At 31.0% G+C, this 57,671-nt stretch carries 64 protein-coding genes (1 of these 64 running past the window's edge); 15 read left to right on the forward strand and 49 right to left on the reverse strand.

What is annotated here, in order from left to right; all coding sequences use genetic code 11:
* Positions 1 to 479: 479 nt before the first annotated feature.
* The 10 genes from BVC87_RS16105 to BVC87_RS16150 form a co-directional block, all read right to left on the reverse strand.
* Positions 480 to 1,154 carry a hypothetical protein gene (locus tag BVC87_RS16105; RefSeq protein WP_075343429.1) on the reverse strand — a complete coding sequence of 225 codons (675 nt, stop codon included), beginning with the start codon at positions 1,152 to 1,154 and terminating at the stop codon, positions 480 to 482.
* A gap of 6 nt (positions 1,155 to 1,160) precedes the next feature.
* Positions 1,161 to 2,660 (reverse strand): PASTA domain-containing protein, encoded by a 1,500-nt coding sequence (locus BVC87_RS16110; RefSeq protein WP_075343430.1) that lies wholly within the window; start codon positions 2,658 to 2,660, stop codon positions 1,161 to 1,163.
* 3 nt (positions 2,661 to 2,663) lie between these two features.
* Complete coding sequence (locus tag BVC87_RS16115; RefSeq protein ID WP_075343431.1) at positions 2,664 to 3,374, reverse strand: hypothetical protein; 711 nt, start codon at positions 3,372 to 3,374, stop codon at positions 2,664 to 2,666.
* 81 nt (positions 3,375 to 3,455) lie between these two features.
* Positions 3,456 to 4,772: a hypothetical protein gene (locus BVC87_RS16120; protein WP_075343432.1), complete on the reverse strand. Its 1,317-nt coding sequence runs from the start codon at positions 4,770 to 4,772 to the stop codon at positions 3,456 to 3,458.
* Positions 4,773 to 4,775: 3 nt separating this feature from the next.
* Positions 4,776 to 5,279: a hypothetical protein gene (locus BVC87_RS16125; protein WP_075343433.1), complete on the reverse strand. Its 504-nt coding sequence runs from the start codon at positions 5,277 to 5,279 to the stop codon at positions 4,776 to 4,778.
* Positions 5,280 to 5,284: 5 nt separating this feature from the next.
* Complete coding sequence (locus BVC87_RS16130) at positions 5,285 to 6,217, reverse strand: hypothetical protein (protein ID WP_143569808.1); 933 nt, start codon at positions 6,215 to 6,217, stop codon at positions 5,285 to 5,287.
* 18 nt (positions 6,218 to 6,235) lie between these two features.
* A complete protein-coding gene (locus tag BVC87_RS16135) occupies positions 6,236 to 6,745 on the reverse strand; it encodes a hypothetical protein (RefSeq protein WP_075343435.1) in 510 nt (169 codons plus the stop codon).
* 7 nt (positions 6,746 to 6,752) lie between these two features.
* Positions 6,753 to 8,573 (reverse strand): OmpA family protein, encoded by a 1,821-nt coding sequence (locus tag BVC87_RS16140; protein WP_075343436.1) that lies wholly within the window; start codon positions 8,571 to 8,573, stop codon positions 6,753 to 6,755.
* An 18-nt stretch (positions 8,574 to 8,591) separates the two neighbouring features.
* The gene (locus BVC87_RS16145; RefSeq protein WP_075343437.1) at positions 8,592 to 9,134 is read right to left on the reverse strand and encodes a hypothetical protein; all 543 of its coding nucleotides are present in this window, start codon (positions 9,132 to 9,134) and stop codon (positions 8,592 to 8,594) included.
* A gap of 1 nt (position 9,135) precedes the next feature.
* Positions 9,136 to 10,191 carry a hypothetical protein gene (locus tag BVC87_RS16150; protein WP_075343438.1) on the reverse strand — a complete coding sequence of 352 codons (1,056 nt, stop codon included), beginning with the start codon at positions 10,189 to 10,191 and terminating at the stop codon, positions 9,136 to 9,138.
* Between the two features lie 178 nt (positions 10,192 to 10,369).
* Here BVC87_RS16150 and BVC87_RS16155 point away from each other — a divergent pair, with 178 nt between their 5' ends.
* Genes BVC87_RS16155 through bioA form a run of 5 tightly spaced genes read left to right on the forward strand, consistent with a single transcriptional unit; the run spans position 10,370 to position 14,623 of the window.
* Complete coding sequence (locus BVC87_RS16155) at positions 10,370 to 11,566, forward strand: aminotransferase class I/II-fold pyridoxal phosphate-dependent enzyme (RefSeq protein ID WP_075343439.1); 1,197 nt, start codon at positions 10,370 to 10,372, stop codon at positions 11,564 to 11,566.
* Between the two features lie 53 nt (positions 11,567 to 11,619).
* Positions 11,620 to 12,324 carry a DUF4386 domain-containing protein gene (locus tag BVC87_RS16160; RefSeq protein ID WP_075343440.1) on the forward strand — a complete coding sequence of 235 codons (705 nt, stop codon included), beginning with the start codon at positions 11,620 to 11,622 and terminating at the stop codon, positions 12,322 to 12,324.
* Positions 12,325 to 12,382: 58 nt separating this feature from the next.
* Positions 12,383 to 13,000, forward strand: a complete 618-nt coding sequence (gene bioD, locus BVC87_RS16165; RefSeq protein WP_075343441.1) for a dethiobiotin synthase — start codon at positions 12,383 to 12,385, stop codon at positions 12,998 to 13,000.
* 33 nt (positions 13,001 to 13,033) lie between these two features.
* Positions 13,034 to 13,312: a GIY-YIG nuclease family protein gene (locus BVC87_RS16170; protein ID WP_075343442.1), complete on the forward strand. Its 279-nt coding sequence runs from the start codon at positions 13,034 to 13,036 to the stop codon at positions 13,310 to 13,312.
* Between the two features lie 45 nt (positions 13,313 to 13,357).
* Positions 13,358 to 14,623 carry an adenosylmethionine--8-amino-7-oxononanoate transaminase gene (gene bioA, locus BVC87_RS16175; protein ID WP_075343443.1) on the forward strand — a complete coding sequence of 422 codons (1,266 nt, stop codon included), beginning with the start codon at positions 13,358 to 13,360 and terminating at the stop codon, positions 14,621 to 14,623.
* A 62-nt stretch (positions 14,624 to 14,685) separates the two neighbouring features.
* Here bioA and BVC87_RS16180 read toward each other — a convergent pair whose 3' ends face one another.
* On the reverse strand, positions 14,686 to 15,132 hold the full coding sequence (locus BVC87_RS16180) for a cytochrome c oxidase assembly factor Coa1 family protein (protein WP_075343444.1): 447 nt from the start codon (positions 15,130 to 15,132) through the stop codon (positions 14,686 to 14,688).
* Positions 15,133 to 15,208: 76 nt separating this feature from the next.
* On the opposite strand from BVC87_RS16180, the gene BVC87_RS16185 reads away from it, so the two are divergent.
* The 3 genes from BVC87_RS16185 (at position 15,209) to BVC87_RS16195 (ending at position 18,473) form a co-directional block, all read left to right on the forward strand.
* Entirely contained in the window at positions 15,209 to 16,363 is a 1,155-nt protein-coding gene (locus BVC87_RS16185) for a beta-ketoacyl synthase N-terminal-like domain-containing protein (protein ID WP_075343445.1), read from the forward strand.
* 54 nt (positions 16,364 to 16,417) lie between these two features.
* The gene (gene bioB, locus BVC87_RS16190) at positions 16,418 to 17,515 is read left to right on the forward strand and encodes a biotin synthase BioB (protein WP_075343446.1); all 1,098 of its coding nucleotides are present in this window, start codon (positions 16,418 to 16,420) and stop codon (positions 17,513 to 17,515) included.
* 94 nt (positions 17,516 to 17,609) lie between these two features.
* Complete coding sequence (locus tag BVC87_RS16195) at positions 17,610 to 18,473, forward strand: cupin-like domain-containing protein (RefSeq protein WP_075343447.1); 864 nt, start codon at positions 17,610 to 17,612, stop codon at positions 18,471 to 18,473.
* Positions 18,474 to 18,790: 317 nt separating this feature from the next.
* On the opposite strand, the gene rseP is transcribed toward BVC87_RS16195, so the two are convergent.
* Positions 18,791 to 20,134 (reverse strand): RIP metalloprotease RseP, encoded by a 1,344-nt coding sequence (gene rseP / locus BVC87_RS16200; protein WP_075343448.1) that lies wholly within the window; start codon positions 20,132 to 20,134, stop codon positions 18,791 to 18,793.
* A 152-nt stretch (positions 20,135 to 20,286) separates the two neighbouring features.
* Here rseP and BVC87_RS16205 point away from each other — a divergent pair, with 152 nt between their 5' ends.
* The gene (locus tag BVC87_RS16205) at positions 20,287 to 20,961 is read left to right on the forward strand and encodes an SCO family protein (protein WP_075343449.1); all 675 of its coding nucleotides are present in this window, start codon (positions 20,287 to 20,289) and stop codon (positions 20,959 to 20,961) included.
* A gap of 154 nt (positions 20,962 to 21,115) precedes the next feature.
* The gene (locus BVC87_RS16210) at positions 21,116 to 21,748 is read left to right on the forward strand and encodes a hypothetical protein (RefSeq protein WP_075343450.1); all 633 of its coding nucleotides are present in this window, start codon (positions 21,116 to 21,118) and stop codon (positions 21,746 to 21,748) included.
* Between the two features lie 22 nt (positions 21,749 to 21,770).
* Here BVC87_RS16210 and BVC87_RS16215 read toward each other — a convergent pair whose 3' ends face one another.
* From BVC87_RS16215 to BVC87_RS16290, 16 genes are all read right to left on the reverse strand, one after another.
* Positions 21,771 to 22,115, reverse strand: coding sequence for an SdpI family protein (locus BVC87_RS16215; protein ID WP_075343451.1), 345 nt, complete (start codon positions 22,113 to 22,115; stop codon positions 21,771 to 21,773).
* 4 nt (positions 22,116 to 22,119) lie between these two features.
* Positions 22,120 to 22,989 carry an acyl-CoA thioesterase gene (locus BVC87_RS16220; protein WP_075343452.1) on the reverse strand — a complete coding sequence of 290 codons (870 nt, stop codon included), beginning with the start codon at positions 22,987 to 22,989 and terminating at the stop codon, positions 22,120 to 22,122.
* 33 nt (positions 22,990 to 23,022) lie between these two features.
* Positions 23,023 to 24,222 carry a GNAT family N-acetyltransferase gene (locus BVC87_RS16225; protein ID WP_075343453.1) on the reverse strand — a complete coding sequence of 400 codons (1,200 nt, stop codon included), beginning with the start codon at positions 24,220 to 24,222 and terminating at the stop codon, positions 23,023 to 23,025.
* 116 nt (positions 24,223 to 24,338) lie between these two features.
* The gene (locus BVC87_RS16230) at positions 24,339 to 24,521 is read right to left on the reverse strand and encodes a hypothetical protein (protein WP_075343454.1); all 183 of its coding nucleotides are present in this window, start codon (positions 24,519 to 24,521) and stop codon (positions 24,339 to 24,341) included.
* A 105-nt stretch (positions 24,522 to 24,626) separates the two neighbouring features.
* Complete coding sequence (locus BVC87_RS16235; RefSeq protein WP_075343455.1) at positions 24,627 to 25,355, reverse strand: hypothetical protein; 729 nt, start codon at positions 25,353 to 25,355, stop codon at positions 24,627 to 24,629.
* Between the two features lie 14 nt (positions 25,356 to 25,369).
* Positions 25,370 to 25,624, reverse strand: coding sequence for a SemiSWEET family sugar transporter (locus tag BVC87_RS16240; protein WP_075343456.1), 255 nt, complete (start codon positions 25,622 to 25,624; stop codon positions 25,370 to 25,372).
* 97 nt (positions 25,625 to 25,721) lie between these two features.
* The gene (locus BVC87_RS16245; RefSeq protein ID WP_075343457.1) at positions 25,722 to 26,294 is read right to left on the reverse strand and encodes a 4'-phosphopantetheinyl transferase family protein; all 573 of its coding nucleotides are present in this window, start codon (positions 26,292 to 26,294) and stop codon (positions 25,722 to 25,724) included.
* Positions 26,295 to 26,543 (reverse strand): acyl carrier protein, encoded by a 249-nt coding sequence (locus tag BVC87_RS16250; protein ID WP_075343458.1) that lies wholly within the window; start codon positions 26,541 to 26,543, stop codon positions 26,295 to 26,297.
* Positions 26,544 to 26,599: 56 nt separating this feature from the next.
* The gene (locus BVC87_RS16255) at positions 26,600 to 27,874 is read right to left on the reverse strand and encodes a beta-ketoacyl-[acyl-carrier-protein] synthase family protein (RefSeq protein WP_083629544.1); all 1,275 of its coding nucleotides are present in this window, start codon (positions 27,872 to 27,874) and stop codon (positions 26,600 to 26,602) included.
* 5 nt (positions 27,875 to 27,879) lie between these two features.
* Positions 27,880 to 28,317: a 3-hydroxyacyl-ACP dehydratase FabZ family protein gene (locus BVC87_RS16260; RefSeq protein ID WP_075343460.1), complete on the reverse strand. Its 438-nt coding sequence runs from the start codon at positions 28,315 to 28,317 to the stop codon at positions 27,880 to 27,882.
* On the reverse strand, positions 28,318 to 29,118 hold the full coding sequence (locus BVC87_RS16265) for an SDR family oxidoreductase (protein WP_075343461.1): 801 nt from the start codon (positions 29,116 to 29,118) through the stop codon (positions 28,318 to 28,320).
* Complete coding sequence (locus BVC87_RS16270) at positions 29,112 to 30,164, reverse strand: type III polyketide synthase (protein WP_075343462.1); 1,053 nt, start codon at positions 30,162 to 30,164, stop codon at positions 29,112 to 29,114. The genes BVC87_RS16265 and BVC87_RS16270 overlap by 7 nt, the downstream gene beginning before the upstream one ends.
* A gap of 5 nt (positions 30,165 to 30,169) precedes the next feature.
* Positions 30,170 to 30,874 carry a methyltransferase domain-containing protein gene (locus BVC87_RS16275; protein ID WP_075343463.1) on the reverse strand — a complete coding sequence of 235 codons (705 nt, stop codon included), beginning with the start codon at positions 30,872 to 30,874 and terminating at the stop codon, positions 30,170 to 30,172.
* Positions 30,871 to 32,001 (reverse strand): NAD(P)/FAD-dependent oxidoreductase, encoded by a 1,131-nt coding sequence (locus tag BVC87_RS16280; RefSeq protein ID WP_099098861.1) that lies wholly within the window; start codon positions 31,999 to 32,001, stop codon positions 30,871 to 30,873. The genes BVC87_RS16275 and BVC87_RS16280 overlap by 4 nt, the downstream gene beginning before the upstream one ends.
* Entirely contained in the window at positions 31,988 to 32,524 is a 537-nt protein-coding gene (locus BVC87_RS16285; RefSeq protein WP_075343465.1) for a YceI family protein, read from the reverse strand. Before BVC87_RS16285 ends, BVC87_RS16280 begins: the two co-directional genes overlap by 14 nt.
* A gap of 207 nt (positions 32,525 to 32,731) precedes the next feature.
* On the reverse strand, positions 32,732 to 34,408 hold the full coding sequence (locus tag BVC87_RS16290; protein WP_075343466.1) for a hypothetical protein: 1,677 nt from the start codon (positions 34,406 to 34,408) through the stop codon (positions 32,732 to 32,734).
* Between the two features lie 326 nt (positions 34,409 to 34,734).
* Between BVC87_RS16290 and BVC87_RS16295 the strand changes: the two genes are divergently transcribed.
* The gene (locus tag BVC87_RS16295; RefSeq protein WP_075343467.1) at positions 34,735 to 35,259 is read left to right on the forward strand and encodes a hypothetical protein; all 525 of its coding nucleotides are present in this window, start codon (positions 34,735 to 34,737) and stop codon (positions 35,257 to 35,259) included.
* Between the two features lie 47 nt (positions 35,260 to 35,306).
* Here BVC87_RS16295 and leuS read toward each other — a convergent pair whose 3' ends face one another.
* Together leuS and BVC87_RS16305 are read right to left on the reverse strand one after the other, a co-directional pair.
* On the reverse strand, positions 35,307 to 38,129 hold the full coding sequence (leuS, locus tag BVC87_RS16300; RefSeq protein WP_075343468.1) for a leucine--tRNA ligase: 2,823 nt from the start codon (positions 38,127 to 38,129) through the stop codon (positions 35,307 to 35,309).
* Positions 38,130 to 38,211: 82 nt separating this feature from the next.
* Complete coding sequence (locus BVC87_RS16305) at positions 38,212 to 39,180, reverse strand: hypothetical protein (protein ID WP_075343469.1); 969 nt, start codon at positions 39,178 to 39,180, stop codon at positions 38,212 to 38,214.
* Positions 39,181 to 39,556: 376 nt separating this feature from the next.
* On the opposite strand from BVC87_RS16305, the gene BVC87_RS16310 reads away from it, so the two are divergent.
* Positions 39,557 to 42,418: a leucine-rich repeat domain-containing protein gene (locus tag BVC87_RS16310; protein ID WP_075343470.1), complete on the forward strand. Its 2,862-nt coding sequence runs from the start codon at positions 39,557 to 39,559 to the stop codon at positions 42,416 to 42,418.
* A 205-nt stretch (positions 42,419 to 42,623) separates the two neighbouring features.
* On the opposite strand, the gene BVC87_RS16315 is transcribed toward BVC87_RS16310, so the two are convergent.
* The 18 genes from BVC87_RS16315 to BVC87_RS16405 all read right to left on the reverse strand — a co-directional run bounded on the left by BVC87_RS16315 (position 42,624) and on the right by BVC87_RS16405 (position 55,513).
* Positions 42,624 to 43,157, reverse strand: a complete 534-nt coding sequence (locus BVC87_RS16315; RefSeq protein ID WP_075343471.1) for an AidA/PixA family protein — start codon at positions 43,155 to 43,157, stop codon at positions 42,624 to 42,626.
* Between the two features lie 445 nt (positions 43,158 to 43,602).
* Positions 43,603 to 43,878, reverse strand: coding sequence for a hypothetical protein (locus BVC87_RS16320; RefSeq protein ID WP_075343472.1), 276 nt, complete (start codon positions 43,876 to 43,878; stop codon positions 43,603 to 43,605).
* 14 nt (positions 43,879 to 43,892) lie between these two features.
* Complete coding sequence (locus BVC87_RS16325; protein ID WP_075343473.1) at positions 43,893 to 44,609, reverse strand: VOC family protein; 717 nt, start codon at positions 44,607 to 44,609, stop codon at positions 43,893 to 43,895.
* A gap of 6 nt (positions 44,610 to 44,615) precedes the next feature.
* Entirely contained in the window at positions 44,616 to 45,494 is an 879-nt protein-coding gene (locus BVC87_RS16330; protein ID WP_075343474.1) for a sterol desaturase family protein, read from the reverse strand.
* A gap of 46 nt (positions 45,495 to 45,540) precedes the next feature.
* Entirely contained in the window at positions 45,541 to 46,005 is a 465-nt protein-coding gene (locus BVC87_RS16335) for a hypothetical protein (RefSeq protein ID WP_075343475.1), read from the reverse strand.
* Positions 46,006 to 46,078: 73 nt separating this feature from the next.
* Positions 46,079 to 46,642 (reverse strand): Crp/Fnr family transcriptional regulator, encoded by a 564-nt coding sequence (locus BVC87_RS16340; RefSeq protein ID WP_075343476.1) that lies wholly within the window; start codon positions 46,640 to 46,642, stop codon positions 46,079 to 46,081.
* Between the two features lie 75 nt (positions 46,643 to 46,717).
* Positions 46,718 to 47,233 (reverse strand): hypothetical protein, encoded by a 516-nt coding sequence (locus BVC87_RS16345; RefSeq protein ID WP_075343477.1) that lies wholly within the window; start codon positions 47,231 to 47,233, stop codon positions 46,718 to 46,720.
* A gap of 18 nt (positions 47,234 to 47,251) precedes the next feature.
* Entirely contained in the window at positions 47,252 to 48,010 is a 759-nt protein-coding gene (locus tag BVC87_RS16350) for an NADase-type glycan-binding domain-containing protein (protein ID WP_143569809.1), read from the reverse strand.
* A 139-nt stretch (positions 48,011 to 48,149) separates the two neighbouring features.
* Positions 48,150 to 48,851, reverse strand: coding sequence for a glutamine amidotransferase-related protein (locus BVC87_RS16355; protein WP_075343479.1), 702 nt, complete (start codon positions 48,849 to 48,851; stop codon positions 48,150 to 48,152).
* A 118-nt stretch (positions 48,852 to 48,969) separates the two neighbouring features.
* Positions 48,970 to 49,305 carry a lipocalin/fatty-acid binding family protein gene (locus BVC87_RS16360; protein WP_075343480.1) on the reverse strand — a complete coding sequence of 112 codons (336 nt, stop codon included), beginning with the start codon at positions 49,303 to 49,305 and terminating at the stop codon, positions 48,970 to 48,972.
* Positions 49,295 to 49,780, reverse strand: a complete 486-nt coding sequence (locus tag BVC87_RS16365) for a DinB family protein (protein WP_075343481.1) — start codon at positions 49,778 to 49,780, stop codon at positions 49,295 to 49,297. Before BVC87_RS16365 ends, BVC87_RS16360 begins: the two co-directional genes overlap by 11 nt.
* 156 nt (positions 49,781 to 49,936) lie before the next feature.
* On the reverse strand, positions 49,937 to 50,638 hold the full coding sequence (locus tag BVC87_RS16370) for a hypothetical protein (RefSeq protein WP_143569810.1): 702 nt from the start codon (positions 50,636 to 50,638) through the stop codon (positions 49,937 to 49,939).
* Positions 50,639 to 50,649: 11 nt separating this feature from the next.
* Entirely contained in the window at positions 50,650 to 51,099 is a 450-nt protein-coding gene (locus tag BVC87_RS16375; protein ID WP_075343483.1) for a hypothetical protein, read from the reverse strand.
* 47 nt (positions 51,100 to 51,146) lie between these two features.
* Entirely contained in the window at positions 51,147 to 51,728 is a 582-nt protein-coding gene (locus tag BVC87_RS16380; protein WP_075343484.1) for a TetR/AcrR family transcriptional regulator, read from the reverse strand.
* A gap of 322 nt (positions 51,729 to 52,050) precedes the next feature.
* On the reverse strand, positions 52,051 to 52,416 hold the full coding sequence (locus BVC87_RS16390; protein WP_075343486.1) for a hypothetical protein: 366 nt from the start codon (positions 52,414 to 52,416) through the stop codon (positions 52,051 to 52,053).
* 4 nt (positions 52,417 to 52,420) lie between these two features.
* Positions 52,421 to 53,245, reverse strand: a complete 825-nt coding sequence (locus BVC87_RS16395; RefSeq protein WP_075343487.1) for a DUF4241 domain-containing protein — start codon at positions 53,243 to 53,245, stop codon at positions 52,421 to 52,423.
* A gap of 15 nt (positions 53,246 to 53,260) precedes the next feature.
* Entirely contained in the window at positions 53,261 to 53,629 is a 369-nt protein-coding gene (locus BVC87_RS16400) for a hypothetical protein (RefSeq protein WP_075343488.1), read from the reverse strand.
* Positions 53,630 to 54,370: 741 nt separating this feature from the next.
* A complete protein-coding gene (locus BVC87_RS16405) occupies positions 54,371 to 55,513 on the reverse strand; it encodes a LytR/AlgR family response regulator transcription factor (protein WP_075343489.1) in 1,143 nt (380 codons plus the stop codon).
* A 96-nt stretch (positions 55,514 to 55,609) separates the two neighbouring features.
* Between BVC87_RS16405 and BVC87_RS16410 the strand changes: the two genes are divergently transcribed.
* From BVC87_RS16410 to BVC87_RS16420, 3 genes are read left to right on the forward strand one after another with little or no spacing between them, the layout of a single operon-like run.
* Positions 55,610 to 56,035 carry an OB-fold protein gene (locus BVC87_RS16410; protein ID WP_075343490.1) on the forward strand — a complete coding sequence of 142 codons (426 nt, stop codon included), beginning with the start codon at positions 55,610 to 55,612 and terminating at the stop codon, positions 56,033 to 56,035.
* 5 nt (positions 56,036 to 56,040) lie between these two features.
* Positions 56,041 to 56,586: a YceI family protein gene (locus BVC87_RS16415; protein ID WP_075343512.1), complete on the forward strand. Its 546-nt coding sequence runs from the start codon at positions 56,041 to 56,043 to the stop codon at positions 56,584 to 56,586.
* On the forward strand, positions 56,573 to 57,487 hold the full coding sequence (locus BVC87_RS16420) for a DUF5777 family beta-barrel protein (RefSeq protein WP_075343491.1): 915 nt from the start codon (positions 56,573 to 56,575) through the stop codon (positions 57,485 to 57,487). The genes BVC87_RS16415 and BVC87_RS16420 overlap by 14 nt, the downstream gene beginning before the upstream one ends.
* A gap of 49 nt (positions 57,488 to 57,536) precedes the next feature.
* Here the strand turns inward: BVC87_RS16420 and BVC87_RS16425 are convergent, their stop codons facing one another.
* Positions 57,537 to 57,671 carry the 3' end of a porin family protein gene (locus BVC87_RS16425; protein ID WP_075343492.1) on the reverse strand. 408 nt of this gene lie beyond the right edge of the window, so only the last 135 of its 543 coding nucleotides appear in the window; its start codon lies off the right edge, out of view; the stop codon is at positions 57,537 to 57,539.

Consider the following 57,671-nt stretch of genomic DNA (forward strand, 5'->3'; position numbering starts at 1 on the left):
AATCAACTACTGAAACTTACATAATGCTACTCAATTATGAAAGTTTACTATCTTAATGTGAGTTCGACGTAATGTTACCTTTCTCACCTTGTAAATACGGAAATCTTTACGAACGGATCCTAAATGTTTCCTCAAGTTCTCGATCGAAAGAGAAAGGAAAGTCAAGCAATCTTTCTCTTAAAAACGAGATTTTCGTTAAATTAACGTGAATCTTGGATAAGAAATTCTTGTCAGTTCGAGTGATTTTACAGAATGATAATGAGGTAAAATTGTATCGAGAACAATGTATTTACTTCTCGATACAAAATTCATTTTCGTTTTACTCTAATGAATTTCACTCGAAGTGACAGCCTTATTCTTAAACGAGATTTTCATTAAATTATATAGATTACTTCACTATACTTCGTTTCGTTCGTAATGACGATTTTTTTGATATTCGAAATATTCAATAGGCAATCGTATCAAATATAACTTAAATTCTATACTACTAAAGTAATAACATCATCAGCTTTAATCATCTTTTTTTGATTTTCATCATATGATGGAATTTGTTTGGTAAACACACTAGTATCTTCAATAGGACTATCTTCAGTCTCCCCTTCTATTTCGTATCCTAAACCGTAACTTTCTAATAGTTCCTTAATCTCTTTAAACGTTCTTTTCTCCGTTACCTCTTTATCGTCTTCATTTGTTACTACTTTTTCTATAACACTCGGTAAAAATCGAATAATTTGAGTGTCAGAAGGCGGCACAGGCACAATATCAAATTGAATTTCTGCAGTTGCGTTTAATCCTAAATTATATTTATTTGTGTTAGATGCATTTACTGGTGTTGCATACATTTTAGGCTTAAAGGCTCTAGTATTTTGAACACCTCCACTTGTATTTTGCTGTGATATTGATAATGATATTTTGGCTTTAGCTGTAGTTTTTGGTATGGTATAAAACGTAGGTTGATACCCTACATCTCGCAACATTTTTAATGTTTCGTGAGATTTATCAGGATCGCTATTATAAATTTCTAAGGTTTGACGTAATGAACCTTCATCTAAAGCTGCTTGGGCTTCTCCAACTCCTTCTCCAATAGAAGCTATAAAATCTCCTAACGGCGCTGCAAAGGCATCTTTTACATAATCGTATGAATTGCTTGACATAATTTTTTAGTTTAATGGTTTTGCGAATATGACTATAACTTCTTGTCCTTCTTCTACACTAGCTTCTGGTGCAGGCGACTGTTTAAAGGATTGTCCTGCTACTAAATTAGGATCGTTAGTAGGGTGATATACTGCATCTAATTTTAACTCGTAATCTAACAGCAGTTTTCGAACAGCTGTTTCAGTTAACCCTAAAAGATTTGGCATTCTTCGTCCTATAGTAGCTGTAGCTGTTGGATTAGGCACAACATCTATAGTAATACCACTAACAACCGCTTCGTTAATATTTTTAGCGCTTTCAAAATCGATTAGACCTAACATCGTTCCTTCTGGTCCTTTTTCCACAGTAGTTTTCAAGTTTAAAGAAACATTCGCCAATTTATATTTTGAATTTAACAACTCTTCATCAGCTTTAATCACATCTTTTACTATACTTCCATACACCTTACTTGCTGCTAATTTATTAGGATGTTCTGTAACATTAAATTCTTTAACCTCTTCCAACTCTTTAGTAATTTTTGCATTTTGTCTTTCTAAAGAATCTATCAATGTTTGTTTCGCTACTAACTCAGTATCTCTAGTATCAATAGCTTTCTGACTTATTTTTATATCGTTCTGAAGCTTGTCTATACTCAATAAAAAAGCTTCTTTTTCTTGTTGTGAATTATCTCGTGCTTTTTCTAAATCGACTACTTTTTTTTGTAGATCTAAAAATTTCACTTCAAAATTTTCAGTATCCTTAGCTTCAAGCTCTACAACTCTATTTTCTAATACAGAGATTTGATCTTTTAATGTAATTGTATTTTGCTGTAACGCTTCTTTCTCTTGAACTTCTTCTGCCAACTGTGTATTCAATAAGGTAAGACTCGTATTTAACTCTCCTAGTAACTCTTCTTTCTCTTCTACCTGAGTTCTCACTAAATTAAACTCAGAAGTTAGTGTTTCCTTTTCTTGATTTAAACCAGCTATAGTGGTATTCAAGCTTACTATTTGACCTTCTGCAGTAGTTCTTTCCTCTAGTAATTTCGCTTTTTCTTTTTCTACAACCAACATTGCATTATCAAACTCAAAAACAGGTAATGAAGAACCCATAACCATATGGGTTTTTACATCCATAATGGCTTCTTTTTTTAGCAACCAATTGGATCCAAAATCAATACCTAACAACATCTTTTCTTTGTTCATGCTTACCTTAAAATCAGATGCAATAACTTCTGGAAGTTCTCCTTCTGAAGTAAACTTTATAATTCGGAATGATGGCACTCCTCCTGATTTCAAAATTTCCCTAACAATTCGAATGGTTTGATTGGTTGTTGATATTCTATCTGGAATTTCAATAGTATGTGAAATCTTTGATGCTTTTATCATTAAAGCTTTAGTTAAAGAAATCCATGAATTCAGATTCATGTTATAAAACTGAATAGCTACTTCAACACCAGTTATGGATTGATTTGAAGTGTCAAACAATTGGGCTTTAAACTGTAAAAAATCTATATCTGCTGCCATAACTTATTGTTGAATTGAAATTTTAGTTACTACGTTTCCTATGTTTACTTCTAAGATTAAAATATGCCCGTTCGCAAAATCTACTCCATCAACTTTCACTTGAGCAGATGCTTTTCCATTGGCATCCGTTCGGATTTCACTCACACTTAAAAATGAAGTACTATGATTTAGCGTAACATTCGGATTTAATTTTTCTGTTTTTTCTTGATTATAATTGAACTCTACTAATGCGTCTGAAATCTTCTCCCCTGCTGCATTAATCACTTCTACATCAATATCATAAATATGAATATTCGCGGTTTTCTTCGGCACTGCATTTATAATAAGCTGGGGTAAACCTTCATTAGGTACAATAGCTACAAATCTGCCTGAAATAGTACTCGTTATCTTATTCGTTTCCTTGGTATCCGTAGTGGTATTAGCTACAGGTTTAAATGCAATAGCTTTTGCATACCCTTTTTTATAGGATTGATAAGGAAATGCCGGACTCTCAGCAACCGTATTTGTTTTTTGTGGTTCACTAGTCGTTTCCTTTTCAAATTCTGCTTCCACTTGCAAATTAAAATCTAGATATGGTAACGTATATAGTGTATTAGGTCTACCAAATTCATCATATGGCTTTACATTTCTAAGATGATTTTGGGCTTCATTCAAGCTATCAGAAATCCCTAATAATATTTGTTTTAAGGTTAATGCGTTATTAACTGAGCTCATTGTAATGCGTTTTTAAATGAAAAACTTTTTTTGGTTGTTGATGTGATACAACTGTATTCAATTGATTATTTTTTACTTCAATCAAAAGAAGCCTGTATTACTTTTCTTTATATTCTTTATTGTGTGTATGCCTTCCTTTACTTTTTTAATCGTATTAAGGTCTACAGAAAGTTTTTTGTTACTCACATTAAAGCTTTGGTTTTCTTCTTTTTTTGCTATTTTATTTTGAATAACACCTAAATCAAAAGCATTATCCGTTTTCTTTTCTTTGCTATGAACTGTATTGAATACTTCCATTTTTTTATCTATAAATCCAGCTACTTTAGTAGTTTTATCTAAATATTTGTTCGCTGTATTAAAAAGTTGATCTACTTTAGCAATCCCTTTGTCTACCTTGTTTACAAGTGCTACACCTTTAGAAATTTTGTTAGTCTCATTTTTTAATCCTAAAGCGTTTACTCCTGCAGAAAGTTGTTGTAATCCTGAATTTACTGTAGTACTTACTTGTTTTACACCTTGGTACGTGTCCACTACTTTTTTTCCTGTTGTTATCGTAGTTTGTACTGTTTTGTTTTCTTTCAATTTTGGAAATAACTCCTTCCTCCTTTTTTCTTTCTTTTGAACAGGATTTACTACGAAACTGTCTGTTTTTTTGTTCCCCTTTTGTACATCAGAAACGAATTGCTGTACTTTTTTCGCTTTTTTAACTAGCGCTGTTGTAGACTTCGTTTTTTGTATAATTTCAGGTACTAAAGACTTAGATTCCTTTTTTTGTTTTGTTTTTTGATCTACACTAAATAGTGATTGATTTGATTGTTTTTTTATGGTCTGTATTTGCTCTTTTGCCTTTTTAACTTTGGCTATAGCTTTTGTTAGACTAGTTTTCTTTTGTTTCGCAATTTCTATTTTAGGTTGTTCGGCTTTTTTTTGAATCTGTTGAATGGTTGTTATACTAGCATCAATTGTTTTTTTAACTTGGATAAAACCACTTTCTTTTTTCTTTTGAGTTCTAATTGTTGAAGGCATGACAATAGAACGCTCCTTTGATTTCTTTTGAATCGGTGCATCAACTTTCCATCTATCTTCTTGTTTTTTCTTTTGCTGCCTTCTCTTTTCTTCAGCTCTTTCTTCTCTCTTTTTCTGATCTATTGATTTTATTTCATGCTCGTACTTTTTATCCGAACCTGAAGCTTCTTTCTTACCTGTAAGTTCAGCCATTTTATCTTCGAGCTGTTTTTGCTCGTCTAATAATGACTTTAGATTAGCATTAAACTCTGCTACATCTTCTAAAGACTTGTCTTTTTCTACTCCAGAAGAAAGAAGAGTTTTAAAATCTAACTCCTCTTTTTGCTCTGAAGCTTTTTCTTTCTTAACAAAACTTTTCCAATGCTTAGCCATAGTTTATGAATTGGTATTCGTAGGTGTTGTAGGATTTGGATTTCTCTTACTTTCTAATTCTGCTTCAATCATGCTTTGTAAGCGTTGCTCAAATACTGGCGGATTAGGCACTGTAACCAATTTGGTTCTAATTAATGAGCTTGCTTCGGCAGAATATTGATATTTTTGAGAATAACTTGCAGATACTGTAGCACTAACTGCTGCAAAACCTACATTAAATCCTGCGCTAACCGATACTGAGGCACCAAATTCTCTAGACTCCATCATAGATACTGACATTTTACATTCAAAAAAAGTATCTACATACTGGTAGAAAGTGGGAGTAAAGCCTAACGCTAGTAGGCTATACTCCTCTCCTCCCATTTCTATCTTGGTATCTACAAGCTCCTTAGCCAAGTCCATAGAAACTCTATCTAAGGCACGTTGTGCTTGTGCTATACCAATACCCAAACTTTTTACCATTTCTGGCAAGGGTGCATTCTGTATTTCTCTGGTTATTCTACCCATTTATACTAGTTTTCTGCTTCCTCTCTTGCTATTTCCATTTGCTGTTGGATACGCTCTTCTAAAATTGCTGGTGGCGGAATAGGAACCAATTTTGTTTGTAGCAAACTAGAACCTTCTGCAGAGTAACTATACTTTTGAGAATATTCTGCATTCACTTGAGTAGTGGTTACTGTTTTATTCGTTTTTAACCCTTTTCTCCAACTAAAGCTTGCACTTCTGTCTGTACTCTTCGTATTTCTACTATACGAATATGAAGATGATCCTTCTCTAGAGAATTTTATGGCAATTCTCACCTGAATCATAGTATCTACAAATTGGTAGAATGTTGGAGAAAAACCTAACTCCAACATCGATAAACGTTGTGGTAAATACAATGTTTTTTCAACTGCTCCAGGTTTTACCATAAGTGCTGTTGTAGAAGCTGTTGGTGGATCAGGCATTAATTTATAAGCTCCATTTCCTCCACTTGCCTCAGGATCGTATTCATACCATTTAACAGGGTCGCTTGTTTCTCGATAATATACTGATGCATTCTTTTGATTATCTGGAGTAAACTTTGCACTGGCGCTACTTGGAATAACATCTACATCTACTACAGGTTTATCATATGCTGCTTCAGTATCATCTTTAATTTTCTCTTCTATAGACGCTTTATACGCTTGATCCGTATTTGCATTATACAACTCTACTGCACCTGCAAGTGACACCTTTTCTTTACCAAAGAAAACACGACTATCCTTAAAATTGATAAATTCTTTACCATCTTTTTCGTACTTGACAGGACTTAATCCTCCCATCATTTCTGCTACTTCAATGGAATTTGAGTCTAATGCCATTTGTGATTTAGCAATAGACATTGCCATTTGCTCTATCATCTGTCCCATTGGAACATCTAATAATTGCTGCCCTATTCTGGGCGTATCTCTAAACATATTCATAATAAGTTCTTTTAATTTTTATTCTTCTTTTTTATTTAATGTTGATCTTAATATTTCTAAGTATATATCTGGCGCTGGAAGTGATACAATTTTGGCTGCAATGGATGAAGACCCTTCTGCAGAAGCAGAGAACTTTCTGGAATAATGGGCGGATACTGAAACACCAAACATTTGTGTTGAAGTATTTCCACTTCCCTTATCTCCTCCCGAATTATCACTCTTAGTTTCACCTTTTCCATAATTGAATGCTAAAGCTCCTCCATAACTTTCTGATTCTGCCATGGAAAATTCCATTTTCATTTCTAATGATGCTTCAGTAAACGCATAAAATGTGGGTGCAAATCCAAGGCTTAATAAATTGTACTCATCATCACCTACGTTAATTTTTATAGATGCCATTTCATTAGCCAATCGGATGGAATTCGCGTCGAGTGCAGATTGCGCATTGGCAATAGACATTCCTAGCTTTTCCAACATCATTGGTAATGGTGCATTGGCAATTTGTTGTATTACTTTAGGTGTTTCCATCGTTCAATTAGTTTGAAGATGTGTTACTTCCTCCTGTTAATGATTGAATATAATTTTCTAAACCTGATGGAGGTGGTACTGAAATCATACGTGCAGCAACAGAAGCATTTCCTTCTACAGACATATTAAACTGACGTGCATAACGAACATCTAATGATCCACTAATGGCTAAAGATCTATCTCCTTTAAAATCTTTAGAGGATTCTTTTAGTTTAGAAAAATCATTTTTAGTATCACTTACAAACACTTTAGTAGTATCCTTATTTACATCTGCAGAAGCTTGCTTATTTACTTTTACATCTACTTCCTTATTTTGTTCTGAATGAATAAAATAATTCACTTTCGTTTCTTCATGTAAGAAATAGTAGTAATCGTTATACTTTTCAGCATACAACTCTTGTAGTTTACTTTTAAAGTTATTTGCAGACTTTAAAGCTGCTGTCATTTCTGCTGCTGTAAACGTGTATGTTTTTCCGTTGTACTTGAATGAAATTGGTAACCCTGTATTTCCTGTTGAGTTGTCATTTTCTAGATACACAAATTCATCGGGTGCAGCAGCACTAGCTCCTGTTTTTGTAATTTCTCCTCCGTTAAAGTGGATATAATCATGACCCGCAGGAAGCTCTACTTTTATTTTTCTAATATTTGGATCTTTAGCAGAACTACCATTCGCTAACTTTTCTCCTTCAGTAGCTATGGTTACTCTACTTGGAGCTAAAGTAAAAGTTCCTCTTTTTTCTAATTCAGTCTTAAAAGCTTCTGCTCTTTTTGTCCCTAAAGCTTTGTTATAATCCTCATTTTCTTTAGTTGCATTTCCGCTTCCATCAGTATATCCTGTAATGGTAATATTTAATGACGGATCTCTTTCTAACAATAAAGCCAAAAGAGTAACATCATCTTTATCTACTGCATCAGATTTAACTCCCGTAGAATATCCATAGTTGATATCATACTTATCCCAATCGAAAAAGAATTCCAGTACTTTTTTACCACCTGACCTATGTATTCCTTCAGCATTTATACCTACAACAGTTCCTCCGTTAGTAGATCTAGCACTTGATAATGTGTGTGCAAAATCTTTCTCTTTTTTGAACTTTTTAGGAGCTCCTCCTCCTTTTAATGTAATATCTGGAGCACCAGCATCACCCAAAGGTAAATATGTAGATGGCATTTTTAACAATCCTTCTGTTGCTGCATGCACATAAGGTTGTGCTACAACTACAAAACCACCTTCTTTGATGATAAGTAGGTTATTAGACGTATTTTCTTCTAATACTTTTTCATCTTCAATTACGGTATCTACACGTAAATCACTGGATTGATCTCTCATTTCTTCTTTTGTCTTTTCAACTTTAGAATATGAGCCTTCTTCCTTGTGAACTTCAAACGATTTTTCGTTGATACTAATTTCTTCAGAAGTACTTGCCTTTAATGCTACTTCTTTTTGAGTTTTAGAATTTTTACTTAGCGATTTATTTCTACTCTTTTTTAATTGATCGAAGAAATCTTTATCGAATGTGGTATTATTTTTATAATCCACAGCTAAACTAAAATCTACCTCTACCTCTTCTTTTAGTGCCATTTTTAAGCTAATTGATGCAGAGATATCTGCATAATCAAAAGCATAAAACGCAGGTTGAAATCCAAACTCTAATAAAGATTTTCCAGCTACTTTAGTTTCTGCTAGTCGGATGAGTTGTGACACCGAATTGTTATCTAACCGCTCTTGAGCGCTAGCAATACCCAAGGCTAATGCCGTAACCATACTACTCACATCTACGTTTTGTAGTATTTTTGCCCCTTCATCAAATGTTTTTGTGTTTGACATATATAATTTATTTAATGGTTAAAAAGGAGAAACGCCCTCAGGTAAATCCATGGCAATTTTGGGATTTACCGATTCTTTTCTCACAATGAAATAATTATGTTTTTGCTGCAATCTTTTTAATTGACTTGCATTAACCTGATATCCTCTAAGTAACCAATTCAACAATTCATCTGTAATGGGCTGTTTACCTTTACCTAAGTCTTTTTGAACTTCAAGTAATAACCCTTTAGCTTCTTCTTGTTCTCCTCTATGTATATGCTGAATTGCTTGCCGCTCACTCACAAAAGCTTTATGTTTTCGCACCAAAACGTCTTGTTCTTTTTCATCTAAGAAAGTCCTGTAATTTTCGCAAAATGAAATCACCTGATCATGTGCTCCTGATAATTCCAAAGACTCCATTACACATTGACTATAATGTTGAAAAAACAACTCACTGTCTTGTTGTTTTTGGGTGAGTTTCAATGCTTCTTTATAATGCCGTAAAGCCTCAGTGTAATTTTTATCTAAGGCATGCATTTTACCTCTTTCTGCAATTCTATAGTGTAGCATGTTCTGTTCCATCTTATATAATTTCTGGGTTACACATTAATTGTTCTAATTGTGCTAATAGGTATCTTGCAATTATTGGAGGAATAGCTTCTTTACTTTCCCAATTTTTAGCTCCTTCTTTTGGCAAATCTTCTTTAGCAATAAACTGACGTAATACATTAGTTACATTTTCAAAGTCTTCAATAGCTTCTATTTGAAGTTTTTTCTTGAAATTGACGTCTTTCTCTACATCAACTGTCATTCCCATTGCTACGCTAGACTCTACAATTTTTTCAGCATTTTTTCTATTGATACTCTCAAATAATGTAATAGGCATTGCGTTTTGAACATCTTCTAAAATTGCTTCTGGCATCCCTACTTGATTCACTAGAAATGAGATATGTTTTTGGTTATTCACATCAAAATCATTCATAATCAAGTGCACCAATTGATGACTTTGATTTACTAGTTTTACTGTTTTCTTAGCATGGAATTTTCTCCATAACAATTGAGAACTATCATAAGACACATCTTCCACCGCATATACTTCCCCTACTTTGCTTGCAGTTCTTTTTAGCTGTTTTTCAATATTTTTTAATTCCGCATCTTCAATTGTATCACTAATCAGAATTGTATACACATCTTTTTTGGGATTTGAATAATGCACATTTGCATCTACTCTTTTCTGCAATGCTTTTGCAGTAGCGACAGATACATTTCCTAGGATTATACTAGGATCATTCAATAGTAAATTCAATACTTCAGATTGTTTACAGCCTAAAAATGTAGCCAATTGCTCTGTTACTTTTGGAAGTTGTAATACATTGTCTAAACTCACACTGATATCAACTAACTCAGTAGTTAAATCTACTTTATCCTCTTCTTTGCAAACTGATACATCTAAACCTAGTTTAGTTAAAGTATCCTCTGCTTTCAATGCTGTATGATTATCTACTTTTTGAAATAAAATTGATGGTGCATTATATAACAACTTAAGCATATAGTCTTGAGGGACTTTTAATGCGTCTGATAAGATTTTTGATGCTCCTGGTGTAGCTGTTCCGATAGAATTTATAATTACAGTGTTCATGTAGTATTTTTTTGATTACTACAATGTTATTACGAATACACAGGAATTACTCAAGGAAAAGAAATAATACTAATAAGGGAAAAATCCCTTAAAAAAAACCGTCTAAAAACAAAAGCGATGCTATTTTAAAAATTAGTATAAAAGAACTCTTTTTCCTCTTTTTCTTATTTTTGCGACGATGAATTTTCCTGATAAACTTCAACAGAAATTAACTAAAAGAAATGAACTGAATGCTTTACGAAGCTTACAAGTACCTTCTGATCTAGTAGACTTTTATTCTAATGATTATTTAGGTTTTGCTAAATCGAAGCCTATTTTTGAACAGACGCATCAGCTACTTTTAGATCAAAACTTTATGATAAATGGTGCAACAGGTTCTCGATTAATTTCAGGAAATCATCGATTATATAAAGAAACGGAAGAACTTATTGCCAAATTTCATAATTCAGAGAAAGCATTACTTTTTAATTCTGGTTATGATGCCAACTTGGGTTTTTTCTCTGCTGTGCCACAGCGAGGCGATATTATTTTATATGATGAATTAATTCATGCATCTATACGTGATGGAATTCAACTTTCTAATGCAAAAGCATATAAGTTTAAGCACAATGATATAACACATCTAGAAAAGCAAATTATGTCAGTTCGAGAATTATCAAATTCAAAAGAGACTTTGAATGAAGATAGCTTACGAAGTAAGTCAAGAACTCAAACATCAAACGTTTTTATCATTACCGAATCTGTTTTTTCTATGGATGGTGATTCTCCTGATTTAGTGGCTATGGCTAAAATTGCAAATCAATATAATACCTACCTAATTGTAGATGAAGCTCATGCACTTGGTGTTTTTGGATCTCAAGGAAAAGGTTTAGTACAACAATTATCTTTAGAGAAAGAAATTTTTGCCCGTATTGTAACCTACGGAAAAGCTTTAGGATGTCACGGAGCAGCAATTTTAGGAAGTACTGAATTATATACTTATTTGGTTAATTTTTCTAGGAGTTTAATATATACCACAGGTTTACCACCACATGCAATTGCAACAATTCAAATTGCCTATACCCATTTGCAAGAAGAAATTATAGATTCGTTACACAATAAAATTCAGCATTTTATTAATGAAATTCATCGATTACAGCTTACAGATGTATTCATAAAAAGTAACTCTGCTATTCATTGCTGTATCATTTCTGGAACTACAAAAACAAAGGCAATAGCCACTCAACTTCAACAAAAAGGTTTTAATGTAAAACCAATTCTATCTCCTACGGTTCCTGAAGGTGAAGAACGACTTCGTTTTTGTTTGCATAGTTTTAATTCAAAAGATAATATTAGTACTGTATTAACAGAATTGAAAACACTTATCCACCTATAAAACTGTAACATAGTCTTTTGTAAATCGTTTTCTTGATGTAAACCAGAAACACTATGATCAATTTAAACCAAAAAAATACAGTTGCAAGACTAGCAGGCTTCATATATTTACTAGTAGTCATATCAGGAATTTTCAGCCTCATGTATGTCCCAAAAAAATTAATTGTTTGGGGCGATTCACAAGAAACAACACAAAAAATTAGTAGTAATTTATACCTTTTTAAACTTGGAATTGTAAGTGAAATTCTAATGCTTTTTTCATTTATTTTTCTTCTTTTGGCTTTATATAAATTACTGCATAAAGTAAATAAATATCACGCAGTGTCCATGGTAGTAATAGGCTTAGTAAGTATTGCGCTTAATTTTTCAAATATGGTGACTAAGTTTTCAATACTTACACTCGTAGAAGGAAGAAACTATTTGTCTCAGATTTCAGCAACACAAATTGAAGCTATAACTATGTTTCATGTAGACTCCTATTATCATGGTATTAACCTTTCTCAAGTTTTTTGGGGATTATGGTTATTCCCTTTTGGTTATTTAGTTTTCAAATCAGGGTTTTTACCTAAATTCCTTGGTTTTTTTCTAATGTTAGGATGCTTTGGATATATAATTGCATTTATTGGCAATCTCTTTATTGTTGATTACAACAAAACTCTATTTGCTGAAATTGTATCCATTCCAGATTCTATTGGTGAATTGGGTATTTGTTTATGGTTGTTAATAATGGACACTAACCAATTCAAATTTTCAAAATAATATCATAAACTAAAGGTTGCGTATTTACTTCTTTTTAAAAACTCGCTACCTTTGCTATATGGTGAAACAACAAAAATATTTTATCACAGGTATTTCTACAGAAGTCGGTAAAACTGTGGCTTCTGCTATTATTACTGAAGCCTTAGAAGCTGATTATTGGAAACCTGTACAATCGGGTGATTTAGCGTACTCTGATACACATAAAGTACAGCAGTTAATTTCTAATTCACGATCTGTTTTTCATAAAAATAGCTATGCTTTACAGACGCCTATGAGTCCTCATGCATCAGCTGAAATTGATGGAATTACTATAGATATTAATGAAATTAAAGAGCCTTCTACTGAAAACAATTTAGTTATAGAAGGCGCAGGAGGGCTATTAGTACCTCTAAATGATGAGCATACTATTTTAGATTTGATTCAACCCGATTATAAAGTAATTGTAGTATCTCGTCATTATTTAGGCAGTATAAATCACACTTTACTAACATTGAATTTATTGAAAGATAAAGGTTTTGACATCTCTCTACTATTCAGTGGTAATGAACATCCGACCACTGAAAGTATTATTAAAAAAATGAGTGGAGTTCCTGTATTGGGTCGCATAGAAGAAGAACCTTACTTCGACAAAAATGTAATTAAAGAATACGCTGAAAAGTTTAAGGATAAATTGTAACGTCACCCTGAACTTGTTTCAGGGTCACACATGATGAGAAAAAGTTTTATTTACATATTGACTAATACATATAGAACTACTTTCTACATAGGAGTAACATCAAACTTATCAAAAAGATTGACAGAACATTATGAGGGAACTGGTTCTAAATTCACCAAAAAATACAACATCACTGATTTAATTTATTTTGAGGAGTTTAATGATATTAATCGAGCTATAGCAAGAGAAAAACAATTAAAGAATTGGCATAAAGAATGGAAACTAAATTTAATTCGAGAAGTCAATCCTACTTTTAAAACATTAGATTATTAATTTTGATGAGATGCTGAAACAAGTTCAGCATGACAAAACATAAATATGACACTACAAGAACGTGATAAAAAACATATCTGGCATCCACTAAAACAACACCAAACACATCCTAATAGTTTAGGAATTGTAAAAGCTAAAGGGTGCATACTTACTGATGAACATGGCAATGAGTATATAGATGCAATTTCGTCTTGGTATACCTGTATGTTTGGTCACTGTAATGAGTATATCATTGGGAAAGTTCATCAGCAAATGCAGCAACTAGATCAAGTAATGTTTAGTGATTTTACCCACCCTGCTGCTGTAGAGCTTTCTGAAAAATTGATGGCAATCTTACCTCAGAATCAAGCTAAAATTTTCTTTAACGATAATGGCTCAACAGCTGTAGAGTCTGCTATTAAAATGGCTCTTCAATATTATTTTAATAAAGGAGATCAACGCACTACTTTTATTGCATTTGAAAACGGTTTTCATGGAGATACTTTCGGAGCCATGTCTGCCTCTGGATTATCTGTATACAATGGACCTTTTGAAGATTTTTTAATCAACATTCATAGAATTCCTGTGCCTAATGGAAACAATCATGTTGAAATTCTTCAACAATTAGAAGCAATTGTAAATAACAATAAAGTTGCTGCCTTTGTATATGAGCCTCTAGTTCAAGGAGCAGCAGGTATGAAAATTCATAATGCAGATGGTTTAGATGCAATTATTAAATTTTGTCAATCTAACAACGTATTGACTATTGCCGACGAAGTAATGACTGGTTTTGGAAAAACAGGAAAATACTTTGCTTCTGATTATATTGAAACTAAGCCTAATATTATCTGTTTAAGTAAAGCCCTAACAGGAGGCATGGTTCCTATGGCAATTACATCTTGTACGCAAGAAATATATGATGCTTTTTTAAGTAATGATATTGCAAAAGGCTATTTCCATTGTCATACCTACTCAGCAAATCCAATAGGTTGTGCTGCTGCTATTGCTAGTATTGATTTATTGACTTCTGAAGAAATCCAAAAAAACATACAGCGTGTCAGTAGATCACATGTTGAATTCGGTGAAAAAATTAAAACACATGCTAAGGTAAAATCAACTCGAAATATCGGAGTAATTTTTGCATTGGATTTAGATACCAATATGGAACGGTATGGTACATTACGAGATTTACTTTTGTCTTCTTTTATGAAAGAAGGTGTGTTTTTACGCCCGTTAGGAAATACTATTTACATTCAAGTACCGTATGTAATTACTGATGCACAACTGGAGAAAGTATATACTACTATTGAAAAAGTTTTAAATCAATTGTAGACTAATGAATTACGAATTTGAAATCATACATTGAAAATTCATAATTTCAAATTCGTAATTAACTAAATTATTTCTGGAATCTTTTCTTTTTCGAGTAAGTTGATCTGTTCACCTGTTTCTTTAATCGTCACATATAGATCTTCGTATATCCACTTTTTATCCGATCTAATTCCTCTAACAACAAGGTTTCCTTCACCTTTATCTCCTCTAATTGTAATTGAAAAATCTACGTCTCCATCATCATTCCTCATCGAAATGTTTCCATTAGGAAATCCTTCTGAATCAATATTTTCTCCTAATAATTCAATAACTCTTTCATTCTGCTTTGCAATTTCAACAGCATCATCTATAGGTGAGGCATCCATAAACTCATTCACTACACCAAACACAGTAGCTCCTATACCGAAAATGAACACTAATATTCCGATTAAACATCCTGAACAGCATCCTACAGGTAATACCCAAGGCCAATTTCTACCTAACCAACTTTTTTGATTTTGTTCGTTCATATGATTTTTATTACAAATTAAAGCATTATTTGTACTATAAAAATTAGATTAGTCTTAATTTTGTCGAAATTTTTCTATTTTGAAGCCAATATCAATATCAGGATTTGCATCTATATCTCCATTAGGAAAAACTTCAGAGGAAGTCTGGAATAGTTATTTAGATACCGATCATAGAATAACCAAAAGAAATTTTAATCATTTTTCTGAATGGGCAGCAAGTATTTCTAGTGAAAATTTACAATTGATTGAAGAGATTAGAAACTCTGACAATAAATATAAAAATCTAGACGAAAGTGTTTTATATGCCATATATGCTTCCAGAAAAGCCCTAGAAAAAGCGGGTTGGAAATCTGGATCTGGTTTTGGAATTAATATTGGTTCTTCTAGAGGCGCTACTGCTTTATTTGAAAAATATCATCAAGAGTTTTTAGCTACAGGAGTTTCATCAACCTTGAGCTCTCCTACAACGACATTAGGAAATATTTCATCGTGGATTGCTCATGATTTACAAAGTAATGGACCTGAAATATCACATTCTATTACTTGTTCTACTGCACTACATTCTTTATTGAATGGTGTTGCTTGGATTCAAGCGGGTTTATGTAATCAATTTTTAGTGGGAGGAAGCGAAGCTCCACTTACAGACTTTACCATTGCGCAAATGAAAGCTTTAAAAGTATATTCAAAAGAAACTGAAGGATATCCTTGTAAAGCTTTTGACTTAGATAAAACCAAAAATACTATGGTTTTAGGAGAAGGTGCTGCCGTAGTTTGTTTAGAACGTGAAATTTCTAGTACAACTATTGCTAAAATTGAAGGTATTGGTTATGCCACTGAAGTTTTAAAACACAACACCTCTGTAACTGCTGATGCTGAATGCTTTCAAAAATCGATGAAAATGGCTTGCAAGAATATTGATTTAAATGAAATAGACGCCATAGTAATGCATGCTCCTGGAACTAAAAAAGGAGACTCTTCAGAAATTAATGCCATTGCAAAAGTATTTGGAGACCATCGTCCTTTTTTAACTACCAATAAATGGAAATTGGGTCATACCTTTGGAGCTTCTGGATTATTAAATTTAGAATTAGCTTTATTAATGCTTGTACAACAAAAGTTGATTCATGTTCCATTTGCTAACGCACAAAAGGAACCTCAAAAAATTAAAAAGATATTAGTAAATGCTGTAGGATTTGGCGGAAATGCTGTTACAGTTTTAATTTCTAAATAGTATAAAATTCAATTTAGTTTTCCTACTTTTGAAGGAACAAACAATGACGACTATATGAGTGAGACTAGACATAACTGGACTAAAGAAGAGATTTTAGCAATCTATAACAAACCGATGATGGAATTGTTATACGAGGCTGCTACTGTACATCGTAAGCACCACGATCCAAATACCGTTCAAGTATCTACTTTACTTTCTATAAAAACGGGTGGATGTCCAGAAGACTGTGGTTATTGTCCGCAAGCTGCAAGATATCATACCAATGTTGAAGGAAATGATTTAATGACTGTTAATCAGGTAAAGGCTCAAGCTTTACGTGCTAAAGCTTCTGGAAGCTCTAGAGTGTGTATGGGAGCTGCATGGAGAAATGTAAAAGATGGACCTGAATTTGATCAAGTTTTAGAAATGGTACGTACAATTAACAAACTAGATATGGAAGTTTGTTGTACACTAGGAATGTTAACAGAAAACCAAGCACATCGTTTAGCAGAAGCTGGTTTATACGCATACAACCACAATTTAGATTCATCAGAGGAATATTATAAAGAAGTAATTTCTACAAGAGGTTTTGAAGACCGATTAGAAACTATTGATAATGTTAGAAAAACAAATGTAACAGTTTGTTCTGGTGGAATTATTGGTATGGGTGAAGCTATTGAAGATAGAGCTGGAATGTTAGTTGCTTTATCAACCTTAAATCCGCAACCTGAATCAGTACCTATTAATGCTTTGGTAGCTGTAGATGGTACTCCTTTAGAAGATCAAAATCCAGTTTCTATTTGGGAAATGGTAAGAATGGTAGCTACTACTCGAATTGTAATGCCAGAAACGCAAGTACGATTATCTGCTGGTAGAACTACTATGAGTCAAGAAGGACAAACCATGTGTTTCTTTGCTGGTGCTAATTCGATTTTTGCGGGAGATAAATTATTAACTACCCCAAATCCTGACGTAAACGAAGACATGAAGTTATTCGAATTATTAGGGTTAAATCCTCAAAAACCTTTCATAAAGAAAATGCAACCTAAAACGGTTGAAGCTGAAGACTCTCAGTATCAAGACTTGGGTGAAAAACCAAAATGGACTAGACCTAGTCATACTATTGAAAGAAACGAAATCAAAAAACAAGAAGCTAAGGAAATTAAGGCGTAATAGATATTCTATATGCGTTAATTTATTTTAACAATTTGTATTCAAAAAGATTTCGTAACGTTTTCTTAACTTTGCGGTTGTCAAATTTTAATTCATGGGATTACAATTAGAGCAAATAGATAGGGTTGAAACGATAACTAAAGAAGACTTTATCAAAAATTACTTCAAGCCACAAAAGCCTGTGGTTATAGAGCGTTTCATAGAAGATTGGCCTGCTTTCAATAAGTGGTCTTTAGAGTATATGAAAGAAATAGCTGGTGATAAAGTTGTTCCATTATATGATGATAGACCTGTAGACTATAAAGATGGTTTTAATGAGCCTCATGCTAAAATGAAAATGAGTGAGTATGTTGATTTATTAAAGCGTGAGCCTACTAAATTTAGAATCTTTTTATGGAATATTTTAAAAGAAGTACCTATTCTTCAAAAGGATTTTACCTATCCTGATTTTGGATTACGATTAATGAAAGGCTTACCTATGTTGTTTTTCGGAGGAAGAGATTCGTATACTTTTATGCATTATGATATAGATTTAGCTAATATTTTCCATTTTCATTTTGAAGGAAAGAAGAAATGCATTCTATTTGATCAAAAACAAAATAAATACCTTTATAAGATACCTCATTCGCTAATTACAAGGGAAGATATAGATTTTAATGATCCTGATTTTGAAAAATGGCCTGCTTTACAACATGCTAAAGGTCATGTTGCAGAATTGGAACATGGAAATGTTTTATATATGCCCGAAGGGTATTGGCATTATATGCGCTATATCACCCCTGGTTTTTCAATGAGCTTACGTGCAATAGCAAGAAACCCTAAAAACCTTGGAAAAGCGGTTTATAATGTATTTATCATGCGAACTATAGATAATATAATGCGTCGTATAAAAGGACAGAAGTGGATTGATTGGAAAAACGAACAAGCTATTAAACGCACTAATAAAATAAATGCTTAAAAATTATAGGTTGGTTTAAACCATAATTTTTGTAAAAACACTAAAAAAAGAAGGGGAAAAATCCTCTTCTTTTTTTTATACCTGCTATTTTATAATATAGTAATTTAGGGATAAGGGAATTACAACTAAAACAACTAACATTTTATGAAAACTTGTCCTCACTGCGGGTCTTCTGAACGTATTAGAAGAAAAAGAACCGGATTTGTAAAACATATCCGATTCATTAAATTTTATAACTGCCTTTCGTGCAGAAAAAACTATTATTGGATTGCGCCTTTTAATTTCTCTTTAAAAGTTAAAGCCGCCTAGTAAGTAAGTTATTTAAATAGTTTTACAACATCATTACCATTAGCAAATAATAATAATGCTAATAAAATTACAAAACCAGCCAATTGAGCATATTCTAAGAATTTATCACTTGGCTTTTTTCCTGTGATCATCTCCCATAAGGTAAACACTACATGTCCTCCATCTAATGCAGGGATAGGTAATAAATTCATAAACCCTAACATTATTGACAGAAATGCTGTTATACTCCAAAAACTATAAGCACTCCACTCCGAAGGGAAGATGCTTCCAATAGAAATAAAACCTCCTAAACCTTTATAAGCTCCTGTACTTGGATTAAATATTTTCTTCAACTGCTTAACATAACCTGTAAGCGTGCTCCAAGATTTGTCTAAACCTGCAGGAATAGCCTCTATAAATGAGTATGATTTATCTGCTAACTTATAGTATCCTAACTTTTCTAAATCTCCTAACTTAAGCATCATTAATCCTACACCTAACTTTCCTTCTTCATTTACTTGCACAGTAACATCTTTAAGTTCTTCTCCTCTTTTTACTGTAACTGTGGTCGTAGTATTTTTATGCTTAGCTAAAAGTACTTTAGCTTCATCAAAATATGTAACTTTCTCTCCTCCTATAGCTGTGATAAAATCTTTTGATTGTAAAGCTTTATTATTCGGAGAATCTTCTGCAACACCAGCAACAACAAATGGATATCTAGGTAAAATAAAACTTCCTGCCTCTTTGCCTCTATCTACTAGCTTAGAAATAAAGTTCACTGGAATTTCTTTTTCTATTTGTGCTCCATTTCTTTCTATAACAAAACTATTACCATTTATAAACTCAACTGGAAGTTGACCAAATTTTTCAATTTTTTCACCATCTACAGAAAGTACCTTATCTCCTGTTTCTAAACCTAGTGTTGAAGCCAATTCATCTTGTACCCATATTCCATCTTTTACACTATCATTTGGAAGGTATTTTTCTCCATAAGCCCACATTAAACATATGTAGATTAAAATTCCCAAAACAAAGTTTACAAAAACACCACCTAACATAATGATTAAACGTTGCCAAGCTGGTTTAGACCGAAACTCCCATGGCTTTGGTTCTTCTTTCATTTGCTCTGTATCCATGCTCTCATCAATCATTCCAGAAATTTTCACATATCCTCCTAAAGGAATCCAACCAATTCCATATACAGTTTCTCCTATTTTCTTTTTGAATAGTGAAAACTTGTAATCGAAAAACAAATAAAATTTTTCAACCTTAGTTTTAAACAACTTAGCTGGAATAAAATGCCCTAACTCGTGTAAAACAATTAATAACGAGAGACTTAAAATGAATTGTGATGCTTTTATAAAAATTTCCATAAATGGTATTACTATCTTGTTTTAAAAATTTAACAAATGTACGCTTTTCAATAGAGTTGTAAAAATAGCTTTTAAGTACTTACAAATCTTTTAACATACATTTTAGGAAAGCCTCTTTTTGTGCCGTATTTTTGTACTCGAAATTATTCGTAATGAACATCAATTTTTTTAAAAAATCTAAGTACACTTTTCTGTTTTTAATCTTTTTCACCATTGTAGCCTTGCCTTGCTATTATTTTTTGGTAAAAGTAGATCAAAAATTACCAATATATAATCCTGCAGATATTAATCCTAAGCTAGTAGATAATTCTATTAGAATGTTTACTAAAAATCATACGATAGCAGATTTTGAATTGATTAATCAGAATGGAGAAACTATTACACAGGAAGAGTATAAAGATAAAATTTATGTTGCTGATTTCTTTTTTGCTACTTGTAAAGGAATTTGTATTCCTATGGCGAATAACATGTTAGAATTACAAAAGTATTTTGAAAATGATGATGATATTATGTTTCTTTCGCATTCTGTAACCCCTAAATTAGATAGTGTTCCTGTATTGAAAACTTATGCAAATAGAAAAGGGGTTATTGATACAAAATGGAATGTTACTACTGGTGATAAAAAACATATTTATGAACTTGCTAGAAAAAGTTATTTTGCTGTACTAGATGAAGGTGATGGTGGTGTTCAGGATTTTATTCATACGGAAAACTTTATTTTAATTGATAAAAAAAGGCGTATCCGTGGTATGTATGATGGTACCAATTTCGAAAACATGCAAAAAATCATTAGTGATATTCTCCTTTTAAAAGAAGAAGACAACTAATTTATCACAAAGCTTTTTCTGTTTTACTTTTCTGTTTATCATTCTATTAAAACTAGTTGTTTAACTACGTTTTAATCGTTATTTATCCTCACACTATACCTAACTATTGCAAATACTTTTGATGCCAATCAAATATTAATTAAAAACTATTATTATGGCATTATCGCAAAAAAGTATGAAGCTAGGGCCAATATATCTTGGTGTTTGGCTTTACGATTGTAGTCAATTAAAATCGGGAATTCGATTATCTACTAAAAGACCAACAGCATCTTTAGAAATTTCATTTGGTAAAGATGTCGGTGCAACAATTCAAGCAGGACTATCAGTTTTACCAGGAGATTTAGCTAAAAAAGTAGGAGGTATCGTAAAGAAGAATTTTCCTCAAATTAGTGGTAAAATATTTATTTCCATTGAGGCAGAACCTATAACAAAAATTTGTCATGAAAAAAATGGTAATAATGTACAAACTGTAGGTTGGGATGCTGCTGTACAGATTACTATTCAAGGTACAATTAAAACCGCTGCTGCGGAAATAAAAGGTAAGGTAGTAATTCCTATTTTGCTAGAAGGAGATCGTGTTGATTGCGAATGTAATGAAGCACTCACTATCGCAGATAAATTTGCAATAGAAGAGAGAGAAAAGACAGTGTCTATGCTTCCACAACCAGCTGGGAGTTCTATATCTAAAAATCAACAAAATTTTATCACTAAACAAGCAATGTTTACTGAAATTATTGAAAACACAATAGACGAAATTAATAAATTAACTATTGATTACGGTTGTTAAATTACTGGAGAAGGGAAATTGATTATTTCAACTTTTTCCCTTCTTTATCAAAGTGTTTATTCAATTCTTGTTCTGTTTTTATCACGCAAACTCCAAGCGTCATTACCATAATTGCTATGGGTTGCCATGAAATTTTTCCAGCAACGGTAGCTAAAATTAATGCTGCTACAAAAGAAATTACTGAATACAATAAGAATTGTTTATTAAAAAAAGTATTGGCAAAATCCCAAACTTCTTGGTTTTCCATAGTTCTAGGCGTTCTGTATCCATACCAAGAATTTATTTTTTTTGGTGGAAATAGATAAAAAACACCACTTAACAATAACAGTAAACCATTTACTGAAAGCACATAATATATTGGATTCATTTATTTAAGCTTTTCTTTTAGGTCTCATTAATCCTTCCTGTGTTACGGAGGCAACTAATTTTCCTTCTCTGGTGAAAATATTTCCATATGCAAAACCTCTAGCAGCATTTGAGTTTGGACTTTCTATAGAAAACAATAGCCAATCATCAAAATCAAAATCGCGATAAAACCACATAGAATGATCTAAACTCACCATATGTGTATTTCCGAAATGTGCCTTACTTGCATTTGGATATAAACAAGCTGTTAAAATATTGTAATCTGAAATATACGTCAGTATCTGTTGCTTTAATGCTAAACTTAAGTTGCTACTATCTCCCTTTAATTTAAACCAAACGTCTACCACAGGTGGTAAATCTTTTAATTCTATTGGATTTAAAATTTCAACAGGTTTAAAATCTATTGGACGTTCTACACTTAAAAAGGCTCTCATCTTCTTAGGTAAAAAATCACCAAATTGATCAAACATTTCTGTCCAACTCAATAAAGCTTCAGGCTGCTTTATTTTTTCTTTCATTTCCATTTGATGTTCATATCCTTCTTCTTTTTTGTGAAATGAACATGCTAGAATAAAAATGGTTCTATCCTTTTGAGTTGCAGTTACTCTTCGTGTAGAAAAACTACCTCCATCTCTAATTGTTTGCACATTATACGTAATAGGTATAGTTAAGTCTCCAGGTTCTAAAAAATAGGAATGTAAAGAATGCAAAATTCTTTCATTATTTATTGTTCTGTAAGCAGCATTTAAAGACTGTGCTAGTACTTGTCCTCCAAAAACATTTGGACTTCCAATATCTTTACTAATCCCACTAAAATTATTGTTTCCCTCCTCTGTAAGTGTAAGAATATTGATGAGCTCTTTGGTATCTTTCATACGAATATTTTTAACTAGATAAAGGTAACTTTTTTAAGGTTTAACAACAAGGGTTTTAGCCTTAAAAGGAAATTTTTGTTGAAAAGGCGTTGGCTGAATTTTATTAATGAAAAAACTTAAAATTTTATTTGGAATGTGTCTTTTATGTCTTAAATAAATCGTTAGGTCTTGTGGTACAGCACCTACTGAACTTTTTATTTCACTTGCTGTTCTTCCAAAATTAATATGTTCTACTTTTTTTTCTAAAGCAATACTGATATAATCATACAACATGCGCTGATAAATTGCATACTTTCTATTGTATTTATAATCAATACCCACAAAATGAGCATCCAACTGATTTTGATTAATCAATCCAGATAAAAAACCTACTAATTTTTGCTTTAGTATATATCCTCTGATTATGTAATTATCTCCTAAGTTTTGTTTCAATTTCTGATATGATTCTAGATTGAAAGTACCTAAATTGAATCCTGCTTTTGAAGAAACATTTTTATATAACTTTTTCATTTGAGGTAAATAATCCTTCAAATTACTCATATTTATCTCCACTATCTCTAATGGCAAACTAAGCTCCATAGCTTTTTTTGCTTTTACTCGAAATTTAGTTTTCATAGCGGCTAAATATCCATTAAAATCAATCCATTCCTTATCTATAGCTAATAACATATTAGGCTCTACATTAAATGAATGATAATGGTATTCTAACAATTCATCTGTCATAGATAATGATTCTTGAACAAAATCTTTAAGCATAAATCCGCTAATTTTATAGGCAAAAGCATTTTCTTTATCTACTAAATGAACTACAGATTTTGCTAACTCTTTTATTACTTTTTGCTTATTTTGATTACCTTTTATAAAAAAACCATGTTCTCCACTTACAAAAGTATTTCCACAGGTTAATATTTTAAAAGATGTTTGTTTGGAGAGTATTCCAAATTTCCTTCCTAACTTTTTTATTTGTTCAATAAAGCTTTGCAATTCATTTTGAACACTATCTAGGTAAAAATGAACCACTTGAATAGTAGCAAATGCCTTTGCATTTTTGTTATCATCAAACAATACTACGTACCGAAAATCTATATTAGGATGACTTTCAGCAATGGCTGATAAGTATTTTGGATTAAAATATAAATTATTTTCACAATCTAATTCATTCCAAATATGTTTAGGAATATCATAGATTGAATTGTAATAATTTGCATTATGTACTCTCTTACAAAGGTTCAAATATGAAGTAACTTTAGTATACTAATTATAGATTCAAAATTACGTGTTTTAAAATAAAAAGTCCGCAAATGCGGACTTTATTGATTTTTTATTCTCAAATGTGACAACAATATTGTTTATACTCTTACCCATTTATTATCAATACAAATGTATACATAAGCTGTAATACAATGTACAGGCATTCCTACAGTACAATATCCTCCATCACTTGGACAAGAATGAAAAACACCTCCATTAATTTTTTGTTGTTCTTTTTTGTCTAATTTTTTTACTCCTTGAAAGTTTAGATTTTTTTTCATATTGTTTGATTTTAACTAATTAAGACTACTCTAAAATTACAAGACCTACAAGCAAAATCATTCACCCAAAAAAGGTGATTTGCTAAAAATCAATACATTATAGATTTACACTTTTTTTTTTAACTTTCTTATAGTTGGAGAACTTAGGTAAAACAAGTAAAAACCTGAAAGAATTGTAGCTAATCCTAATACAGAAAAAATACGCAGTGTCCAATTGGTAATGTGATCTCTGGTTTCAAAATCCATTACGTGCAGCATCCATAAAAAATCAAAACGACGCCAATTATCATTACGTACAGAAGTAATCTTTGCTAATTCAGGATTCACATAAACAATGGTGTTGGTTTCATGTTCTAAATGAACTCCGTAAACTGGTAATGGTTTTTCTCGATATTCGTGTGCTTTAGAAATATGATCTTCTTGTAAAAATTCAATTTTTCTAATTGGAATTTCTGACTTCAATCTACTTTTCACAAACGCAAGAACTTGTTCCTCAGTTAAGTACTCTCTGATATTATGTTGATTTTTATTCAGTTTTAAAAGACGAACACCTTGAGAGGTTTTTACACGAAGAAGGCTATCTGTATTTACAATAATCCCTTCTATCGTTTTAATAGGCTTAGGAACTACTGTTAATAATTTACGAACAGGTTCATTATAATCAAAACCAAGAATATGTTCAGATTTATCTAATAATGTTTTACCATGAACATCTTTCATGTTATTCCAACTAAAATACAATCCTCCAATAGTCCAAAATAAAAATTGTATTCCTATAAAAGCACCTAAATATCTGTGTAACTTTCTAGTTTGTAAATGTAATTTCCTTGACATTAAATTCAAACTTATTATTTATATCTTATTTTTAAAACGATTAAAATGAATGCACAAATACCTGTAATTGTATTTGCTAAAATTATTGGCATACTATTCAGGTAAATACCATAAACTAACCAACATAATATCCCTATAAAAAAGACCGTATACATGGTTAGTGATAATCCTTCTGTAGATTTAGTTTTCCAAGATTTATATACTTGAGGTAAGAAAGAAGCAGTAGTTAAAAAGGCTGCCAGATATCCTAAGATTTCATGAAATGACATGACTCAATTTTTATTTTTCAAATATAGTCTTATAAATTTTCTTGGAAATATACTGAGCCCTTATTTAACAAACAATTGCTTTTAAATGAAGTTATCATTACAATATAGACACAGCTCCATAATGTCCATGGTGTGTTAATGAGAATTGTATATCAATTTCTTGATCCTGAACAAATAGTTTTGGAATACCCGCTATAGATTTTTGTATGAATAATTCATTATAATTTATAGTTAGTTTATTTGACACCATCTTTTTTAGTTGATGATACACTTCTTTTTGTTGATTTTTAATTATAGTATTTTCAATATAGAAACAACAATTTTTTATACCTCTTTCTGAGCTATTGGTAGTTGTGTAAATGTAATTACTTTCAAAGATTGTATGGGTAAGATATTTTATTTGATTAATTATTACATATCCTTTTTTAGTATCTTGAATAAAACATTCTAATTTTTTAGGATTAAAAAAACGTTTTTTATGATATTGAAGATGACTTTTATATGCACTTTCTTTCATCGACCACATTCGCCAAACTGAGAGAAAAGGACACTCCGAATTTTTAATTAAGTATTTTTCTTCTTTTGTAAATACCTTATCTAAAAAACCTTTACGCTTCCAATTACTTTGCTCTTTTGTAAAATTGATATCTATAATATCATTACCTATCATTTAAGCAAGTTTACTTTGTATAATTGCTAATGCATTCTTTATATCTAGCATTTTTTCCATAGCATCGTTATCTATTTCAATATCAAATTCATCTTCTACATCTAAAATCACATCCACCAAGTTAGCAGAATTAATCTTAAGATCATTTATAAAATCGGTCTCTTCTGTTAAATTTTCAAACGCATTTTCATCCTGAATATAGGGCTTTACGATCTTTTTTAATTTTAAAATTAATTCTTCGTTTGTCATATTTCTTAAGTATTAAGTCTTTAATCTTGTTTCTTAAATATCTTGAATTTTATACATCAGTCCTTATATTTTTTAAAAATTACACACCCATTTATGTCTCCAAAACCAAAACTAGCTTTAGCTACTATATTCAACTCTTTGTTTATTTTTTCCTTCGGGATTTTTTCTTCAACGATACTATCTAGAATCTCTGGATGTACATCTTCACAATTAATAGATGGAAAAATAAACCCTTCATAGAGTTGTACGATTGCAGCAACGCTTTCTATACTACCAGCAGCAGCTAAACAATGTCCTACCATAGATTTTAGTGAATTAATATACGGAAAATCTGTACCCTTTAACTGTAATGCTTCCGACCAATTTTGAACCTCAAAGGCATCTTTAGAAGTTGCTGTTAAATGGCCGTTAATCAAATCTATATCTTTTGGATGAATTCCTGAATTATGGATAGCTTCGGTAATACAACGCCGAACTGCAATTCCGTTTGGAGCTGTCATTGTACCTCCGTTTCGTTGACCTCCAGAATTAACTGCTCCTCCCAAAACCTCTGCATAAATTGTTGCCTTTCGTTCCAAAGCACTCTCTAAAGATTCTAATACCAACGCTCCTGCACCAGCTCCAGGTACAAATCCAGAAGCTGTTGCACTCATAGGTCGTGATGCTTTTTCTGGTGAATCATTATGCTTATAGGTGAGCACTCGCATCGCATCAAAACCACCCCAAACATAAGCCCCACCATCACTACAACTTCCTACTAACATTCGTTTTGCTTTTCCTGAAGAAATTCTATCATATCCCATAATAATTGCTTCAGTTCCTGTGGTACAAGCTGATGAATTTGTAGTAACTTGATTACCTAAGCCTAACATACCACCCAAATAGGCACTTATTCCACTAGCCATAGTTTGCACCACGGCAGTACTTCCTAAACGTTTTACTTTTTTTTCATCAACTTTATAAATGGCTTCTCTAAATTTATCAACTCCAGATGTACCTGTTCCGAAGATAATTCCGCTATCGAAATCCAATTCACTTTTCTCATCTATAGTAAATCCAGCGTCTTTCCATGCATCTATACCTGCAATGCATCCATATAAAATTCCAGAACTATTAAATCCTCTTAGCTGTAATGGTGTTAGGTATTCTAATTTTTTTTCTTCAGTAATTTCAGGGATTCCTCCAATGCAACAAGAAAACTTGAGCTCCTGTAAATCTTGATGAAACGTAATTCCAGATACTCCATTTTTAATCGCGCTAGTAAACGATGGAATATCTATCCCATTAGGGGCAACTACGCCTAAACCTGTTATAACTACTCTTTTTTTCAATTGATCTATTTTGATATCATTCCTGCTATTTCACCTCGGCAGACTAACTCACCTTTAGCATTTATCATTTTTACTTTACATTTTAATTTATGAAATCTAAAATATTGTTTTTCTGAAATTACAGTTACTTTTTCTTCCGGATGTATAGGAAGAAAAAAATCTATGGCATGTGATGTCAATGCTATTTTTGGAGCATTTATTTCTAAGTTTTCATATCTGAGTAGATAAATTCCTAAACATACTACTCCTATTTGCGCCATAACCTCTGTTAAAATTACACCTGGGGTTATGGGATGATTTTTAAAATGCCCTTGATAAAAAAATTCATCTTTTTTGAACGTATAACTTCCTGTAATTCCCTCTTCAGAAATATTCGTTAATGTATCCACAAACAAAAAAGGTTTTTGATACGGTAATACTGCTTTAATTTCGTTTTCGGTCATTTACGTTATATGTTCTCCTCCATCTACAGGAATAATGCTTCCATTGATCCAAATGGCTTCATCTTTACTTAATAAATATACCACATTTGCTACATCTTCTGGTCTGGTTAATCTTCTAAAGGGATTTGTAGCTAATGTATGCTGCTTAATAACATCACTACCAGGTATGCGTTTAAATGAATCTGTATTGGTAACTCCTGCTTGAATACAATTGGCTTTAATTCCATAGGATGCAAATTCTAGGGCAATATTTCTAGTAATAGCTTCTAAAGCTACTTTTGCTGCTGAAACTGCTGCATAGTTTTGCCATGCTTTTTGATTACCCTGACTGGTAAAACTAATAATACGTGTATCGGCAGCAAACAGATTTGCTTCAAATAAACTTTTAGTCCAATCGTACAAACTAATAGCCATTGCGTTTATGGTTAAGCTAAAATCATCATTTTTTAATGTTGGATTAGCTTCCTCAGTAATCATTGGTTTTAAATTTCCTTTAGCGATACTGTGAACTAATACTCTTATTTTTCCTTGCGCTTCGAACTCATTCTGTAGTTGTTGAATCACATCTACCCTTTTTGCAATATTCAGTGCATCAATATTAAACGATAAGAATTTCACGCCCTCTTGTTTTAGTATTGAAAATTCATGATCAATATTCAGCAATTCTGCTTTTCTACTTCTATGAATCACACAAATATGCAATCCGTGTTTAGCCAACTTCTTAGCCGTAGCTAAACCTAATCCGCTGGAACCTCCTAAAATAACAGCCCATTCATTTTTACCTGAAAATTCTTTTACCATTCTAATAAAATTCGTTGTGCTGAAAATCCTGGTCCAAAACTTAATAGTAATCCTTTATCTCCTTTTGGTAATTGTTTATCCATAAAACGTTCTAACACATATAAAACTGTAGCACTAGACATATTTCCATATAGTTTGAGTACTTCTTTAGTATCATCGATATTCTTTCCCAGAGAACCAAATAATGCTTCTACAGTTTGCACAATTTTTTTTCCTCCAGGGTGAAATACTAAATGATCTATATCTTCAATAGTAAGTTGATTTCTTTCTAAAAATGGGTGAATAATGTTTGGAAAATGATTGGATATTGTTTCAGGAACAGATTTATCCAATACCATTTGTAACCCTGTGTTTTTGAGTTTGAATCCCATCATATGTGTCGCATCATAAAAATGATACATGGCTTCATCGATAATTTTTGGTCCTGCTTCATCTTCATAAGAGGATAAAATTACAGCTGAAGCACCATCACCGAAAATAGCTGCACTTACAATATTTACCATAGAAAAATCTTCCAATTGAAACGTAGCTGTAGGTGATTCCACTGCAATTACTACTGCACGTTTGTTAGGATTGGCTTGTAAAAAATTCTTGGCGTAAATCATTCCAGAAACTCCTGCTGCACAACCCATTTCTGTAACAGGTAAACGTACAATATCTTGTTTCATTTGTAGGCTATTGATTAGAAAAGCATCTAACGAAGGAATCATAATTCCTGTACAACTTACGGTTATGATATAATCCAGTTCGTTTGCTTTCAAGTTTGCCTTATTTAACGCTTTTACAAGTGCTTGTTCAGCAAGTTTCGTACATTCTTGTATGTACACATCATTTTTTTCTTCAAAAGAAGTATGTAAAAACACATCCTCAGCATCCATGATAGAGTATCTCCTATCTACTCCTGCGTTTTCAAAAATCTTTATTGCTTTTCGTTGAAAACGCTCTTCTTGCCCAGATAACCATAGTTTTAAATATGGCACAATTTCTTCTGTAGTTCTTGTATATTTAGGAAGTTGTTTTGCAACTGCCGTTATTTTTACACTCATAGTAGTTAGTTATACTGTATAATCCATTGGTATCGAAATGCCCATTTCCATGTAATGTTACTTTTACCCTTTAGTTTTGCTGCAAATTGTGATAGTTCATGTTTCTTAAACCCTCTTAAAATAGAGATTAACCCATCGTTTTTCACCATTCGATTACTAATAAATACTGTAATCATCTTAAATAGATAATAGGCTAATTTATGTCTATGTAAGTCGTTAATTATAACACCTATTTTAGTTTGCTTTTCAAGCATAGTTAGCATCGTTTCTATGTCTCTATCTGAAAAATGATGTAGAAATAGTGTAGACAAAACAATATCGTAAGATGATTTTCTAAACTCATCAGACATAATATCTTGTTTTACATATTGAATTTCAGGATATTTTTCCGATAACTTTTTTGCATATTCTAATGTACAACCATTAGCATCAATACCTATGAGTTGAAAATTATAATTATACTTTCTCCCATACTTTGCTATGCTTCTAAGCATATCTCCATTACCACAACCCAAATCCACAATGGTTATGATGGTATCTTTAGATTGTTGTTTAATTAATTTTTTCACCCCATCTAAAGTTAAGGCATTTCCTCCTAGTAGTGTATTAATTTTTGCAATCTGGTCTAATGTTTTGATTAACAACTCTCCTGTCATATCAAAATCATCCATAATTTCTTTTTCACTACTTCTATATTTGGTTGTAATCATTTTAGTGGACTCAGATATTTCCCATGTGTTCTTCTGATAATTAAAGGTAATATCCATGGAAACAATTGTAATCCTAAGGTAATGAATTCAGAGAAATAATTCATTCTAAATAAAATTGACAATCTTCTTCCCATTCCTAGTCTCTTTTCAAAAGCTTTTCTCCATTCTAATTCATATGTTTTTTCTAATTGTACTCTTGATTGAATTTTACCATTAAAATAATCTACAATTTGTTCCGATGCTATTTTTGCAGCATGTATAGCCATAGCCATGCCGTTACCACAAAGTGGGTGAATCAATCCTGCTGTATCTCCACAAAATAATATATGATTTTCTACTGGATTTTTTTTTGCAAAAGAAATTTGACTAATAGTTAATGGTTTTGAAAACACCAATTCTGAATGTTCTAAAATGGTTTGTAGCGGTTTATTTTTCGAGATAATATTGGACTGAAAGTCATCAATATTTTTATACTTTTTGAAAGAGTTATAACTAGCAATATAGCAAATATTAATATGGTCATTCTCTATTTTAGAAACTCCACAATAGCCTCCTTTAAAATTATATAACGAAACTTGATCTTCTGGAAAATCTCCTCTATAATGTGCTTTTACTGCTAAAAAAGGTGAAGTTTTTTTTATAAATCCTCGTTCTAAATTTACATCTAAATTAGAACGTTTTCCATAGGCTCCAATTACTATTGCAGCGCTATATTTTTTATTTCGTTTTGTTTGTACAGTAAAACTATCTTTTTCAAAATGTACATCAACAACAGTATCTTCTATGATTTCAACTCCTATTTCTTTCGCTTTTTTAGCTAATTCAAAATCTAAGGTATACCTACTAATTCCGAATCCTCCCAAGGGTAATTGAGTTTCTAATGTCTTATTATTTGACGTAGTTAAGGTAAAATGGGTAATTTTCTTGGCTTGAAAAACTAAAGGATTAAAACCTAATGATTGTAAATAGGGTAATACTTCATTCGATATATATTCTCCACAAACTTTATGTTTAGGGTATTGGTTTTTCTCTATTACTGTTACAGGGATTCCTTTTTTAGCTAAATGCAATGCACTTACTAAGCCTGCTAAACCACCACCTAAAACAATAACTTTATTTTGAAGCAAGATAATTTACTTTTGCAACTACTTTTTTAGATAATATTAAACTGCCTTTTCCAACATTATAATCTAACCTGTTTATAGTGAAATCCGATGATATATTGATTTGATTATCCTTTTCAGAAATCTTTATTGGAATAGTCACTTTCTTTGTCGTTCCTTTAATTGTTAAGTCACCTATTAAATTATATAGATTTGTATCTACCATTTCTATTTTAGTAGATTTCAATGTAATATTTGGATACTTAGCTACGTGAAAGTATTTTTCTTTAGCTATGCTTTTATTTCTTGAGGTATTATTGGTGTCTACTGATGAAACATCTATAATAGCATTGATGTAACTATTTGCTAAATCATTTTGATCAAAACTACCTTCAAATTTAACTTTTGTAAATATGCAATCAACGTATGAACCAAAATTTTTAATCTTAAACGTAACCATTGTTCTTGATTCATTTTGAATCAATTTTTGAGCATTACTGGATAATACGCTAAATGCTAAGAATGTAAGGAGGACTAGTCTATTCATCTTCAAACTATTTTAGTGGGATTACTTTATAGATGAATGTACAAAAACAATACCAATTCATCTATACTTACAACACTTTAAGATAAGAAAAATTATAAATGAATTGATGTTGTTGTATTAATTACACCTAAAACTTTGAAACTTATATGATTCTGAAATACCTTAATGAATTTAAAAAACACTTACATAAAAATGGGAAAAAGTACTTTACAGTTGTGTTATAATTTCTTGTTCTGGACAATCTAAAAAGTCTTCTTGATATGTATTTCCTTTATCATCAAACATTTTAATCCAATCTATTGCCCAAGTCCCTTTACTGGAAATTCCGAAACTGGTAATGTCACCAGCTATATCTCTAGCTATAGTTTGATATATGTTTTTATTATTCAGCTGATAAGTAACCGTATCGTTTTTTACTTTTACTGTGAAAACATTCCACTTTCTGTAAAAAGCTTCGCTATAAGTAAAATTATCTAAGACTTCTTCCATTTTAAAAATTCCTTTTTTATTTAAACTTTTCTTTTGTAAAATTTTATTTCCCATAATAGAGAGTCCTGTATAATATTCACAACCTTGCAGTTCAAAGTTATTAGACAATACATTTTTTTCATTACCTATACCAAATGAAATGTGATTACAGGTAGCGTCTGATGGAATTTTTAGTAACTTAAATCGTATTGACATTTCTATAGAACGAGCTTCTAACTTAAAGTTTTGTTGATTACGATAATGTAAAAAGTAATACTTAATTAATTCATCCGGTATAAATTCATCGGGAAACGTTAGCGCTCCTTCATGTATTATTTCACATTGATTATGATAGGCACTTATTTTAGGATTCTTATCACTATCTAGCCCGTCAGCCCAACCGATCCATCCTGTTGTAGGTCTTCTTATATCAATTTGTTTTACTACTTTTTTATCTATAAATAAACTGAGACGACCTAAAGGTTTATGAAACATAAAAGGAATCGTATCCCTTGGAGAAGAAAGTCTAATTTTTTTAAGGTTACTATCTCCATCAACCTTAATACTTAAATTCTGATAATCAATATTTTTTATATCATAAATTACCGAAACACTAAATCTATTTTCACCATCAAAAAGTTTATATAATTCAAATTCTATATCATCAATTGAATTTTGTAATTCATTTCCTTTAGCAAGTACTGAGTTATTTTCCCTTTTCATAGGATGAATTTCAAAAATTTTTAACCCTCCAAACACTGCACTTAGTATCAGTAAAATCATTATAAATCTCTTCCTTCTGTTATCTCTTTCTCTTCTATACTCAGAAACATCATTTTCGATATATGGATCTACTAATGTTAAACAATTACTTAGTATAACTTCAGGTGAACTTAATTGTAAACCTTGACTGTTTTCAAGGGTTTTAAAATCTTTAGTATTTTCTATCAAACAACTATGAATAAGACTTTCTCCCCAGACTTTCCAGAATTCACAATACAAATAGTATGTTTTTATAAACTGTTCCCAGTTCTTAATGTGGTAGATATCATTTTGATAACCAGCGTATATAGCTAAACCAGTTTTCTTCTTGATAAACCTCTTATGTTTATCTTTATTCTTTCCCAAAAATCTTTTTAATGATGAAGCTGAACTGGTATAATAAGAAAGAGCTTTACCTTCTATTTCTAAAGCTTTACTTACTACAACATACAAATCAATTTCTAAAAACTCGAAAAAACCATTAGGAAGCTTTTTAGGTTCAGGAAATATATGTGGATTTTGATCACAATTCTTTTGGTATTTAAGATACCAAGGTTCTTTTTTCCATACCGTGGTACTGTTGTGATGCCACTTTCTTTTTATTTTTTTCAGGAAAATTTCTCTTAAAAATTCATCTTCAGTTAAGGTTTTCATTAGATTCGGAGGTTTTTAGATGTTATGGTAATAGAAAATTATACCGTTTCAAATATCATAGCAAAAGACTGGTACTAAATAGACTATACATCTTACCTAAAGTTACATTTTTTCCAACTAAAGTTTACTTATCCAAATTAGATTAAAACTTGAACACCTTAACCATTAAATTGAACAACCTTAACAAGCAAGTTGAACAACTTACAATAGCTATTGTGATTTACTTTGTTATTGCATAGAAAAGCTATGCCAGATATAACAAAGTCTATAAGTTCCGGAATCAAAGACCAACATGCATCTGATTAAATCGTTTAAAAAATTAAATCATGAAAATCAATCAAATTATTTTAGGGTTATTCATCTGTTTAACTATATTCTCTTGTTCAACAGAGGACACTATTGAAACTGACGCTTCGAATATTGAAACTAATTCAGCTGACTTTATAGGTTACAAATACGATATATCTAAACAACATGCAAAAAATGATCTTGTACAATTAAGATCTATCCCATCAGACTTTCAATTAGAAGTAGCTTTAAGCAGAGATGGTAGTAATTATGAAGATACTATATGCTTACGACCTAATATGGGGTATTCAATTCGACTTTTGAATTCTAATTTTACTGGTTTTTTAGAAGTAAGAGCGAAAAATCCATATACAAATAATGAATGGAGAACCCAAAAATGGTATTGGGTAGAAAATGGATTTGCGCAATTCCCTGATGAACTATTAGAAGGTTTAGGATCTGGGTATTACTATGCTCAGTTTAGATTTTGGATACCAAATGAATCAAATCTACCTTGGTCTAATCTAACAACTGTTATTATCCATCCATGGCTTTGCGGCTAATACTATAAAAAAAGCTACTAATCGAGAAAGATTAGTAGCTTTTTATTTTATCCTACAATATTGATAATTTTTCCAGGAACAATAATCACCTTTTTAGGTGTACGTCCTTGTAATTGCTGTTGTGTTTTTTCATGCGCCATTACCGTTTTCTCAATCTCTTCTTTACTCATATCTAAAGGTAAATTTAATTTGAAACGCATTTTACCATTAAAAGAAACAGGATATTCCTTCTCAGATTCTACCAGATATTTCTCTTCAAATGTTGGAAAAGGTGCAAAAGCAATAGATCCTTCATTTCCTAATTTACTCCATAATTCTTCAGCAATATGAGGAGCATATGGAGAAATTAAAATTAATAATTCTTCTAAAATAGCTTTGTTATTACACTTTTGAGCTGTTAACTCGTTTACTGCAATCATAAATGTAGATACTGAAGTATTGAATGAGAAATTCTCAATATCTTCTTCTACTTTCTTAATTGTTTTATGTAATGTTTTTAAGTTGTCTTTAGTTGGCTCACCTTCTGTAACTTCAAAATTATCTCCGTTGTGGAATAATTTCCAAAGCTTCTTTAAGAAAGAATATACTCCAGAAATACCTGATGTTTTCCATGGTTTGAATTGCTCTAATGGTCCTAAGAACATTTCAAACAAGCGTAAACTATCCGCTCCATATGCTGAACAAATATCATCTGGGTTTACAACATTAAACCAACGTTTAGACATCTTTTCAACTTCACGACCAACAATATATTTACCATCTTCTAATTCAAATTCTGCATCAGCGTACTGTGGCTGCCAGCTTTTTAATGCCTCTAAATCTAGCTCATCAGAAGAGTTAATTAGTTTTACATCTACACGTAATTCTTGTAACTCATCTGCTTTATAATTGTCTTTAAGACCTAAAGACACATATTTGTTTGTTCCAGCAACTCTGTATACGATAGCAGAAGTTCCTAAGATCATTCCTTGGTTGATTAGTTTCTTCGCAAATTCATCAACAGGCACTAAACCTAAATCGAATAAGAATTTTTGCCAAAAACGTGCATACAATAAGTGTCCTGTTGCATGCTCAGAACCTCCAATATATAAATCTACTTCTTTCCAATACTCTACGGCTTCCTTGCTTACAAACTCACCATCGTTTGTAGCATCCATATAACGGTTAAAATACCAAGAACTTCCTGCCCAACCTGGCATCGTATTTAGTTCTAATGGAAATACTGTTTCGTTATCAATTAAATCATTAGAAACAACTTCAGCAGTTTCTACATTCCATGCCCAAACTTCAGCATTTCCTAAAGGTGGTTTACCATCTTCAGTAGGTAAATACTTTTCAACTTCTGGTAATACAATTGGTAAATGTTTCGCATCAATCATTTGAGGCATTCCATCTTTGTAATACACAGGGAAAGGTTCTCCCCAATAACGTTGACGACTAAATACTGCATCACGTAAACGATAGTTTATTTTCCCGTAACCAAATCCACGTTGTTCCATTTCATAAATCACGGTTTTCATTGCCTTTTTATATGGCAATCCATTTAAGAAATCAGAATTTGCAATAATCGTTTTACTTTTATCAGAAAACGCTTCTTCAGAAATATCTACTCCTTCAAATATATTTGGAATTTCTAATCCGAAATGCTTTGCAAATGCATAATCACGCTCATCTCCACATGGTACAGCCATTACCGCACCCGTTCCATAGCTTGCTAATACATAATCTCCAATCCAAATCGGCACTTGTTCTCCTGAGAATGGATGCACAGCGTAAGCTCCTGTAAACACTCCTGAAATTGTTTTTACATCTGCCATTCGATCACGTTCAGAACGTTTTGCTGTTGCTTCTACGTAAGTCTCTACTGCTTCTCGTTGTGCATCAGTTGTAATTTTTGCAACTAATTCGTGTTCTGGAGCTAAGGTCATAAAACTAACTCCGTAAATTGTATCGGGACGCGTAGTAAACACATCTATATTAGCATCATGTCCATCTACTTTAAAAGTTACCATGGCTCCTTGAGAACGACCAATCCAGTTGGTTTGAATATCTTTTAAAGGCTGTGGCCAATCAATACCATTTAACCCATCTAATAAACGTTGCGCATACGCAGAAATTCGCATTGACCATTGTGTCATTTTTTTACGAACAACTGGATGACCTCCACGTTCAGAAACTCCGTTTACAATTTCATCATTCGCTAAAACTGTTCCTAATGCTGGACACCAGTTTACTTCTGTATCTGATAAAAATGTTAAACGATATTGTAATAGTATTTCTTGTTGTTTAGTTTCAGAAAATGCTTTCCACTCATCCGCAGTAAAAGAAATCACCTCTTCATCACAAACTGCATTAATTTTTGAATTTCCTTCAAGCGCAAAAACTTCTTTTAATTCAGTAATTGGTCTTGCTTTATCAGAATCTTTACAGTAATAAGATTCGAAAAGTTGGATAAAAATCCATTGTGTCCACTTATAATATTCTGGGTTAGAAGTTCTCACTTCACGAGACCAATCGAATGAAAATCCGATTTTATCTAACTGACCTCTATAGGTTTTAATATTTGTTTCTGTAGTAATAGCCGGATGTTGCCCTGTTTGAATTGCATATTGCTCAGCAGGTAAACCAAAAGAATCATATCCTTGAGGATGCAATACATTAAATCCTTTATGGCGCTTATAACGTGCATAAATATCACTTGCAATGTATCCTAATGGGTGCCCAACATGTAATCCTGCTCCAGACGGATAAGGAAACATATCTAACACATAATACTTAGGCTTATCAGTAGCATTGCTTGCTTTAAAAGTTTGGTTTTTTGCCCAAAACTCTTGCCATTTTTTTTCGATTTCTTGATGATTGTATTGCATCTTTAACTTCTTGTTTTAAAGAAGCAAATTTACAACTCTCTTGGAGAAGTGAAAAAGAAAATTAATTCATGGAAACAGAATCTTATTTATTCAACTTTTTAATTTTAGAACTTATCTTTTTAAAATCTTTAGGTTTTATGTTATAAGATATTGTAGTATGTTTTTGATATACTATTTCACCTGTTCTACCATTCACAATATTAATAATTTTGTTGGAGTTGATCTGGTTATGCATCAAATAGTAAAAATCTTCTTTCTCACTCAAAATTTTTTCTTCTAAATCTTTATACTCTATAACTTCAAAATTATACGAATAATTTTTAGTCAGTTTTTCAATTTCAGGACTTTTCTTTGTATTGATAGTAAAAGGGTTATATCCATACAACAAGTTTGAATCGATATACAAGGTTTTATCTTTAAGATTTTTCAATTCAGGTGATGTAAAGTCATCATATATATCTACTGATTTTAACTCTTTCAAACTGTTATTTACGAGTTGTAAATAATTTTTCAAATAGCCTAATCTAAAATTGAGCAAATCACCATAGAGTTCTCGTTCTCCTGAAGAAGCTTCAACTTGCTTTCTTATATTTACATCTGGAGTAAAATAAATAGCGGCTACTCTTGATTTATACCAAATTGTCTTTTTTTTCCATTCTTTTAATTTATCAACTACATGAAAATCTAAAAAATTATATATGTAAGAAACCATCATACCAGACTTCGTTGTTTTTTTTATTTCCATAGTTTTAAATCTTGCTAGTCCCATATCTTTTTTTACAATATCTGTATCAAAACTACTAACATTAATAAGTTCATAGGGTGTGATATCCCAGACTTCATCAAGTAGTTTTTTATATGCCTCTTTTGAGATGAAATCTGGTAATATGAAAATGGTTTTGGTATCGGTAAATCTTTTTACACTCTTCTTTTTTAATTTTTTATGCTTATATTTTGAATATTGGAAATTTCCAATACGTACTTGGGCTTCAAGTGATGATACAATAAAAATGAGAACTAGGAATATTAATCCTTTTGATAGGTATTTCATAATAGCTTTTATTTAAATATTTACCTTGTGTTTCATTGTAACTCGAAATGTTACTATCTAATTTCATTTTTATTTACTTCAACCCTTAAGTTCATGATCTAGTAACAATAATTGTCCGTTAGTAGAAGCTTCTATAAAGATAGGATTTCCAATGCTATCTGATCCATAAATCCAATAACTTTTAGTTTTTCATCTAAATCAAAATAGTATACACTACTTTATCAATGTTGTTTGATTTTTATAAAGCTTTAATATCTGACTAGATTTATAATCTATTTATATAGAGGTATAAAACTCCCTGAAAATGGTGATGTATATACGTTGTAAATCAACTAGCTTTGATACAACAAACATCATCAAATTCAAAAAATAACGTATGAAATGTACTACTATTGAGGAAGCTCTAAAAAATTACAATGAGGTTTCAGTACTGTATTTAAAAGGAGAAGAATGTCAAAAGGCCTATACTAATGAAATTGAGAAGCTGGTTAATTTAAAATCACTTCACTTTTTACCTAATATAGAAGAATGGTCTACTTTTCCTGAAGGTTTTAAGAAGTTAAACCTTGATATGTTACGCATTTCAGGAGTTCGTGTAAACCAAATTTTAGGAATGAATATAAAAAGCTTAAAAATTGATTTAGCTCATATAGATTTTTTACCACTTTGTAAAAATTTTCCAAACCTTGAAGAATTATCATTATCATTTGGAAAAGCAGCATTTTCTATTCCTAAGGAAATTGAACAATTCACAAAACTAAAAAAACTAACCCTTAAAAATGGTACTTTGATAAATGTTGCTGATGAAATTGAGAACTTAACTACACTTATCTCTCTTGAATTAGAACGTTTAAATTTTGAAGAATTACCTATACAATTCACAAAAATTCCGAATCTTGAAGAAGTATCTCTAGATCATTTTTTCAAATTAACTCAATTACCAGAGGAAATTAAAAATTGGAAAGCTTTACAGAAAATTTCTTTTAAATTTTGTTTTAAAAATAGACAAGAAAAAAGTTTTGATGAAGAACTTTTTATTGAAGAAAAACCTATATCGTTACCCAAAAGTATTTCTGAATTAAAAAGTTTAAAACAATTTCATGTTATTTTTTGTCCTATTCAAAATCTAGATCCTCTTGCTCAACTCACTCAATTAGAAGAAATAGGCGTTACTCAAGCCAAACTCAATAATATTGATGCCGTTAAAAACTTAACTGGATTAAAAAAGTTAGACCTTCAGAACTCTTATGATCTTACTACTATAGATCCTATAGCTGGACTAACAAATTTAGTCTACTTAGACATTTCTAATGTAAATGTTAAGGATTTACATCCACTAAGTAAACTAACAAAACTTGAGTATTTAAATATTACTGGATGTACATTAGATAAAAGTAATTTTAAAGTGAAAAATGCTCTTTTACCTTTGTACAATTTTGAAAATCTGAAAACAGTGAAGTCATCTCATCTTACAGAAGAAGAATGGGAAAAAAGAGATAAGAATAAAGCTTCTATAAAAAAAATGAGCCCAGAAGAGATTATTGCTATCTTAGAAAATAAAGATGCTAATCTTACTAGTTTAGAAGAAGCCTTACATGCTATTGGTGATATGGAATCTGTTTTTAATGTGAGTAAATATGATGCTTACGATGGGACTTTAGCAATACCTGTTCTCGATAATGCCGTATCTTCTCATATCAGTGAATTAAGCGAAAAGACATTGCAAAAACTAATTTCTGTAAGCTTTTCAGATACTGGTTTGTCTGATAGTTATGAAGTTACTACTATTGTAATTCGTGAATTTATAAACCGTAAATCTATTGAAGGACAAGATCATGTTGTGGAAGCATTTCTGAATTGTATGAAATATTATGATGCTGGTCATCGTCATTACGGTTCTACAGTTCAAGATCAATTAATTGATGATTTTTTACCTCAATTTGAAGTTGAACCGCTCGCTAAATTCATACTCTCTTTAGGTAGTGCTATAAAACACCCAGAATATGGTGATGGAATATGCGAATTGTATGCTGATATTTTTCCTAAAATGAAAGATGATAAAACTTATGAAGCTGAAATTATAGGCGACTTTACTAATTTTATTTTTGAGAATATTGATGAGGAAACAATATTAGACATACTTGACGATGTTTTAGCAAAAGATATTTCTAACACAGCTAGAGAAGTAATTGAAAAAGTTAAAAATATTGCTTTTAGAACAAACAAAGCTTTACAAGGTGAAAACGCTTCTGATTTTGAAATCATGTTGCATGATGTACTAAATGGTGATTTGCCCTCGTATCTATTTAACGATTATAATCTGGAAAACACCTTCAAAAATTTTAATATCCAAGAGCTTTCTTTTGATCTTTTACTTGATGTTTTCGATTTTACATTTTTTTCTAAAAGTTACAGAACATTACAACAATTAAACAAGGTACTTTTTACTCTAGATCAAGAGAAGTTAACAACATATTTAGAAAGTATTTCTAAAGACAATGAGGAAGTAACAAAAATGCTTATTAAAATCTTAGATCATAAGGTTTCTAGTACAGAAGAAAATTACATAGATAAAAAGGCTTATGGCAATTTTGCTGCACAATTCAAACATAAATTACAGGGAAAAACTAAAGAAGATATTGAAAGAGAATTAGCGAAACAAAAAGAAGCCGAACTCAAAAAAGCTGCTGCTAAAAATCAAAAAAACGAATTAAAAGAAGCTTTTCAACAATCTTTAATTAGTGGAAACAACGACACTTTTACCTCTAAAAGTCAAATGATTATCACTAAAAAGCAACTTAATGATTATGCTTTCGACATGGCTAACTTTACTACCAAACTATTAATTAATTCTTTAATGAAAGGTGATTTTGTTGCTGCTAAAAATGTATTCTTACATTATGCCGAAAAACTATTACCAGTAGTAGGTATGAATCAAAAAACAGATGATGTAGCATCTAATGCTATTGTTCTAGCTATACTAGCTAAAGATAAAGAAGTAGAAACTTTGGTTTTTGAAAAGTTATTACCTAAAGATTTTAAAACTAATGATATCAGCAATGAAGTGTTAGCGTTTAACTTATCTTGTTACTATGCCAAAAATGAAAAAAAAGAAGAAATGTTAGGTATGATTAGACAGTCTTTAAACTTAGGGAAACAACCTTCTCAATTTAAAACTGATTCAGATTTTGAACCGTATTGGGGTGACCAAGAGTTTATTGAGGTGTTAGAAGCTTAACAATTAAATTGTTTAAGTGAGACGACGCTTAAAAACAAAGGAGTAAATAATTGTTGAACTAAATTTTGTTAATGTAAAAATACCTCTTTAATAGAATCAAATTCCTTCAGTGCAAAATTTATGAAATTGCTTTAGAGTTAATTATCCTTACGACTATTGAAGAAACTGGTACACAACATTACATCGCATACCAGTTAATATTTTCTTAGTTTACATTAATAAACGGATCCCACATGAAATACCCTATAGTATTGCCTGTCGAATTATCTACCAACACAAATGAAAGTGTGTATTGAATTTTTAAGCCAATCTTCAAAATTGTTCCAGTAACTGTATTCACTTGATTTGTAAATTTCGTAGGTGAAGTTGAAGCTGGATTTCCTGTTCCTAAATAAGCATAAGCTTCACCAGAAGCATAACTCAAAGGTGTATTTATAGAATCCGATGGATTAAAAGCCCCTGAATACAAAAATGGAGTTTGATCAAAATTGTTATCAAATGTTGTAATAGCCCATTCTACACTATCCCCTCCATTTGCTGTAATTTGTAATTCAGAATCTCCCTGAGTACCATTACTCACTGAACTGTTTGGTGCTATCATAGATATATACACATCTGATGTTCCATATGATCCCAAATTTGTTGGTGAATCAGCTGAACCAGGTTGGATTGAACCATCACTAACTTGTTCTGCTAGTTTTGCACCATCTACTGCGATTAAAACGTTAATTGTTGCCATGATTTTTTTAATTGATTATTATTTTCCTGTTTTAAAATTAGGCTTTAGGATTTCGCCTTTGTAATTAAAAATTGATAGTAGCTACTCAATCGAATAATTTATTTTAATTACAATTTAAATTTGAGAAATTAATAACTTGAATTATGAAAAAATGCCATTAATGATCGATATTATAGTTATGAAAGTACGAATTGAAGGTATAGAAATGAAGAGGATACACAAAATATAAACGTAATAGCAGTTTAGTGTTTCAATCTAAGTTTTGCATTTTTATAAAAATTTAGTTCGATCTGAAGTATTTGAGCTTTAAATTCTGACAATATGCTTATACAAAACGTTAAATGTAGTATTTAGTGTTAATTTTCGATGTTGAAACACCAAATTTTATGATTGCCCAACGACCATTTTTGCCGAATTAGCTGCTTCGTGAACACTTGATCATTCACTAATTTGTATATGCATCTCCTGTAAAAAATAATTTATTACTAGTAAACTTTCCAAGACTTCTAATATTTTTCCAATTCTCTAAATAGTGTATATATGTAATTTGAGTAAAAGATTCCTTTGTGCAATTTTGGAAAAGTCTAGCTGCACCCTCTCCAATAACCCTAACTTTATCTTTTTTAAAATTGGAATCCTTCGTAAATAAATTATAAGAATTAAGTATCGGTGATCCAATTCTAAAGAGACAATACGTTTTTATAAATTTCTTTCTTTTCATTTCAACTGTAGATTTTAAATCGCTGTAATATAAAAAAATGCCTCACCTGAATTATCCGTCATCAACAATCGGTTAGCCTCTTCATGTATTTGCATCCCTCCATTTTCAAGAATTATTTTTCGTGTTTTTTGTATATCTCTTACACCAAATGATGACACCCAATATTCATATTTTCCTTTGTATGCATTATCAATTTCTAACATATCAGATATATGCTGGTTATCACTAAAAATTTGATAGGCTCCATTATTTGATTTTCTGAATTGCCAATCGAAAATACCTTCATAAAAAGAAATAACTTTTGTAGTGTCCGATACGTGTAATTCATTCCAAACTAAAGTATTTTCTTCATTCTTAGTTCGAGTAGATTCCAGATGATCTCCTTCATAAATAGTAAAACCAGCTCCTAACGTATCTCTAAGTAACGCTACTTTACCAAAACCAGGTATATCTTGTTCCATTTCAACAATACCGCCTAATTCACGTACTTTATCAATAGTTTCTTTAGCATTGTCTACCTGAATGTAAGTCATCCAAAAATGAGGCATTCGCATTTGCTTAAATTTTTCAGGCGTTTCATACAAACCTACTACAGGAATAGTATCATTATAAGCTAAATAGTACTCATTGTCTTGATAATATTTCCAACCAAAAACTGCTTCGTAAAATGCAATTGTTTTTTGAGGTGTGTATGTAGATAGATCTGAAAAAATGATATGATTTGATTTCATCTGTGTTTATTTTGATTCCCAACCAGGTGGTTTTATTAAACATAATAACTTATTAATAAACCCCTTGGTTGTTGCTACTTTCTTTCCTAGTCTTTGCAAACCATGAAAAAAAATCACAAATGGATTATTAGAATTAATAGGCTTATCAATACCATAACGTACGGTTTCTACTTCGGGTTCAAAAGTGCCAAGAATTCTATCCCAAATGATTAAAATTCCTCCATAATTTTTATCCCAATACTGCCGATTAGAACCATGATGTACTCTGTGATGTGATGGTGTATTAAAAATGTATTCTATTGGTTTTGGTAATTTTTTAATCATTTCAGTATGTAATAGTGTTTGAAATACTTGTACAAAAACTTCTGATAATAATACCAAAATTGGATCGAAACCTAACATTACAATTGGAATCGAAAATAGTAAAGGAAAAACCGCATCTAAAGGTCCAAAACGATAAGCTACAGACATATTGAAATGCGGCGAACTATGGTGTACCGTATGTGTTGCCCAACCAATACCGATACGATGCATCATTCGATGATCCCAATAGTAAGCAAAATCAGCCAATAGTACACAACAAATAATTGTAATCCAATTTAGTGGTAAATGAGGCAAGCTTAAATTATAATGCACCCAAAAGTATAGCTTAGTAGCAAACAAAATACCAATAATATATTCTATGGTAACAAATGCACCTAAAGTGATGACATTTGCAATAGAGTCAAAAATGACATCCTTAGAGAGTCTATCTTGAATTTTATAGCGAACTAGCTCTACTATAAAAAATGGTATAATAAGATAAACTAGACTCCAGTCGTTAAAAATAGAAAACCAATATTCAACATCTACCCAGTTCAGTTCTTTATTTAAAAATTCAATCATAACCTATTATTTTGGAGCGTATTTAATTTATCTACTTTTAGTTTTTTTATTGTCGTTTCCATATTTCAGTGTCTTTATAACCATAATAATCATAAGATACATACAACTCACTGGATTTCAACTCTAATTTACATGGTATATCATAAATTTTGTTTTTATATGCTACGGAGTATATACCCTTTCCTTTATTATTTATAAAGGATGTTAAGGTGAAAATTTTAGTGTGATCAGAAGTAAACTGACCTTTTACATCCATTAGTTTTATGGAATACCCTACTAATTTGTTATGCTCCATTTTTAGCTGATACATAACAGATCCTTCTTCTCTGTAGTCCACTTTCCATTTACCTTCCAATGGATGTTTACTAACCTTTATTGTAGTTTCTTCTTTTACTACCTCCTTTTCTTTGTAGTTAGAAACATTGATGGTATTAGTCTCTAAAAAATGTGGAATTCCAGCTAGTACAATAATAATAAATGTACTAATGCTTATTAACTTTATGTTACTCATAATCATTATATTTTTATGATAGCACAAAGCTAAATGGATGAGAAAACGTTTCTTTTGATCTATATCAAAAAAATCATTTCTCCGCTCTGATTCGACTTAATGTTTCTTGTGAGATGCCTAAAAAAGATGCTATCAATCCTAGTTTTACTCGAAGTTCTATTTGAGGGAAATACGATTTTAATAACTCATATTTCTCTTTTGCTGAAAGAAACGACCAACTCATTGAAAATTGATCTATAAACACCAGCATTTCTTCAGCTAATAAACGTGCAAAGTTCCCAAAAGATGGAAAATCTGCTATGAGTTTTTGATAATTTTTATACGTTATTCGATACAATGTACAATCTTCTAAACATTCTATAGTTTCCGAACTTGGTTTTTGCATATAAAAACCAGACCAAGCCGTAACAAATTGTTCTTCTGTATAAAACCAGGAGCTTATTTGTCGACCATCATGATAGTAATAATTGTGTAACACGCCTTCTTCTATAAAATACAAGTAATGCGCTACTGCACCTTCTTTTAAAAGTAGGTCTCCTTTTTTAGCTTCTACTAATTCAAAACAACTGCTAATTTCATTCCTTAAATCAGAAGAAATATAAGCGCGTTCAGCAATGTATTTTAATAGGTTTTCCATTTTACGAAATGGGTTTATAACTAATGAATGTTATTATTTAATACTCTTTTGTTTGTTTTTTCTAAATAATTACTATCATGTATTAACAACTCTTATTATTTCTTTAATCTCTTTTTCTTCTTTTGAACAAAAGATAAAAAAATCTCCATTTATAATAATACTATCTGGGTTAATATCTTCGACTTCTTTCCAGAATGTTTTTTGTATTTCAATTTTATATGTAGTAGAGTCAGAAACGTCTTGATCTCTTAAAGTAAATCCACCATAATTTACGAAGTCAGTCATTTTTTCAAACTCAGCTTTCTTCTTAAATATACACCATTGATCATAACATTCATATATAGGTTCATCTAGTTCTTGTTGGTTTAGTATTGGTGAGTAACTTATTTCTCCCTTTTTATACCAATTCCTTTTTAATTCGCTTTCTGATGGAATAAAAACACATCCATCAAATGCTACTATCCCAATATATCTATCAATTAGTAAATTAGGTAAACTCCTTACAAGATCAATTAAGTTAAAATCAGCAGAACTGAATTCAATCCAAAAATAACTTTCTTTGCTTCCTGTTTCATAACTGATTTTACTCATAATTATTAGCAATATTTGTTAATGCACATCTATTCCATCAAAAAATATTTCAGAAATAACGGTGTCTTTATATTTTTCTCCTTTGTACACTTCTAGTATTTCAAAGCTAATTTTCCATTTGGGACGTGTTTTTAGCTTTTCATAATCTTCTCTGTCAGCATAACCTATAGGCTTTTTAAACTTGACAGCTTGTAATGCATACGTATCTTTTAAGTGTATGATACCATAAACCTCATCATTAATTGATAATTTCAATTTTTTAACGCGAGAATTTGCTTTCCAAGCTTTAGTACTCTTTACATAACCATTAGCTATTTTAATAGTGGTTACTCTTGGGTGATTAGGTGCAAATACAAACTCTATTTTTTCTCCAATTCCATAATCGTTTTTACCTTCAACCCAAGCAGTTTGATAACTAAAATCAGTTAAATTCTTGGCTTTGTAATCTATTTTTCCGTTTGGGGCAAGCTCAGAAGAAGTAGTTACTGTATAATCACCTGCACCACAATACCAACTACAACCTGCTCCTTCAATATCCCACATAGACATATACGTTTCATCATATCTTTCAAAAAGTTTGGTTTCTTTAGCTGTGAGGTTATCCCAACTCTTTTTTTCAGATTCCAGATCTTTTAATAATTGTTCTCTTTGCTTCCATTCATTTTGGACTTGTATTCCAAAATCGAAATCCATTTCAATTGTGGTTTCTAGTTCTTTTATACTTTGAGAGAAAGAAGACAAATTAATCAGTAAATATAATAGTGCAATTTTTTTCATATGATCCATAATTATCCAATGCTACTTTATTTCAAAAACATTAAATGTTTCTAAAAGTTTTCATCTTATTATTAGTTCCAAATTTAGAAAACCAAGTTTAAATTAAATAATTGAGATACTAGTTTTTAGCTTTATCAACTTATTTTCCTAATGTTTTATTTATAAATTCAATAATTATTGGGCTTGGGTTTTCTTCTGATGATGTTAAGGCTGGTTGAAATAACGTACCTACAAAAAATGGGTGTGTTTTTATTTCAAATGAACGAAATTGATCTTCTTCTGATTTTGAGGTGAATGTTAAACCATGTTGAATTAGTACATCTATATATTTTTCATTAACTCCAAAGCTGCAATAGTATTTTCCTAAAATTTTATCTGCTCCAATAATCTTACTTAACAAACTATCTTTATTAAGAATAGCTAAAGTTTCTTGTTCTCCTATTAATGAACAAGATAATTTTTTAATGAGTAGGTCTGAACTATCGGGATTTGTTTCTTCATGATCTGCATTCTCAATTTTACATACGTTTTTTCCAAACTCAATAATCATATGTTGAAATCCTCCACAATTGCCAAGCGTTGGAATGTTATTTTCTCTTGCATATTGTATGGCATCTAAAACCTTTTCCATATTTCTATATGGACTTCCTGGTGCTATCCAAAGTCCTTTATAATCGTTCTTTTCAAAAACAATTTTTGAGTCAAAAATATCTGTCCCTATCCAGTCAAATTGGATTTCTTGTTGTAAATATTTTTGAATTTGCCTTGTGCTGTTGTTAAGTGAATGAAGTGTTGAGTGAACGGGATTGAAGTCTCCAAGAATTGCTATCTTATGAATCATTGATTTATGGTTGAGCTGTTATTAGTGATCACAATTAAAGGGATCTAATATACCTATTTTTTGTAGGCAAAAAACACTTTTAATCAGTCTTAACAATTCTTTATCAATTGACTAGTTTTTAGTCTATTTCTATATATTCTGATTTTCCTCCAGATAAATCTCCATTCAACCAATTCCAGTCAAATTCTAATTTCAGTTTCCCGTTTTTTGTTTCTGAAACTATTCCTTTAGATTCTCCTGCTTTCAATTCTCCACTTGTAGTTAAGCATTGATACAGGATTTCTATTTTTTGACCTTCAATTTGTTTTCCTATAATGAGCCCTTCTTCTATTGGACCTCCTTTATATTTTCCTGTTATTTTAGTTCCATTCTGAGCATAGTGAAAAACTGTTTCATTTGATGATAATCCATTTTTATTTTCAGCGGTCACAAATTTTTTGCCATCAAGATTCATTAGAGTTTAAATTTTTAATTCGTTTTTTTATTAAAATGATTTGTCCCAGATGATAGTACGTGTGCTCTATCATTGCATCAATATTTCTGTAATAAGTTCCATATTTTTTATCGACAAAGTCGTCCTGTATTTTTTCTTCAGGCATTTTTTCAACAAGATCAATAAACTTCTCTGCATCAGCACAGAATTTATTGACTAATTCTAGCCAATTCTGCTCTGATTCTATCGGCGGGGCATCAAAACTGAATTTATCTCGTATATCTAGCGTTCCTCCTTCTAAAACTTTTGCTACTCCAGCTATATAATAATCAATATGAAAAGTTAAATCAGCTATCGTATTAAAATCATCCACTTTTTGAATTGCATGTTGCCAATCTACATCAATAATTTGTGCTTTAAAATTAGTCCCTAAAACCCATTTTCCTTCAGTAAAAATTTCCTTCAATCGATTCGCTAAGTATATATTGAGTTTCATTTTAATTGCCTAATTTTTTGAATAATGAATTATAATAGATTTATCTACTATTTTTCTGTTTACAATATAGTTTAATTCTAGTAAAAAACGGCTGGAGCTTAACCCCAAACCGTTTTTAATCACTACATTCTACGATAATATACTCTTCTATATTTTTTATGGAAATAATGTGAAATGTGTATAAAAGACCTCCTCTCTTTCAGATTTCAACATATTCATTTTATTAAACTTGTCTGCTTTTTTAGGATTACTCCATTCTATAATTACAATTTGATTTGGTGCTTTATTTCCTTGTAAGTCTTCATAACCTGCTACAGGTTGATTTAAGATAATTTTACCTCCATATTTATGAATCATATTTGTTTGAACCATATCTTTTGTCCAGTATGTTTTTACTTCATACATTTTGTTTTGATCCATTACCAAATTTTTGTCTTCTTGTATGGCAATCATATGTGCTTTAAATTCATTCCATATTGGTGTTCTTAATTTTTTCAATTGCTCAGGTGTATAATCACTCATAAAAGCTTGGATAGATTGCATATTTGGCCATTTGAACAATCCGATAAAGTTATTAGGTTTGAAGTTATTGGCTTTCACAACATCATCTATATGAAGTTGACCTAGAGGTGTGAATCCGTTTTTCATTGCAGAAGGCATTATTTTCCCAAAGTAATCTTGTAGTAGCTTTTCTTTACCTTTCTTTTGATCAGCTATAGCTACTAAAAATAATTCTCCTTTTTTTAGTGTTATGGTATGTGTTTTTGGCATTGTTGAATTCGCTACTTTCATTTTCTGTGCATGACAAGCAGACATAATGATTAATGCTACGGTTATAATTGATAATCGTGTTTTCATAATAATTGGATTTATTTTTTAATTGAAATGGTTACTATTGGATCATTTTTAGATGGAGTACCATGCCAGTTCCAGTTTCCTGTTGCCGATCCATCATCATTAAAAGTTAGATGTGTATTTACAGCAAACAAGAATTGTCCATTAACCTTTGTGGTGCATGTACCCTTGTAAATTCCATCTTTGTCTTTATTAAGTAAGCTTATTATATCTCTTATTTCATTACCGTTTTTATATGAGTATAAAGCTGTTAGTTGATTGTTATTTAGTGCTACACGATCTATAGAAACGGTACCTATGGTTTCTATATAATAATTGAATTGTTTAAAGTGTTTTTGGTAGTGTACTGCTCCATCTATTGCTGTATTTAGAATCATATTATTTTTTGGTGTTGGGTGTGGGTTAGTGAATGAGAAAAATGTTAGTCCTATTAAAATTATGACCAGTGTTATTTTGTTTTTCATGATATTGGCAAATTAGACCGTTCTACTTGTTTTTAGTTTAAATTTTTTTATCTCTTTATAAATTCAAAAGAAAGCTTGAACCATACATCCATATAGTCTTTGTTTCTTAATACTTTCATTCTTGAAAAAGTACCATAAAATCCAGCATGTAGGTATTCTGCAATCTCTAATGCAGTGAATTTAATAGTAATTTCTTCTAATTCTTGACCTTTACGAACAACATCAGTCAATATCCTTAGCCAACTCATGAATTGCTCATTCGCTTTTAATGCCATGGTATCGTTGATTCTGCCAATTTCTATACTCATATTGTTAACGATACAACCGCTTAGAAAATCATCTTTCTCATTGGTTTCTATCATAAAGCGATAAAAAGACTTGAGAGACTCTAGAGGCGATACTTCTGATCTATTGAAAAAACTTTGCATCCACTCCGCATTGGTTTCTCCATAACGCTCAATAACTTTGTAAGCAAAGTCTTCTTTAGATTCAAAAAAATTATAGAATGAACCTTTAGGTATACCTGCTTCTTTAAGAATTTTATTTATGCCTACATTATGATATCCATTCTTACGAAGCACATCATAACCGACGTCTAAAATTTCTTCTATGTTATGTTTATATCCCATATGATGGTATAAAGATAGACAATTTTTTTAATTTAGACCAATTGGTTTAATTTATTTTTAAGGATAATGTTTTGATCGGTACTTTATTTTATGCATGTATGGCTACAAGTAATCATCTATTTCATTTTCGCAGTATCATTTTTCAGTCGCTTTTTTCCTTGGGTTATCCATAAAATTGGCCCTATAATTCCGATCATAGAAATTAAAATCCAAGTAATTTTAGACCCATTAAAATTAGTATTTAAAATAAGATAGATTGCTTTACAGGTTGTGAATATTGACCAAAAACAAACTAAAATTACTACTATTACGATTATCGGATTCATTTTTGGTTGTTTATCTTAGGTTTATTTAACCACTCTATTTCATACCCGACTTCTCCTTCTTCTAGTTCTCCTACTTTAAATTCTAAAATTTCAGTTGCTATTTTTTTGAATTCTGTTTTCCATTCAATCCATTCATCCTCTTTCATATTTGCCATAAAATGAAGTCCGCTAGGTTCAACCGATGCGAAAATGGATTTTTCTTCTTCATTATAACTAAACCAATAAGGAAGTCCTATTTCTCCTTTTCCTTCTTTTCCGAACCCGATCCAACCATTCATTTTTTTATAGATCAAAGGTACTTTATCCCAAATTTCTTGAGGCAAATCATATCTTATATTCAAATTACATTCGTGAAACTCCATTGTATTAAATATTATCTAAAACCCCAAAATCGATTACTAAAGCGCAAATATAATTGTCCTTATCAATTCCCCAATAGGCAGGATAACTCCCATCACCATACCCAGTACAAAATTGGATAAGGTTATTCTTTTCTCCTAAGTCTACATTTATACAACTAGATTTAGTGTAGTTTTTCAAATCGTACTCTGAATACTTAAATATATATTCAAAAAAATCGAATTCGCTTTTCTCTGTGTTTTCTTTTAAATAATCTGATCTTTTTTCATAAAAAATTATACCGGATTTTCTGTCGAATAAAGTAAGAGTAGCTGCTTCAGTATTGGTTCCATAAAGGCTACCTCTTTCTAAATTATAAAGGTTGTGACTGGTTTTATGAGCTAAAATCCATTGAGTTGCTTTATGATTTGTAATATTTAATTCCACAAATGCAGTTCTGTCTCCATGATCAATAGTATTTGCAATAATCACATTTATGTTATATGCACCATGTTTTAATTGTATCACAAAAGGGTTAGAGTCAGGATAAAATTTATTAGGAGGATCTTTATGTTCTCTTATGTCACATAAAACTAACTCTCCTGATGTAATATTCAAATTACCTAATTCAAGTAGTTCAGTTTTATATTTTTCATTTTTCTGGCTGAAATCCTTATCCGTTTTTAGCTTCTCAAATAATGGGTATTTAGTATTGACCTTTGTTCCTATTTCATCTATAGTAAATAAAGTAGCTTCCTCTTTTATATTTTTTGTTGCGCTCTTTTTATTTCCGCAAGCGGAAAGAATGATAAAAATTACTAAAGAAACACTAATAATGAGTAGTATTTTCATGTTTTGATTTTTGTTCTACTTTGTTTTCAATTCATCCATGTATTCATCAATCAATGCATAAAACTTAACAATTGATTCAGAATGCTGTGTATTCGTTACACTAATATCATAATTCTCCCACTCAATATTCTGAGGGTCAAACCCCATGATATTGGCAAGTATCATATTAGCCCATCCTGCTGTAGCATAATTGTAACCCAGTTTGTCAGCTACCCAGTCGAAAAAATCTAAAGAAATTCCAAAATCATCTTCAAAATTATGATCTTTCATTGCTATTTGATAACCAAATAAAAATGAAGCTATTGATTTTAATGTATTTTGACCTGTCCATAGCATAGGCCTTTTTTGCATTCTTTTCAGTAAATTATATGTTTTGCTATTCATAGTTTAGTCAATTCTTTCAAGTTTGTTCTTTTCAAATTTCCATTTCAATATATTTTTAGATTACAAAATTACTTAAAAATTAAAGGCCTCAGATTCTTCATAAAAAATAAAAGGGACAGCACTGGGTAAAAGTGCTATCCCTAGAACAAAAAACCTAAAAAATTGATTTAATCGACACAATTACTTGTCTTACTAATTATTGATATACTCTTTGTTAATCTCCCTAAAAAAACTCTCTAACAAAAAGCTTTTATTTTCTTTATATAGTGAACTACCTTTCTTCAACTGAAATAACTCACTTTGGTTTTCACCTTTTTAATTATATTTTCTGATACACTTCTAAAATATATAGAGACGGATAATTAAATCGCTACCTAAAAAGAACAACAAAAGTTGTTAGAGAGAAAATCTAGGGATCGAAAAACTCCTATGAAATCATCAACAATCTACACTCTTTGATCGCTCTTATTTGGGATTACCTTTATCGTTGTCTAGCATAACTGGCTGCTCTAGCACAATCTTGTAGAATTAGTAAAAAATTACTTAGTATTTTCTGTGTTCTTTTGAATAGTAGTTTCATCATTGCAAATAAGTTTTATAGTTTTTTATATCATTTTTTGATTACACTACAAATAACCACGTAATGCAAAGAATTGACACTATAAACCTTATTAAAGAGGAAAAAAAGAGATTAAAAGGTGAAAATAAGAAGTTGAATTTTTCGCCTTTTTAGCTAAACAACTACATATTAAGCCATTGCCTAAATTCTGCTGCCTTGTTTTTACTGATTAAAATTTCTTCTGAAGTTTTTGAAATTAATACAATCTTTAATTGACTCTTACCGTACTTAATAATTTTATCTATTGCAGAGATACTGATGATGAATTGACGATTGGCTCTAAAGAATAATGTAGGGTCAAAATTAGAATACATATCATCTAAACTTGCGTTAGATGTAGATTTCTTTCCATCAAAAGTAACTACATAGGTAATTGTATTTTCAGTATACACATAAGCAATATCGTTAATTAAAACAGGAACTAGTTCATTTCTAATATAGGTAAGTATTCTTTTCTTATTGGGTTCTGATGCAACTTCTGTATTACCTACCACTTCTACTGCTTCTTTTTCTTCAGCTTTTTCTAGGGCTTTTGCTTCTTCTTCCATCTTCTTCTCCTTCTTTTCTTTGTAAGAAACCAAATCCGTATTCAATTTAGATAAATTAATCACTTCTGTTTCTAGTGTGGTATATTTTAATTCTAATTGCTTTTCATACTTACTACCAATTATCCGTACTGCTAATGATGTGAGTATAATCACAGAGATACCCATGATTAAGAAAATTAAGTAGAAATTTCGTTTCAATCTTTTCATTTGTAAACGAATGCTATTTATGTTGACATTTGCTCCTACTAATAAATCTGAACTTTTAACTGGTGCTATGTGTATTACTTCAGAAAAATTTTCTTTTTCAGTGGTACTATTTACTAATATATCGTACAAATCATCAGAATTGTTCTTCTCTTTTAAAGAAGCTAATAAGTCATCGTCAGAATTTACTGGCTGACCTAATTCCGTAATATTAGGATGGCATACTTTATTACCCGACCAATCGAATACAGAAATAAACCATGTATCCGTATCAGTTTTTGTAATTGTATTTTGTAAATGATCTAATACCTCTTGTTTCTCTATGTTTTTGCGAAGTTGAAAATCCATTAGGTTTGCCACCTCGTTGGCTTCTCTTTTACTTGTCTCAACCTGAACTTCTATTAATTGATTGGCACTAGCTTTAATGAAATATTTAGCACCAATCACAGAAATAATTAAAAAAACTATGGTAATTGATAAAACGGTAAATAGATATAGTCTGTCTTTTCTCATTTTTTAATAAATGGTTAACATCTATTTTTCCTTTTCAGCATTTTATTTTCCTTTTCAACCAAAATTATTCTAATTTTTTTAAATTAAGCATTTACTTTGACAAAAATTAAATATAAATCCGTGGTTAAGAAATACGGTCTTTTTTTTATCGTTGTAGGTCTTTTCATATTCCTCTTTACAACTTTTTATAAAAAAGGGGTAAAAGATGTGAGCCCTAAATTCTCAGTTTCTGCTGAAAATGTAGTTTCTCAATTTCATAACAATGAAATAGAAGCTACAGAAAAGTATAGTAACACCATTATTGAGGTTTATGGTAGAATTAAAAAGATTTCGCATTTAAACAATAGAAGAACAATTATTCTACAGGGTAATTCTTCCTCTGCTATTATATGTGATTTAGACGATGCTGAATATATAAACATAGATACTTTAAAAATAAATCAACAACTATATATAAAAGGGATTTGTAAAGGATATTTAAAAGATGTTGTGCTTTTAAATTGCTTTATAAAGACCGAATAATTATCATGAATAAACTAAAACTATTACTCATCTTTTCTATATTCTCTCTTGGGAATAGTGTAGCTCAGCAATTTATTGCTCGGCAGGGTCAAGTAACATTTTTCTCCTATGCTTCTGTTGAAAATATAGAGGCGAAAAACAATCAAGTACTAAGTATACTCGATTTTGACAAAAAGGAAATTGCAGCGAGTATGCTAATGAGAGCTTTTGTGTTTAAAAAGGATTTAATGCACGAACATTTTAATGATAGCTATATTGAATCTGATTTGTATCCTAAAGCTACATTTGAAGGTTTTTTATTAGAAGGGTTAGAAAATGCTGGTCCGCAAACTCAATTGATTAAAGGTAAAGTTACCATTCATGGAATTACTAAGGATGTTGATATAAAGACTACTATTCAGAAAACTCCAGAAAGCTATAATTTAACCGGAGAGTTTAACCTTACTGTAAACGATTTTAATATAAAGATTCCACCAATTTTATCTAAAAACATTGCCAAAATTGTGCTTGTTAAATTTAATTTCCAATACTTGCCTCATGAAAATAATTAATCAAAAATATATAGCACTATATATACTTTTTACATCCACTATTTGTAGTGCTCAAAACTTACTTAAAGAGTTAGATAAGGAATATCCTGATACGCCAACATATGAAATAGCAACTTTTAAAACCACTAGAATTGGACTTTCTCATTCTATTGAAACACGAAAAAAGGGAGCTCTAGAAATTAGTATGTTTAATCGATTTTGGAATCGTCCACAAGGTGGTAAACAAGGTTTTTTAGCTGATGAAGTAAATATTAGATTAGGTTTAGACTATGCTTTTACTGATAATTTTACCGCAGGGATTGGATATGGTACTTATGATAAAATTACTGATGGATTTATAAAGTATAAATTTGTAAGACAACGAAAAGACTCGAAGAAAAGTCCTTTTAGTATTGCCTTTTATCAAGAAGCTTCTTTCAGAAATATTTATTCTGAAACTGGAATGAATCCTTTTTACGGTACAGTTACTAAAGACAATAGTAAGCTTTATGGATTTACAAGCCAATTTATTATCGCTAGAAAGTTTAACACAAAGTTTTCTGCTCAAATTAGTCCTACTTTTATTACTAGAAATAAAAGCTTTGCTCAAGACGATATTAAAAGTCAATTTGCTTTAGGTATGGGAGCGAGATATAAAGTAGGCCATCATGTTTCTATAGTGTCTGAATATTATGCAAATTTCAATCCCGTGAAATCAGTAACTACATATAATCCTTTTATGATTGGTGTGAACTGGGAATTGAGCCATTTATTACTCCAATTTCAAATGACCAATGCTAGAAACTTTGCTAAAGATGCATTTATTGGACAAACTACTAATAATTTTAATTTCCATGATGGAAATTTCCATTTTGGTTTTAATGCTACCTTTGTACTCCATACCAGTAAAAATAAATTATAAAAAAAGAGCTCTAAAACAGAGCCCTTTTTTTATAATTTATTTTTTTTCATCAAAACTGAAAACCTACTGATAGCTGAAAAGCTCCATTTTGAAGATCAGGATTTTCTTGCATTGGAGTAATACCTAAAGCATATCGTGTTTCAAAAAATAATCCATTTTTTAAATTAACTCCAAAACCAAAATT

This window comes from Tenacibaculum agarivorans, assembly GCF_001936575.1.
Lineage (GTDB): Bacteria > Bacteroidota > Bacteroidia > Flavobacteriales > Flavobacteriaceae > Polaribacter > Polaribacter agarivorans.

What these genes read in the sequence shown, in the direction of transcription:
- BVC87_RS16320 (WP_075343472.1), bottom strand. Translation starts at nt 43,878, where the DNA reads ATGAAAAGAAAGAAATTTATAAAAACGTATTGTCTCTTTAGAATTGGA.
- BVC87_RS16135 (WP_075343435.1), bottom strand. Translation starts at nt 6,745, where the DNA reads ATGGAAACACCTAAAGTAATACAACAAATTGCCAATGCACCATTACCA.
- BVC87_RS16360 (WP_075343480.1), bottom strand. Translation starts at nt 49,305, where the DNA reads ATGAATCTTGATGGCAAAAAATTTGTGACCGCTGAAAATAAAAATGGA.
- BVC87_RS16195 (WP_075343447.1), top strand. Translation starts at nt 17,610, where the DNA reads ATGGGATTACAATTAGAGCAAATAGATAGGGTTGAAACGATAACTAAA.
- BVC87_RS16105 (WP_075343429.1), bottom strand. Translation starts at nt 1,154, where the DNA reads ATGTCAAGCAATTCATACGATTATGTAAAAGATGCCTTTGCAGCGCCG.
- BVC87_RS16270 (WP_075343462.1), bottom strand. Translation starts at nt 30,164, where the DNA reads ATGAGTGTAAAAATAACGGCAGTTGCAAAACAACTTCCTAAATATACA.
- BVC87_RS16120 (WP_075343432.1), bottom strand. Translation starts at nt 4,772, where the DNA reads ATGGCTAAGCATTGGAAAAGTTTTGTTAAGAAAGAAAAAGCTTCAGAG.
- BVC87_RS16125 (WP_075343433.1), bottom strand. Translation starts at nt 5,279, where the DNA reads ATGGGTAGAATAACCAGAGAAATACAGAATGCACCCTTGCCAGAAATG.
- bioD (WP_075343441.1), top strand. Translation starts at nt 12,383, where the DNA reads ATGGTGAAACAACAAAAATATTTTATCACAGGTATTTCTACAGAAGTC.
- BVC87_RS16155 (WP_075343439.1), top strand. Translation starts at nt 10,370, where the DNA reads ATGAATTTTCCTGATAAACTTCAACAGAAATTAACTAAAAGAAATGAA.
- BVC87_RS16310 (WP_075343470.1), top strand. Translation starts at nt 39,557, where the DNA reads ATGAAATGTACTACTATTGAGGAAGCTCTAAAAAATTACAATGAGGTT.
- BVC87_RS16365 (WP_075343481.1), bottom strand. Translation starts at nt 49,780, where the DNA reads ATGAAACTCAATATATACTTAGCGAATCGATTGAAGGAAATTTTTACT.
- BVC87_RS16330 (WP_075343474.1), bottom strand. Translation starts at nt 45,494, where the DNA reads ATGATTGAATTTTTAAATAAAGAACTGAACTGGGTAGATGTTGAATAT.
- BVC87_RS16420 (WP_075343491.1), top strand. Translation starts at nt 56,573, where the DNA reads ATGAAAATAATTAATCAAAAATATATAGCACTATATATACTTTTTACA.
- BVC87_RS16285 (WP_075343465.1), bottom strand. Translation starts at nt 32,524, where the DNA reads ATGAATAGACTAGTCCTCCTTACATTCTTAGCATTTAGCGTATTATCC.
- BVC87_RS16230 (WP_075343454.1), bottom strand. Translation starts at nt 24,521, where the DNA reads ATGAAAAAAAATCTAAACTTTCAAGGAGTAAAAAAATTAGACAAAAAA.
- BVC87_RS16220 (WP_075343452.1), bottom strand. Translation starts at nt 22,989, where the DNA reads ATGAAAGATACCAAAGAGCTCATCAATATTCTTACACTTACAGAGGAG.
- BVC87_RS16265 (WP_075343461.1), bottom strand. Translation starts at nt 29,118, where the DNA reads ATGGTAAAAGAATTTTCAGGTAAAAATGAATGGGCTGTTATTTTAGGA.
- BVC87_RS16275 (WP_075343463.1), bottom strand. Translation starts at nt 30,874, where the DNA reads ATGATTACAACCAAATATAGAAGTAGTGAAAAAGAAATTATGGATGAT.
- BVC87_RS16335 (WP_075343475.1), bottom strand. Translation starts at nt 46,005, where the DNA reads ATGAGTAACATAAAGTTAATAAGCATTAGTACATTTATTATTATTGTA.
- BVC87_RS16380 (WP_075343484.1), bottom strand. Translation starts at nt 51,728, where the DNA reads ATGGGATATAAACATAACATAGAAGAAATTTTAGACGTCGGTTATGAT.
- BVC87_RS16150 (WP_075343438.1), bottom strand. Translation starts at nt 10,191, where the DNA reads ATGAACACTGTAATTATAAATTCTATCGGAACAGCTACACCAGGAGCA.
- BVC87_RS16340 (WP_075343476.1), bottom strand. Translation starts at nt 46,642, where the DNA reads ATGGAAAACCTATTAAAATACATTGCTGAACGCGCTTATATTTCTTCT.
- bioB (WP_075343446.1), top strand. Translation starts at nt 16,418, where the DNA reads ATGAGTGAGACTAGACATAACTGGACTAAAGAAGAGATTTTAGCAATC.
- BVC87_RS16240 (WP_075343456.1), bottom strand. Translation starts at nt 25,624, where the DNA reads ATGTCATTTCATGAAATCTTAGGATATCTGGCAGCCTTTTTAACTACT.
- BVC87_RS16325 (WP_075343473.1), bottom strand. Translation starts at nt 44,609, where the DNA reads ATGAAATCAAATCATATCATTTTTTCAGATCTATCTACATACACACCT.
- BVC87_RS16110 (WP_075343430.1), bottom strand. Translation starts at nt 2,660, where the DNA reads ATGGCAGCAGATATAGATTTTTTACAGTTTAAAGCCCAATTGTTTGAC.
- BVC87_RS16235 (WP_075343455.1), bottom strand. Translation starts at nt 25,355, where the DNA reads ATGTCAAGGAAATTACATTTACAAACTAGAAAGTTACACAGATATTTA.
- BVC87_RS16350 (WP_143569809.1), bottom strand. Translation starts at nt 48,010, where the DNA reads ATGAAAAAAATTGCACTATTATATTTACTGATTAATTTGTCTTCTTTC.
- BVC87_RS16205 (WP_075343449.1), top strand. Translation starts at nt 20,287, where the DNA reads ATGAACATCAATTTTTTTAAAAAATCTAAGTACACTTTTCTGTTTTTA.
- BVC87_RS16210 (WP_075343450.1), top strand. Translation starts at nt 21,116, where the DNA reads ATGGCATTATCGCAAAAAAGTATGAAGCTAGGGCCAATATATCTTGGT.
- BVC87_RS16215 (WP_075343451.1), bottom strand. Translation starts at nt 22,115, where the DNA reads ATGAATCCAATATATTATGTGCTTTCAGTAAATGGTTTACTGTTATTG.
- BVC87_RS16415 (WP_075343512.1), top strand. Translation starts at nt 56,041, where the DNA reads ATGAATAAACTAAAACTATTACTCATCTTTTCTATATTCTCTCTTGGG.
- BVC87_RS16305 (WP_075343469.1), bottom strand. Translation starts at nt 39,180, where the DNA reads ATGAAATACCTATCAAAAGGATTAATATTCCTAGTTCTCATTTTTATT.
- BVC87_RS16345 (WP_075343477.1), bottom strand. Translation starts at nt 47,233, where the DNA reads ATGAGTAAAATCAGTTATGAAACAGGAAGCAAAGAAAGTTATTTTTGG.
- BVC87_RS16180 (WP_075343444.1), bottom strand. Translation starts at nt 15,132, where the DNA reads ATGAACGAACAAAATCAAAAAAGTTGGTTAGGTAGAAATTGGCCTTGG.
- BVC87_RS16400 (WP_075343488.1), bottom strand. Translation starts at nt 53,629, where the DNA reads ATGAATAGCAAAACATATAATTTACTGAAAAGAATGCAAAAAAGGCCT.
- BVC87_RS16245 (WP_075343457.1), bottom strand. Translation starts at nt 26,294, where the DNA reads ATGATAGGTAATGATATTATAGATATCAATTTTACAAAAGAGCAAAGT.
- BVC87_RS16395 (WP_075343487.1), bottom strand. Translation starts at nt 53,245, where the DNA reads ATGAAAATACTACTCATTATTAGTGTTTCTTTAGTAATTTTTATCATT.
- BVC87_RS16140 (WP_075343436.1), bottom strand. Translation starts at nt 8,573, where the DNA reads ATGTCAAACACAAAAACATTTGATGAAGGGGCAAAAATACTACAAAAC.
- BVC87_RS16250 (WP_075343458.1), bottom strand. Translation starts at nt 26,543, where the DNA reads ATGACAAACGAAGAATTAATTTTAAAATTAAAAAAGATCGTAAAGCCC.
- BVC87_RS16355 (WP_075343479.1), bottom strand. Translation starts at nt 48,851, where the DNA reads ATGATTCATAAGATAGCAATTCTTGGAGACTTCAATCCCGTTCACTCA.
- BVC87_RS16260 (WP_075343460.1), bottom strand. Translation starts at nt 28,317, where the DNA reads ATGACCGAAAACGAAATTAAAGCAGTATTACCGTATCAAAAACCTTTT.
- rseP (WP_075343448.1), bottom strand. Translation starts at nt 20,134, where the DNA reads ATGGAAATTTTTATAAAAGCATCACAATTCATTTTAAGTCTCTCGTTA.
- BVC87_RS16160 (WP_075343440.1), top strand. Translation starts at nt 11,620, where the DNA reads ATGATCAATTTAAACCAAAAAAATACAGTTGCAAGACTAGCAGGCTTC.
- BVC87_RS16130 (WP_143569808.1), bottom strand. Translation starts at nt 6,217, where the DNA reads ATGAATATGTTTAGAGATACGCCCAGAATAGGGCAGCAATTATTAGAT.
- BVC87_RS16405 (WP_075343489.1), bottom strand. Translation starts at nt 55,513, where the DNA reads ATGAGAAAAGACAGACTATATCTATTTACCGTTTTATCAATTACCATA.
- BVC87_RS16375 (WP_075343483.1), bottom strand. Translation starts at nt 51,099, where the DNA reads ATGAAAAACAAAATAACACTGGTCATAATTTTAATAGGACTAACATTT.
- BVC87_RS16290 (WP_075343466.1), bottom strand. Translation starts at nt 34,408, where the DNA reads ATGAAAACCTTAACTGAAGATGAATTTTTAAGAGAAATTTTCCTGAAA.
- BVC87_RS16295 (WP_075343467.1), top strand. Translation starts at nt 34,735, where the DNA reads ATGAAAATCAATCAAATTATTTTAGGGTTATTCATCTGTTTAACTATA.
- BVC87_RS16390 (WP_075343486.1), bottom strand. Translation starts at nt 52,416, where the DNA reads ATGGAGTTTCACGAATGTAATTTGAATATAAGATATGATTTGCCTCAA.
- leuS (WP_075343468.1), bottom strand. Translation starts at nt 38,129, where the DNA reads ATGCAATACAATCATCAAGAAATCGAAAAAAAATGGCAAGAGTTTTGG.
- BVC87_RS16145 (WP_075343437.1), bottom strand. Translation starts at nt 9,134, where the DNA reads ATGGAACAGAACATGCTACACTATAGAATTGCAGAAAGAGGTAAAATG.
- BVC87_RS16115 (WP_075343431.1), bottom strand. Translation starts at nt 3,374, where the DNA reads ATGAGCTCAGTTAATAACGCATTAACCTTAAAACAAATATTATTAGGG.
- BVC87_RS16315 (WP_075343471.1), bottom strand. Translation starts at nt 43,157, where the DNA reads ATGGCAACAATTAACGTTTTAATCGCAGTAGATGGTGCAAAACTAGCA.
- bioA (WP_075343443.1), top strand. Translation starts at nt 13,358, where the DNA reads ATGACACTACAAGAACGTGATAAAAAACATATCTGGCATCCACTAAAA.
- BVC87_RS16370 (WP_143569810.1), bottom strand. Translation starts at nt 50,638, where the DNA reads ATGAAAACACGATTATCAATTATAACCGTAGCATTAATCATTATGTCT.
- BVC87_RS16170 (WP_075343442.1), top strand. Translation starts at nt 13,034, where the DNA reads ATGAGAAAAAGTTTTATTTACATATTGACTAATACATATAGAACTACT.